General features: G+C 35.3%; 60 protein-coding genes, 2 pseudogenes and 1 riboswitch (2 of these 63 cut by a window edge). Of the genes and pseudogenes, 57 read left to right on the top strand and 5 right to left on the bottom strand.

What is annotated here, in order from left to right; all coding sequences use genetic code 11:
* From prfA to EZV73_RS17315, 32 genes and pseudogenes are all read left to right on the top strand, one after another.
* Positions 1-722 carry the 3' portion of a peptide chain release factor 1 gene (gene prfA, locus EZV73_RS17465; RefSeq protein ID WP_240841695.1) on the top strand. The gene continues 352 nt to the left of window position 1, outside the view, so the window shows 722 of its 1,074 coding nt (coding positions 353-1,074); the start codon falls outside the window, past its left edge; its stop codon occupies positions 720-722.
* Positions 723-786: 64 nt separating this feature from the next.
* Positions 787-1,053: a hypothetical protein gene (locus EZV73_RS17460; protein WP_240841694.1), complete on the top strand. Its 267-nt coding sequence runs from the start codon at positions 787-789 to the stop codon at positions 1,051-1,053.
* A gap of 344 nt (positions 1,054-1,397) precedes the next feature.
* On the top strand, positions 1,398-2,564 hold the full coding sequence (locus EZV73_RS17455) for a cation:proton antiporter (RefSeq protein WP_240841693.1): 1,167 nt from the start codon (positions 1,398-1,400) through the stop codon (positions 2,562-2,564).
* A gap of 122 nt (positions 2,565-2,686) precedes the next feature.
* Entirely contained in the window at positions 2,687-3,031 is a 345-nt protein-coding gene (locus EZV73_RS17450) for a NifB/NifX family molybdenum-iron cluster-binding protein (protein WP_240841692.1), read from the top strand.
* Positions 3,031-3,840 (top strand): 4Fe-4S binding protein, encoded by an 810-nt coding sequence (locus EZV73_RS17445; RefSeq protein WP_240841691.1) that lies wholly within the window; start codon positions 3,031-3,033, stop codon positions 3,838-3,840. The genes EZV73_RS17450 and EZV73_RS17445 overlap by 1 nt, the downstream gene beginning before the upstream one ends.
* On the top strand, positions 3,837-4,694 hold the full coding sequence (locus EZV73_RS17440) for an ATP-binding protein (RefSeq protein ID WP_240841690.1): 858 nt from the start codon (positions 3,837-3,839) through the stop codon (positions 4,692-4,694). Before EZV73_RS17445 ends, EZV73_RS17440 begins: the two co-directional genes overlap by 4 nt.
* The gene (locus tag EZV73_RS17435) at positions 4,691-5,050 is read left to right on the top strand and encodes a NifB/NifX family molybdenum-iron cluster-binding protein (protein ID WP_240841689.1); all 360 of its coding nucleotides are present in this window, start codon (positions 4,691-4,693) and stop codon (positions 5,048-5,050) included. Before EZV73_RS17440 ends, EZV73_RS17435 begins: the two co-directional genes overlap by 4 nt.
* Positions 5,050-5,469, top strand: a complete 420-nt coding sequence (locus EZV73_RS17430) for a Fur family transcriptional regulator (protein WP_240841688.1) — start codon at positions 5,050-5,052, stop codon at positions 5,467-5,469. Before EZV73_RS17435 ends, EZV73_RS17430 begins: the two co-directional genes overlap by 1 nt.
* A 73-nt stretch (positions 5,470-5,542) precedes the next feature.
* Positions 5,543-6,580 carry an L-threonylcarbamoyladenylate synthase gene (locus tag EZV73_RS17425; protein ID WP_240841687.1) on the top strand — a complete coding sequence of 346 codons (1,038 nt, stop codon included), beginning with the start codon at positions 5,543-5,545 and terminating at the stop codon, positions 6,578-6,580.
* 9 nt (positions 6,581-6,589) lie between these two features.
* The gene (gene rpiB, locus EZV73_RS17420) at positions 6,590-7,039 is read left to right on the top strand and encodes a ribose 5-phosphate isomerase B (protein WP_255813646.1); all 450 of its coding nucleotides are present in this window, start codon (positions 6,590-6,592) and stop codon (positions 7,037-7,039) included.
* 12 nt (positions 7,040-7,051) lie between these two features.
* The gene (gene upp, locus EZV73_RS17415; protein WP_240841686.1) at positions 7,052-7,681 is read left to right on the top strand and encodes a uracil phosphoribosyltransferase; all 630 of its coding nucleotides are present in this window, start codon (positions 7,052-7,054) and stop codon (positions 7,679-7,681) included.
* Positions 7,682-7,801: 120 nt separating this feature from the next.
* A complete protein-coding gene (locus EZV73_RS17410) occupies positions 7,802-8,278 on the top strand; it encodes a deaminase (protein WP_240841685.1) in 477 nt (158 codons plus the stop codon).
* Positions 8,279-8,478: 200 nt separating this feature from the next.
* Positions 8,479-9,501 (top strand): MraY family glycosyltransferase, encoded by a 1,023-nt coding sequence (locus tag EZV73_RS17405; protein WP_240841684.1) that lies wholly within the window; start codon positions 8,479-8,481, stop codon positions 9,499-9,501.
* Between the two features lie 180 nt (positions 9,502-9,681).
* Complete coding sequence (locus EZV73_RS17400; RefSeq protein WP_240841683.1) at positions 9,682-9,894, top strand: helix-turn-helix transcriptional regulator; 213 nt, start codon at positions 9,682-9,684, stop codon at positions 9,892-9,894.
* Positions 9,887-10,621, top strand: coding sequence for a DUF3169 family protein (locus tag EZV73_RS17395; protein ID WP_240841682.1), 735 nt, complete (start codon positions 9,887-9,889; stop codon positions 10,619-10,621). Before EZV73_RS17400 ends, EZV73_RS17395 begins: the two co-directional genes overlap by 8 nt.
* Before the next feature lie 101 nt (positions 10,622-10,722).
* The gene (gene wecB, locus EZV73_RS17390) at positions 10,723-11,838 is read left to right on the top strand and encodes a non-hydrolyzing UDP-N-acetylglucosamine 2-epimerase (RefSeq protein WP_240841681.1); all 1,116 of its coding nucleotides are present in this window, start codon (positions 10,723-10,725) and stop codon (positions 11,836-11,838) included.
* 247 nt (positions 11,839-12,085) lie between these two features.
* Positions 12,086-12,745 carry a CoA transferase subunit A gene (locus EZV73_RS17385; protein ID WP_240841680.1) on the top strand — a complete coding sequence of 220 codons (660 nt, stop codon included), beginning with the start codon at positions 12,086-12,088 and terminating at the stop codon, positions 12,743-12,745.
* On the top strand, positions 12,738-13,394 hold the full coding sequence (locus EZV73_RS17380) for a 3-oxoacid CoA-transferase subunit B (RefSeq protein ID WP_240841679.1): 657 nt from the start codon (positions 12,738-12,740) through the stop codon (positions 13,392-13,394). The genes EZV73_RS17385 and EZV73_RS17380 overlap by 8 nt, the downstream gene beginning before the upstream one ends.
* A gap of 111 nt (positions 13,395-13,505) precedes the next feature.
* A complete protein-coding gene (locus EZV73_RS17375) occupies positions 13,506-13,760 on the top strand; it encodes an AtpZ/AtpI family protein (protein WP_240841678.1) in 255 nt (84 codons plus the stop codon).
* Between the two features lie 2 nt (positions 13,761-13,762).
* Positions 13,763-14,170, top strand: a complete 408-nt coding sequence (locus EZV73_RS17370; protein ID WP_240841677.1) for an ATP synthase subunit I — start codon at positions 13,763-13,765, stop codon at positions 14,168-14,170.
* A gap of 5 nt (positions 14,171-14,175) precedes the next feature.
* Entirely contained in the window at positions 14,176-14,844 is a 669-nt protein-coding gene (locus EZV73_RS17365) for a F0F1 ATP synthase subunit A (protein WP_240841676.1), read from the top strand.
* A gap of 14 nt (positions 14,845-14,858) precedes the next feature.
* Positions 14,859-15,128: pseudogene (locus EZV73_RS29005) on the top strand (ATP synthase Fo subunit C); the annotation flags it as partial.
* A 3-nt stretch (positions 15,129-15,131) separates the two neighbouring features.
* Positions 15,132-15,428, top strand: coding sequence for an ATP synthase F0 subunit C (atpE, locus tag EZV73_RS29000; RefSeq protein WP_369123964.1), 297 nt, complete (start codon positions 15,132-15,134; stop codon positions 15,426-15,428).
* A 27-nt stretch (positions 15,429-15,455) separates the two neighbouring features.
* Entirely contained in the window at positions 15,456-15,764 is a 309-nt protein-coding gene (gene atpE, locus EZV73_RS17355) for an ATP synthase F0 subunit C (protein WP_240841674.1), read from the top strand.
* Between the two features lie 23 nt (positions 15,765-15,787).
* Positions 15,788-16,354, top strand: a complete 567-nt coding sequence (locus tag EZV73_RS17350) for a F0F1 ATP synthase subunit B (RefSeq protein ID WP_240841673.1) — start codon at positions 15,788-15,790, stop codon at positions 16,352-16,354.
* Positions 16,342-16,884 carry a F0F1 ATP synthase subunit delta gene (locus EZV73_RS17345; protein ID WP_240841672.1) on the top strand — a complete coding sequence of 181 codons (543 nt, stop codon included), beginning with the start codon at positions 16,342-16,344 and terminating at the stop codon, positions 16,882-16,884. Before EZV73_RS17350 ends, EZV73_RS17345 begins: the two co-directional genes overlap by 13 nt.
* A gap of 22 nt (positions 16,885-16,906) precedes the next feature.
* Positions 16,907-18,421 (top strand): F0F1 ATP synthase subunit alpha, encoded by a 1,515-nt coding sequence (atpA, locus tag EZV73_RS17340; RefSeq protein ID WP_240841671.1) that lies wholly within the window; start codon positions 16,907-16,909, stop codon positions 18,419-18,421.
* A gap of 14 nt (positions 18,422-18,435) precedes the next feature.
* A complete protein-coding gene (atpG, locus tag EZV73_RS17335) occupies positions 18,436-19,305 on the top strand; it encodes an ATP synthase F1 subunit gamma (RefSeq protein ID WP_240841670.1) in 870 nt (289 codons plus the stop codon).
* Between the two features lie 20 nt (positions 19,306-19,325).
* Complete coding sequence (gene atpD, locus EZV73_RS17330) at positions 19,326-20,714, top strand: F0F1 ATP synthase subunit beta (RefSeq protein ID WP_240841669.1); 1,389 nt, start codon at positions 19,326-19,328, stop codon at positions 20,712-20,714.
* A gap of 17 nt (positions 20,715-20,731) precedes the next feature.
* A complete protein-coding gene (atpC, locus tag EZV73_RS17325; RefSeq protein WP_240841668.1) occupies positions 20,732-21,151 on the top strand; it encodes an ATP synthase F1 subunit epsilon in 420 nt (139 codons plus the stop codon).
* Between the two features lie 162 nt (positions 21,152-21,313).
* On the top strand, positions 21,314-23,122 hold the full coding sequence (locus EZV73_RS17320) for a heme NO-binding domain-containing protein (RefSeq protein WP_240841667.1): 1,809 nt from the start codon (positions 21,314-21,316) through the stop codon (positions 23,120-23,122).
* A gap of 39 nt (positions 23,123-23,161) precedes the next feature.
* Positions 23,162-24,400: a serine/threonine-protein kinase gene (locus EZV73_RS17315; protein WP_240841666.1), complete on the top strand. Its 1,239-nt coding sequence runs from the start codon at positions 23,162-23,164 to the stop codon at positions 24,398-24,400.
* On the opposite strand, the gene EZV73_RS17310 is transcribed toward EZV73_RS17315, so the two are convergent.
* Positions 24,397-24,825, bottom strand: coding sequence for a hypothetical protein (locus tag EZV73_RS17310; RefSeq protein ID WP_240841665.1), 429 nt, complete (start codon positions 24,823-24,825; stop codon positions 24,397-24,399). The two genes, EZV73_RS17315 and EZV73_RS17310, sit on opposite strands and share 4 nt — an antisense overlap.
* 112 nt (positions 24,826-24,937) lie before the next feature.
* Here EZV73_RS17310 and EZV73_RS17305 point away from each other — a divergent pair, with 112 nt between their 5' ends.
* The 13 genes from EZV73_RS17305 to metK all read left to right on the top strand — a co-directional run bounded on the left by EZV73_RS17305 (position 24,938) and on the right by metK (position 39,588).
* Entirely contained in the window at positions 24,938-26,317 is a 1,380-nt protein-coding gene (locus EZV73_RS17305; RefSeq protein WP_240841664.1) for an S-layer homology domain-containing protein, read from the top strand.
* Between the two features lie 48 nt (positions 26,318-26,365).
* Entirely contained in the window at positions 26,366-27,292 is a 927-nt protein-coding gene (locus tag EZV73_RS17300) for a transglutaminase domain-containing protein (RefSeq protein ID WP_240841663.1), read from the top strand.
* A gap of 146 nt (positions 27,293-27,438) precedes the next feature.
* Positions 27,439-28,695 carry a UDP-N-acetylglucosamine 1-carboxyvinyltransferase gene (murA, locus tag EZV73_RS17295; protein WP_240841662.1) on the top strand — a complete coding sequence of 419 codons (1,257 nt, stop codon included), beginning with the start codon at positions 27,439-27,441 and terminating at the stop codon, positions 28,693-28,695.
* 234 nt (positions 28,696-28,929) lie between these two features.
* Positions 28,930-29,970, top strand: coding sequence for a rod shape-determining protein (locus tag EZV73_RS17290; protein WP_240841661.1), 1,041 nt, complete (start codon positions 28,930-28,932; stop codon positions 29,968-29,970).
* Positions 29,971-30,060: 90 nt separating this feature from the next.
* Positions 30,061-31,131, top strand: a complete 1,071-nt coding sequence (locus EZV73_RS17285) for a flagellar hook-basal body protein (protein WP_240841660.1) — start codon at positions 30,061-30,063, stop codon at positions 31,129-31,131.
* A gap of 15 nt (positions 31,132-31,146) precedes the next feature.
* Entirely contained in the window at positions 31,147-31,935 is a 789-nt protein-coding gene (flgG, locus tag EZV73_RS17280) for a flagellar basal-body rod protein FlgG (protein ID WP_240841659.1), read from the top strand.
* 8 nt (positions 31,936-31,943) lie between these two features.
* Entirely contained in the window at positions 31,944-32,321 is a 378-nt protein-coding gene (locus EZV73_RS17275) for a rod-binding protein (protein WP_240841658.1), read from the top strand.
* Positions 32,322-32,439: 118 nt separating this feature from the next.
* A complete protein-coding gene (gene fabZ / locus EZV73_RS17270) occupies positions 32,440-32,871 on the top strand; it encodes a 3-hydroxyacyl-ACP dehydratase FabZ (RefSeq protein ID WP_240841657.1) in 432 nt (143 codons plus the stop codon).
* Positions 32,872-33,153: 282 nt separating this feature from the next.
* Complete coding sequence (locus EZV73_RS17265) at positions 33,154-34,386, top strand: patatin-like phospholipase family protein (protein WP_240841656.1); 1,233 nt, start codon at positions 33,154-33,156, stop codon at positions 34,384-34,386.
* On the top strand, positions 34,376-36,079 hold the full coding sequence (locus tag EZV73_RS17260) for a phospho-sugar mutase (protein ID WP_240841655.1): 1,704 nt from the start codon (positions 34,376-34,378) through the stop codon (positions 36,077-36,079). Before EZV73_RS17265 ends, EZV73_RS17260 begins: the two co-directional genes overlap by 11 nt.
* A 63-nt stretch (positions 36,080-36,142) precedes the next feature.
* Positions 36,143-37,231, top strand: coding sequence for a hypothetical protein (locus EZV73_RS17255; RefSeq protein ID WP_240841654.1), 1,089 nt, complete (start codon positions 36,143-36,145; stop codon positions 37,229-37,231).
* Position 37,232: 1 nt separating this feature from the next.
* Entirely contained in the window at positions 37,233-38,156 is a 924-nt protein-coding gene (locus EZV73_RS17250; RefSeq protein WP_240841653.1) for an AEC family transporter, read from the top strand.
* Positions 38,157-38,228: 72 nt separating this feature from the next.
* A riboswitch (SAM riboswitch) is annotated at positions 38,229-38,326 on the top strand.
* Between the two features lie 83 nt (positions 38,327-38,409).
* Positions 38,410-39,588, top strand: coding sequence for a methionine adenosyltransferase (gene metK, locus EZV73_RS17245; protein ID WP_240841652.1), 1,179 nt, complete (start codon positions 38,410-38,412; stop codon positions 39,586-39,588).
* Between the two features lie 85 nt (positions 39,589-39,673).
* Here metK and EZV73_RS17240 read toward each other — a convergent pair whose 3' ends face one another.
* Positions 39,674-39,988 carry a hypothetical protein gene (locus EZV73_RS17240; protein WP_240841651.1) on the bottom strand — a complete coding sequence of 105 codons (315 nt, stop codon included), beginning with the start codon at positions 39,986-39,988 and terminating at the stop codon, positions 39,674-39,676.
* A gap of 173 nt (positions 39,989-40,161) precedes the next feature.
* On the opposite strand from EZV73_RS17240, the pseudogene EZV73_RS17235 reads away from it, so the two are divergent.
* Positions 40,162-40,353 (top strand): annotated as a pseudogene (locus EZV73_RS17235) (methionine adenosyltransferase domain-containing protein); the annotation flags it as partial.
* A 165-nt stretch (positions 40,354-40,518) separates the two neighbouring features.
* Positions 40,519-41,913, top strand: coding sequence for an ATP-binding protein (locus EZV73_RS17230; RefSeq protein ID WP_240841650.1), 1,395 nt, complete (start codon positions 40,519-40,521; stop codon positions 41,911-41,913).
* A gap of 157 nt (positions 41,914-42,070) precedes the next feature.
* Here EZV73_RS17230 and EZV73_RS17225 read toward each other — a convergent pair whose 3' ends face one another.
* A complete protein-coding gene (locus EZV73_RS17225) occupies positions 42,071-42,889 on the bottom strand; it encodes a GNAT family N-acetyltransferase (RefSeq protein ID WP_240841649.1) in 819 nt (272 codons plus the stop codon).
* Between the two features lie 158 nt (positions 42,890-43,047).
* Here EZV73_RS17225 and EZV73_RS17220 point away from each other — a divergent pair, with 158 nt between their 5' ends.
* Both EZV73_RS17220 and EZV73_RS17215 read left to right on the top strand, forming a co-directional pair.
* Positions 43,048-45,261 (top strand): ATP-dependent RecD-like DNA helicase, encoded by a 2,214-nt coding sequence (locus EZV73_RS17220; RefSeq protein WP_240841648.1) that lies wholly within the window; start codon positions 43,048-43,050, stop codon positions 45,259-45,261.
* 72 nt (positions 45,262-45,333) lie between these two features.
* Complete coding sequence (locus EZV73_RS17215) at positions 45,334-48,081, top strand: EAL domain-containing protein (RefSeq protein ID WP_240841647.1); 2,748 nt, start codon at positions 45,334-45,336, stop codon at positions 48,079-48,081.
* Between the two features lie 444 nt (positions 48,082-48,525).
* Here EZV73_RS17215 and EZV73_RS17210 read toward each other — a convergent pair whose 3' ends face one another.
* Positions 48,526-48,747: a hypothetical protein gene (locus EZV73_RS17210; RefSeq protein WP_240841646.1), complete on the bottom strand. Its 222-nt coding sequence runs from the start codon at positions 48,745-48,747 to the stop codon at positions 48,526-48,528.
* A gap of 213 nt (positions 48,748-48,960) precedes the next feature.
* Here EZV73_RS17210 and EZV73_RS17205 point away from each other — a divergent pair, with 213 nt between their 5' ends.
* The 3 genes from EZV73_RS17205 to EZV73_RS17195 are packed head-to-tail and all read left to right on the top strand — an operon-like array spanning position 48,961 to position 52,906.
* Positions 48,961-50,880, top strand: a complete 1,920-nt coding sequence (locus tag EZV73_RS17205; RefSeq protein WP_240841645.1) for a bifunctional diguanylate cyclase/phosphodiesterase — start codon at positions 48,961-48,963, stop codon at positions 50,878-50,880.
* Positions 50,870-52,516: a sensor domain-containing diguanylate cyclase gene (locus tag EZV73_RS17200; RefSeq protein WP_240841644.1), complete on the top strand. Its 1,647-nt coding sequence runs from the start codon at positions 50,870-50,872 to the stop codon at positions 52,514-52,516. Before EZV73_RS17205 ends, EZV73_RS17200 begins: the two co-directional genes overlap by 11 nt.
* 21 nt (positions 52,517-52,537) lie before the next feature.
* Positions 52,538-52,906: a hypothetical protein gene (locus tag EZV73_RS17195; protein WP_240841643.1), complete on the top strand. Its 369-nt coding sequence runs from the start codon at positions 52,538-52,540 to the stop codon at positions 52,904-52,906.
* 25 nt (positions 52,907-52,931) lie between these two features.
* Here the strand turns inward: EZV73_RS17195 and EZV73_RS17190 are convergent, their stop codons facing one another.
* Positions 52,932-54,653 carry an EAL domain-containing protein gene (locus tag EZV73_RS17190; protein ID WP_240841642.1) on the bottom strand — a complete coding sequence of 574 codons (1,722 nt, stop codon included), beginning with the start codon at positions 54,651-54,653 and terminating at the stop codon, positions 52,932-52,934.
* A 126-nt stretch (positions 54,654-54,779) separates the two neighbouring features.
* Here EZV73_RS17190 and EZV73_RS17185 point away from each other — a divergent pair, with 126 nt between their 5' ends.
* The 5 genes from EZV73_RS17185 to flgK form a co-directional block, all read left to right on the top strand.
* Positions 54,780-55,475: a ComF family protein gene (locus EZV73_RS17185; RefSeq protein ID WP_240841641.1), complete on the top strand. Its 696-nt coding sequence runs from the start codon at positions 54,780-54,782 to the stop codon at positions 55,473-55,475.
* Positions 55,476-56,063: 588 nt separating this feature from the next.
* Positions 56,064-56,462, top strand: coding sequence for a hypothetical protein (locus EZV73_RS17180; RefSeq protein ID WP_240841640.1), 399 nt, complete (start codon positions 56,064-56,066; stop codon positions 56,460-56,462).
* Positions 56,463-56,535: 73 nt separating this feature from the next.
* Positions 56,536-56,811, top strand: a complete 276-nt coding sequence (flgM, locus tag EZV73_RS17175) for a flagellar biosynthesis anti-sigma factor FlgM (RefSeq protein WP_240841639.1) — start codon at positions 56,536-56,538, stop codon at positions 56,809-56,811.
* 61 nt (positions 56,812-56,872) lie between these two features.
* Complete coding sequence (locus EZV73_RS17170; protein WP_240841638.1) at positions 56,873-57,367, top strand: flagellar protein FlgN; 495 nt, start codon at positions 56,873-56,875, stop codon at positions 57,365-57,367.
* Positions 57,368-57,376: 9 nt separating this feature from the next.
* Positions 57,377-57,671 carry the beginning of a flagellar hook-associated protein FlgK gene (gene flgK, locus EZV73_RS17165; protein WP_240841637.1) on the top strand. Its footprint extends 1,364 nt past the window's final position, so only the first 295 of its 1,659 coding nucleotides appear in the window; it begins with the start codon at positions 57,377-57,379; its stop codon lies beyond the right edge, outside the window.

The raw sequence follows: 57,671 nt of genomic DNA, 5'->3' as shown, positions 1-57,671 counted from the left end.
CCGGTGGTGATGAAGCAGGTTTATTTGCAGCGGAGCTTATGAGACTTTATATCCGTTACGCAGAAAGCAGAAGATGGAAAGTAGAGATGCTTGATTCTAATGAAACTGGCGTAGGTGGTATCAAGGAAGCATCATTTATGATCAAAGGTAAGGGTGCTTATTCTAGACTCAAGTATGAGTCGGGTGTACACAGGGTACAAAGAATTCCTAAAACCGAGTCAGGTGGTAGAATTCATACTTCAACAGCGACAGTTGCGATTATGCCTGAGGCTGAAGATGTTGAAATTGAAATCAATCAAAATGATTTAAGAATCGATGTATTTAGATCATCAGGTAATGGTGGTCAGTCTGTAAATACAACAGATTCAGCTGTTAGAATCACGCATTTACCGACAGGTATGGTTGTTTCATGTCAGGATGGTAAGTCGCAGTTATCTAACAAGGAAAAGGCCTTACAAGTATTAAAGGCAAGACTTTATGATAAGATTTTGTCTGAGCAACAGGCAGAAATCGCTGAAGAAAGAAAAAATCAAGTTGGTACAGGTGACAGATCTGCTAAGATCAGAACTTATAACTTCCCACAGGGTAGAATCACTGATCACAGAATTCCGTTAACACTTTACAAATTAGATTCATATATGAATGGTGAAATTGATGAAATGATCGATGCCATCATTACACATAACCAGGCAATCTTATTAAAGACACTTGGTGAAGATTAAAAATAATGCCTTCTATATGCGTATAGAAGGCTTTTTTTGGGGTATAAAGAACTTGGAGGTTTGTATGAAAAAAATTGTCTTAGTTTTTTTACTAGTTGTGGTGATTGGATTTTCTGTATATCTTTTAAGGGATAATTCAGAAAGACTTTTATCAAATTATATAAATGAGCCTTATGAGATTATTTCTATTTCTGAAGGGGATGTTTTTTCAACTTACCTAATTCAGGTAGGTGATAAGAAAAGACAAGTGGTTGTCGATCATGAAAGTAAAACCGTAAGAGAATATAATATGTTAGATGAAACTTTCAGACAGTGCTTAGATAATGAATGACGATTTGGAATATTTAGAATTTAGATTCCCAGGGGTCTGTTTTGTCTTAAAAAAGTTGAAAAGTTAGTTAGATTTGCAAATTAAATTGATAAAAAAATAACGATGTATTAATTTAGAAACGTTGAAATTTCAACGTTTTTTTATATTATTTAGTTAGGGTTGTACTTACTGTATACAGGTATGCACCATAGTGATTTGAGAAAACGTTTTACATAAAAAAAGTCCTTGAAATGACTTGAAAAAAGGCGTATAATTGCAACTGTAATTTAATAGAGCGCATATGAATCATCAGTCGTTTCGTTGTAAGACACTCTGTATAAGTAATATAAATTCGGGGGTATACCATGCATTCAAATTTGGATTTCTTAGTGCAGTTGAGTATTATACTAGCAGCGGCTACTTTTGGTGGTTTTGTGTCAAAAAAGTTGGGTCAACCAGCTGTGTTAGGACAAATTATAGTGGGGATTGTTTTAGGATTATTATCTATTGAGAAGATAGAGTTTATAGATAATATTGCTCAAATAGGCGTCATTTTTTTAATGTTTATAGCAGGTCTTGAGACAGATGTTAATGAGTTAATTGAATCAGGTAAGTCATCTTCCATGATTGCCTTGGGTGGTGTGTTAATGCCTGGTATCTTGGTATTTGGCGGTATGTATTTCATCAATCCTGAAAATCTTTCTATGGCTCTATTTATGGGTGTTATTTCTACAGCTACATCTGTGAGTATTTCGGTTCAAACACTTCGTGAGATGAACCAGTTAAGAACCAAACAAGGTATCAGTATCCTTGGCGCTGCAATTATAGATGATATAGCAGGTATCATTTTATTAACTTTTGTTGTAGCTGCTGTTCAACCTACAGAAGGTATGAGCATTGGTAAAACACTTTTAAACATTGGTATGTTCTTCGGTATAGCTGCCTTAGCAGGTTATGGTTTAACAAAACTAAGCCAGTACTGTTTAGGCAGATATAATCTAGAAACTAAAATAGTAACATATGCGATTATTGTATGCTTTGCACTTGCCTTCTTATCAGAGGAATTAGGTGTAGCTGCTATTACTGGATCGTATTTTGCAGGTGTTATGTTCTCAATGACACCACATAGACATAAGGTATCACATGAGATCAACAAGATTGCTTCTGCCTTGTTTACACCGGTATTCTTTGTTTCCATTGGTATGGGCGTAGATTTAAAGGCTGCAGCTTCTGCTCTTGGACTAGGTACAATCTTTATTATCTTGGCAGTACTTGGTAAGTTGATTGGTTGTGGTGTTGGTGCTAGATTATCTGGCTTCTCCAAAGAGAAAGCCCTTCAAATTGGTATTGGTATGATACCAAGAGCCGAAGTGGCCATCATTATTGCAACACTAGGTGTTAAGATGAATGTTATTGGTGATAAAGAACTGGCAGCAGTTATCTTAATGGTACTCGTAACAACAATTGTTACGCCATCGCTTTTAAAGATGGCATTCTCGAAAGAAATGAAAAAAGAATCACAAGTTGCTTAAATACAAACGTATCTTCGGATACGTTTTTTTTTACCTAATAATTATTGGCATATGCTATTGACATATGTTTTTTTAGTATTATAATGAAATTAGCATATGCCATATTAAAAAGGAGTGATATTATGAAGTTGGTATTAAGTAGTCAAGGTCATAATAAGAATGATCTTGTAGATGTTAGATTTGGTCGTTGTAATTACTTTGCAGTTTACGACGATGTTTCAAAGACTTTTGAGTTTGTTGAGAACAAGGGTGCTGAAAGTAGTCAAGGAGCAGGTATTGCTGCTGCACAGGCGGTGCTTGATTTAAAGGCGGACGTGCTTTTAACAGAGAGACTAGGCCCAAAGGCATATAGAGTGCTTGCTGAAAGTGGTATGAAACTCTATAAGTGTCATGGCATGACATTAGAAGATGCAGTCAATCGTTTTGAAACGCATACATATGAAACAATAGATGGACCTTATAGATAATGGATATTGTAATCTTAAGTGGAAAGGGTGGCACTGGAAAAACAACGGTTTCAACCAATCTGTCACAAGTGATGGATTATGCCTATATCGATTGTGATGTAGAAGAACCAAATGGCTATATATTTCTAAAACCTGACCATACCAATACACATGAAGTGTGTCTGTTAAACCCCGAATTTACAGATGCTTGTACATTTTGTGGCAAGTGCGTTGAGGCTTGTGAATACAATGCCATTGTGAGCATGTTGGACCGCATGATGTTATTTGAAGACTTATGTCATGGTTGTGGTGCTTGTAAACTGGCATGTCCCGTGGATGCAATAAGAGAAATTGAGAGGCCGATTGGACTTGTGAAGACAAGTGATGATTTTGGCATGGGTCTATTAAATTTAAAAGAACCTATGGGTGGTCCAATAATCTCTAAATTAAAATCAATTACCAAAGATTATAAGAATAGAATTCTTGATGCCCCACCAGGTGTATCATGTTCAGTGGTTAAAGCATGTGAAGATGCTGATTTTGCAGTTTTGGTAACAGAACCAACTCAGTTTGGCTTACATGATTTAAGGAAGGCTGTGGATTTGGTCAGAACATTAAAGATACCTTTTGGAGTCGTCATAAATCGTTACGATGGACCAAGTTTTATGGATGAATACCTTTTAGATGATAAGATTGAATGTCTTGGTAGGATACCATTTTCAAAAGAGGCAGCTGTGATGTACTCAGAAGGCAAAATGCTCATTGAAGATGAAAAGCTACATGGTACTTTTTTAGAGATTGCAAGAGCAGTCCAAAGGAGGTTATCATGAAGATTGTCATTATAAGTGGTAAAGGTGGCACTGGGAAAACGTCTATAGGCGCATGCTATGCAGACATGAGTGATGATCAAACAGTAAAGGTGGATTGTGATGTAGATGCTTCTAATCTTCATTTGATGTTTGAAAATAATAACAAGACCCATTACCCCTTTATAGGTGCGAAAGTGGCGCATATCAATAAAGATTTGTGTATTGGTTGTCAAAATTGTGTAGAAGTCTGTCGTTTTAAGGCACTTATAAAGGCTGATAAGCCTATTGTTAATGAGTTGAAATGTGAAGGTTGTGGTGCATGTAGATATGTATGTATGGCTTCTGCGATTAAACTTGAGAAAGAAGTCACTGGCCAGGTGATTATGTCTCAAACTGAAAGGGGACATCTTTCTTATGCTGAAATGTATGCAGGTGCGGAGGGTTCTGGTAAGTTAGTGACCGAAGTGCGAAAGCAGGCAGAGAGTCTACTATATAAGGATCAATTACTAGATGGATCCCCAGGCGTGGGTTGTTCTGTGATTGCATCCATAACTGATACAGATGTGGCAGTAGTTGTAACAGAACCGACCTTTTCTGGTCTAGAAGATATGAAACGTGTTTTAGACCTGGTAAAGCATTTCAATGTAAAACCCTATGTGATTGTTAATAAGTTTGATATTAATGTGAAAAACACAGACCTAATTGAGGCGGTTTGTAATGAAAAGGATATAGAAGTGATTGGTAGGATTCCATTTGACGGTTTAGTTAAAAAGGCCATCAATGAGGGGGTGCCTGTGAGTCTGTATAAAGATTCCATAGCAGGCAAGGCCATCAAAGAGTCTTATGATTTGTTACAAGAAAGGATAAGAATATGAGAGTAGCTATAGCAAAAGATGATAATAGAGTAAGTGGACATTTTGGACATTGTGAAGGTTTTCAAGTATATGAGGTAAATGGTCAAGAAATCATGGGTTCCACTTTTCTACAAAATCCAGGACATAAACCAGGTTTCTTACCAAAGTTTTTATCTGAAAATGATATCCATGTAATTATTGCAGGTGGCATGGGTGCAAGAGCCCAGCAGTTATTCTCTGCTGAAAGCATTCAAGTCGTAGTTGGTGCCCAGGGCCAAATCGAAGATGCGATTAGAGGTTTTGTAGATGGTAAGCTTGTTTCTACCAACTCGGTTTGTAAAGAACATGAACACGCTGGAGACTGTGGCGGGCACTAATGTATGCATATTACAGTCGTTTGATTCAGAAAGAGTACAAAATGACCCATGCAAGAAACCGACTTTTAAATGAACTTATATTGATAACAGAGTATATAAGCGCAGATGCTTTGCACTTTAGGTGCAAAGATATTGGTATTGCAACTGTCTATAGGACTTTAGACATATTCGAAAAACTTCAAATTGTTGAAGTCATCAAAAGAGACAAATGCAAACTCTATAAAATACGCCATCCACGCAAATATTTTCATATACAGTTCGTATGTAAGACATGTGAGCAAGTTTTCCAATACGATGACCCGGAGATGATTCAAGCTTTTTCTATATTTAAATCATACATAGAAACCCAATTCCATCATATGCTTGATGATTCTCTTGTATTGGAGGGTGTCTGTAAATCATGCCTTGCAAAAGAATAAACGACCTTGTGTCGTTTTTTCTTGCCTTTAAGAACAAATCTCTGTAAAATAGGAATGATATAGAAGGTGAGTTATGAAGAATACTAAAGTGTGGATAATAAAAGATGAACATGATGAGCAGTTGATTGAAGCTGCTAAAATATTAAAAGAAGGCGGTACAGTCGCTTTCCCTACTGAAACCGTTTATGGACTTGGGGCCAATGCCCTTTTAGATGAAGCTGTGAGTGGTATTTATGAAGCGAAGGGCAGACCTAGTGACAATCCTTTGATTGTTCATATAGCGGATTTAAGTCTATTGGATGAGCTTGTTGAACACGCGCCATATCAGGAGGAATTGATTCAGGCCTTTTGGCCTGGTGCTATTACTTTGATTTTTAAAAGTAAGGGTAAGGTTGCAGCTCGGGTTTCACCAGGACTGGATACACAGTCTATTCGTATGCCAAAGCATCCAGTTGCAAAGAAACTGATTCAACTGGCAGGTGTACCTGTGGCAGCACCGTCTGCTAACTTGTCAGGCAAGCCATCGCCGACAGATGGCAAACATGTTATAGAAGATTTAAATGGTAGAGTGGATGGCATAGTTGTCTATGACCAATCAGATGTGGGTTTAGAATCGACAATCTTAGATTTGACTCAATCACCACCCATGCTTTTAAGACCAGGTGGGGTTACTGTTGAAGACATTGAAGCTGTGATTGGCAAGATTCAAATAGATCCAGCGCTTGAAAAAAAGATGTCAGAAAACGTGCAACCAAGAGCGCCGGGCATGAAGTATACGCATTACTCACCAGAAGCAGATGTAACAGTTGTGAATGGTCCTTTAGATGAAATGGTAAAAAAGATTCAAGAACTTCATGATAGTCACACATCATCTGTGGGTATTATGTGTTCTGACGAAACAAAAGACAGATATAAGGCTGAAAACATCATTTCTTTGGGCTCTAGAGAGTCATTAGAAGAGGTTGCTTCTAATTTATTTAAGACTTTAAGACAATTCGATGAAATAGGGGTTGATATTGTTCTGGCAGAAGGGTATGATACTGTAGGAATGGGTAAAGCCATTATGAATCGTTTGAATAAAGCGGCAGGTTATCAAGTTATAAATGTCTAGGAGGGAATCATGAAAATTGCATTAGGTTGTGACCATGGTGGTTATGAGTTAAAAGAAGCTATTAAAAAGTACGTCACTGACAAAGGGGTAGAAGTCGTTGATTTCGGTACACATTCAACAGATTCTGTTGATTACCCTGAGTATGGTTTAAAAGTTGCTGAAGCAGTAAGTCAAGGCCAAGTAGAGCAAGGTATTTTGATTTGTGGTACGGGTCTTGGTATGTCATATGTGGCTAATAAAGTAAAAGGTGTTCGTTGTGCATGTGTTAGCGATGTCTTTAGTGCAGAGATGTCAAAGCTTCATAATAATGCAAATGTATTAGCACTAGGTGCAAGAGTTGTAGGTTTGGGTTTAGGCCTTAAGATTGTTGACACTTGGTTAGGTGCAGAATTTGAAGGTGGTAGACACAATAGACGTGTTGACATGATAACAGCGGTAGAAGATAAATATTTTAAATAGAAAGGATCTAAAATGGCTAAAGTAATTGAAATGAATCATCCATTGATTCAACACAAGGTAACAATTTTAAGAGACAAGAACACAGGAACAAAAGAGTTCCGTGAAGTAGCAACTGAAATTGCGACTTTAATGGCTTACGAAGTTACAAGAGACTTCCCATTAGAAGAAGTTGAAATTGAAACACCAATCTGTAAGACAAAGTCAAAAGTTATTGCTGGTAAAAAAGTTGGTATCGTTCCAATCTTAAGAGCTGGTCTAGGTATGGTTGATGGTTTTATGAACCTAATTCCATCTGCAAAGATTGGTCACGTTGGTCTTTATAGAGATCCTGAAACATTACAACCTGTAGAGTATTACTGTAAAATGCCTACTGATGTAGAGCAAAGAGAAATCATCGTTGTAGATCCAATGCTTGCAACTGGCGGTTCTGCTATTGCTGCAATTCAGTTTATTAAAGACAGAGGGGCTAAGCAAATCAAGTTTGCATGTCTAATCTCTTGTCCAGAAGGTATCAAGGCTTTACAAGAAGCACATCCAGATGTAGATATCTATGTAGCTGTTATTGATGAAAAGTTAAATGATCACGCTTACATCATTCCTGGTTTAGGTGATGCAGGTGACAGATTATTTGGTACTAAATAACAAGAACTTAAATAAAAAAATAAAGATAAACAAAAAGGTGAAGGATCTTGAGATTTTTCACTTTTTTTTGACTTTATGGGTTTATAATAAAAATAGATGATTATTTAAGGGGGAAAGAATATGAGTCGAAAAGACAAAGAAAACTATTATTTAGACATTGCAGAAACCGTTCTTGAAAGAGGAACCTGTAACAGAAAAAACTATGGTGCCATCATTGTTAATAACGATGAAATAATATCTACAGGCTATGCAGGTGCACCAAGAGGTCAAAAAAATTGCACTGATCTGGGCTATTGCAACAAGGAAAAACACAATATGGAAGCCCTTCACTGCAGGTCTGTCCATGCAGAGGCCAATGCCATCATCCAGGCAAGTAGAAAAGAAATGTTAGGTGGGACGCTTTATCTAGTTGGTAAAGATAAAAATACAGAGAACTATGTTAAAGAGACCAATGCCTGTATGATGTGTAAAAGGATGATCATCAATGCGGGCATCGACACAGTTGTCATTAGGGATACAAAGAATTCTTATAGAGTATTAGAAGTATGCGACTGGGTTTATTATGATGACACATTTGAACACAGAAATGGTCATTAAAGACGTCTTTGACACTATATGAGAATATTTAACCGTAAATAGGCTGAAAATGACACGTATAGAGAAATATTATGTGAAATTGTGAAAGTTTAATAAATATTAGTTTCATTTATGTTACTTAGCCATCAAAAACTTGCTTTTTTGAGATGATAGGTATAAAATGAGTTGACCTTAAAGTGAGGATGTATAAGGAGACTTTTATGGATAAGTATTTATTGCCAATGACTGTGGCATTTGTGTTGAGTTATTTTTTAACACCAGTTGCCAAGAAAATTGCGATTAAGATAGGCGCCATTGATGTGCCAAAAGATGATAGACGTGTACACACAAAGCCAATTCCTAGAATGGGTGGTTTAGCCATATATGCAGCATTTACCATTGCTATGTTTTTGTTTTCTGATATAGAAATGAAGAAACTAGTTGGTATCTTTTTAGGCTCTACGATTCTTGTTATCACAGGTATGATTGATGATGTAAAACCTTTAAGAGCCAGTTTGAAGTTGGTGATTCAGATTGTAGCTGCACTTGTTTTGGTACAGTTCGGCTTTAGAATTGAGTTTTTAACAAACTTCTTCCAACGTTCGGGTTATATATTCTTTAATGGCCTGAGTATTCCAATTACAGTAATATGGATCGTTGGTATTACAAATACAATCAACCTAGTAGATGGTTTAGATGGTTTAGCAACAGGTATAGCAACAATAGCTGCTGGTACTTTTGCATATGTATCATACACAACAGGTAATATTCCTGTAGCTATTTTATCATTAACGCTTGCAGCATCAAGTTTAGGTTTCTTACCACATAACTTTAATCCTGCCAGCATCTTTATGGGAGATACAGGCGCTTATTTCTTAGGATTTGCTTTAGCGGCTATTTCCATTGAAGGTACATTAAAAGGAACAACAGCTTTAACGCTTATTATTCCAGTACTGGCTTTAGGCCTTCCGATTTTTGATACAGCTTTTGCTATTATCAGAAGAGCCTTTAATAAGAAGCCAATCTTTGGTGCGGATAAAGGTCACTTCCACCATAGACTGCTTCATATCGGTTTAGACCAAAAAAAAGCCGTTTTAATGATTTATGTGATTTCTATCTTAATGGGTGGAACCGCTGTTGCATTAATCAACCATGATTTAGCCAATGTATCTGTACTTGCGATTGCAACATCAATTTTAATATTTGTACCGATCTTTAGAACATTTGGTATGGAAAACAAATAATGAGTATTTAGCTTAGATTCGTCTAAGCTTTTTATTTTGAAAAGTTACATATAAACCTTTAAAAATCTTTGGCTGAATGCCAAAGTTTTTTATTTTTCCTATTGACAAGTAAACTTGTCAGAGTTATTATTATGACAAGAATAATTGTCATAATATCAAGAAAAGTTGTCAGGAGGATCTATGCCTTTAAATAATACTTTAAAAGTACAAAGGGCTAAGCTTGGAATCAACCAAGGGGAGCTAGGGAAACTGGCTGGTGTGTCTAGACAGACCATTTCTTCTATAGAAAGAGGAGAATACAATCCGTCTATAACTCTAGTTTTGAAATTAGCAAAAATATTTGGTGTGTCGGTTGAAGAGATATTTAGTTATGAGGAGAATCAAAATGAATAAGAAATCATATTTGAGAGCATTTTTATTAGCGTGTATGGGCGGTGTACTTGGTGTATTCATTTCTATATTTTTAAGAAAGTTTGATGAGGGTAGTTTGGATTTAGGTAAGTTTATAGAAAGTCTTATGATGAATAACTTACATTTCTTTATGATTGGTTTGATTGTCCTAATACTGGTACCGGCACTTTGCTTCCTATCTAAAGGGCGTCGTATAATGATGACTCTAGAAGAAGCGAATGATGATGATTTTTCTGATATAGAACAAAGAGGCAAGAAAGCACTGGATATGGCCTTATCTTTCAACATGGCTTTTATGATTTTAAATTTCATGACCTTTGGTATTGGTTTTTCTAGAGAAATGCCTTTATCGGTTATGTTGATAAGTGTTTTTATCTTCTTTGTAACGATGACAGCTACAACCATTATAGAATTTAGGGCAATTAAGCTTATCCAGACATACGATAGTCGTCTTAAAGGTGATCCGTCTAAGTTTAATTTTCATAAAGAGTATTTAAATTCTTGTGATGAGGCTGAAAAATATCAGATTTACAAGGCGGCTTATAAGGCCTTTCAGTTTACTAAGATTATAGGGATGGTTCTTCTCCTGGTTGCAGTTTTAGGAAATATGCTCTTAGATACTGGCATAATGCCAGTTGTGCTAACAGGTACCATGCTCCTTGCCTTAATTGGCTCATACAGTGGCCATGCCATGATGAAACAAGTCTAATGCTTTTTTACAATTTAATAAAAAGAAATTAAAATAGGGCAGATTGTTTGAATCTGCTCTTTTGATATGGTATCTTTTAATGGCTAGTAAAGGAGCTTATTATGAAGAAAAAAATCGTGTCGGTTTTTGGTACAAGACCAGAAGCCATTAAAATGTGCCCTTTGGTAAAGGGATTAGAAAATGACCCAGATTTAGAGTCAGTTGTACTTGTGACTGCTCAGCATAGAGAAATGTTAGACCAAGTATTAGAAGTTTTTGATGTAAAGCCTGATTATGATATGAATATCATGAAGCAAAACCAATCTTTAACTCAGATTACTTCTAACATCTTAAATGGTATAGAAGAATTGTTAAAGGAAATTAAGCCAGATATGATCTTGGTTCATGGTGATACTTCTACAACATTTGCAGGCGCTTTAGCTGCCTTTTACAATCAAATAGATGTGGGTCACGTTGAGGCTGGTCTTAGAACCTTTGACAAATGGTCGCCGTTTCCAGAGGAAATGAACAGGTCCCTGACAGGGCGTATCGCAGATCTACATTTTTCACCAACTCAGTCAAACAAGAACAACCTTTTAAAAGAAGGTATTTCAGAAGAGAAAATCGCCTTAACAGGTAATACAGTAATTGATGCTCTAAAAATGGTGATTTCTAAAGACTATGAGTTTGGTCATGACTTTTTAGATAATGTAGATTTTGAGAATGAAAAAGTGATTACCATGACGGCTCACAGAAGAGAAAATCTTGGTGAACCTATGAGAAATATCTTTTCAGCGATTAAGCGTCTAGTTGAAGATCATGACGTCAGAGTCATATACCCGATTCATCTTAATCCTAAAGTTCGTGAAATCGCAAATGAAGTATTTAAAAACATGGATAAGGTCCATCTAATTGAGCCACTTGATTATGTTCAATTTGCCAATTTACAAGATAGATCTTACATGATTATGACCGATTCAGGTGGCCTTCAGGAAGAAGCACCTGCACTTGGTAAACCAGTACTGGTTTTAAGAAAAGAAACTGAAAGACCAGAAGCCATTGAAGCAGGTACAGTTAAATTAGCTGGAATAGAAGAAGAAAGAATTTATGACTTAGCGAGTGAGCTAATTCTTGATTCAAATGCATATAATGCTATGAGTAATGCTGTGAATCCATATGGAGATGGGCATGCTGTAGAGAATACAATTAAGGCAATAAAATCCTATTATAAACTGTAGAATTGTCCTTTTGTATACCAACATCCAGAAAAGCTTGTATTTTTACGAGTTTTCTGGTTTTTTTCGTAAAAAAACAGGAACTTGTTATTCATAAAGTGGTCAAAATATGATATCCTATTTCAGTAGAGGAAGCTGACTGTATAACATTGTCTTTCGCAGATTGACAAGGTTACGTCTAATAGACTTAGGACACCTATATGACTGTAAGTGGCTTCTAACTAGGATATATAATGTATAGGAGGACAGTATGAATAAAATTTCAACTGTAGATCAAGTAATTGCTAAATTAGAAGATGGCATGACACTTATGGTAGCTGGATTTTTAGGCTGCGGTGCACCAGAATCTATTCTTGATGCAATTATTGAAAAAGGTACCAAGAATCTGACTGTTATTTGTAATGATACAAGTTTTCCAGACAAGGGTGTTGGCAGACTGATTGCAAGTAAGCAAGTAAAAAAAGTCATAACTTCTCACATCGGTACAAATCCTGAAACTGGTCGTCAAATGAATGAAGGCGAGATTGAAGTGATTTTAACACCACAGGGTACAATTGCAGAGCAAGTTAGAGCTGCAGGTGCTGGACTTGGTGGTGTGATTACACCAACAGGTGTTGGTACGATTGTAGAAGAAGGCAAACAAACAATTGAAATTAAAGGTAGAAAGTATTTAGTTGAAGAGCCTTTAAAAGCTGACCTAGCAATTTTGCATGCTAGTAAAGCAGATAAAAAAGGTAATTTAGTTTATGATCTTTCAGCAATAAACTTTAACCCATTGATGGCTATGGCTGCAGATACAGTTGCTGTTGAAGCAGAAGAAATCGTAGAAGTTGGCGATTTAGATCCTAACTTTGTTCACACACCACATATCTTTGTAGATATGATTGTGAAAGGAGGCCAAAATGGATAAGAAAGAAATTCGTAAGATTATCGCTACAAGAGTTGCTAAGGAATTTAAAGATGGTGACCTTGTAAACTTAGGTATTGGTTTGCCTACATTAGTAGCAAATTATGTACCGGGAAATATCGATGTGACTTTCCATTCAGAGAATGGCTTCATCGGTATGGGTCCTGCGCCTGAAGAAGGCGAGGAAAATAAAAATTTAACAAATGCTGGCGGTCAGCCAGTTACATTATTAAAAGGTGCAGCAATATTTGATAGTGCAATGTCATTTGCTATTATCAGAGGCGGTCACTTAGATTGTACGGTATTAGGAGCATTACAGGTAGACGCAAAGGGGAACTTGGCTAACTGGATGATTCCTGGTAAAAAGGTACCGGGCATGGGTGGTGCGATGGACTTGGTAACAGGTGCAAAGAAAGTTATTGTTGCAATGGAGCATACAGCAAGAGGGGCAGTAAAGATATTCGAAGAATGTAATCTGCCTTTAACAGCTGTAGGTGTTGTAGATTTGATTGTAACTGAAATGGGTGTGATGAAGGTAACGGATAAAGGTTTAGTTTTAACAGAATATAATCCTCAATTTACTGTAGAAGACATTCAGGCGGTTACAGAAGCAACATTATCTATAGATGAGAATCTTAAAGAAATGATGTAATAAATAGGGGTAGAAGTACCCCTTTAATTGTACACTTTTTTGATGGGACGATTTGGTCCCTAACAAAACATGGATATGAAACCATGTTATGGGGTATAGACGGGAGTAAAGATGGACTTTAAAGCGATTAAGAATTTGACCTACATATCACAAGTCGCATTTATTATGTTAACACCGATTCTATTAGGGGTTTATTTTGGAAACTGGGCTGATGAAAAATTAGGTTCATCACCATGGATTCTAATGGTTGGTATTTTCTTAGGGGTATCTAGTGCTTTTTTAAACTTGTATAAGTTTGTTATGAAAGCTGCTAAAGACAATGAAAAGGAACGTCAGGAAGACTACAAACCGAATTCGAGGGAGTAAACATGGAATCAATTAAAACATTAACGTATGGCATAATGAAGTGGGTAATTATTCTGACAATTTTAGCGTCACTCATCTTTATCGCATTCTTTAACCAGGATGCATTCAGTCTAATTATTGGTTTAGTATTTGGCGCATCGATTGGGATGCTAGGATTTATAGATTTGAGTATGACCCTTCAGCGGGCAGTTCTTAAGAACCCCGGAAAAGCTCAGGCCTATACAGTCCGGAAGTATTTCATGAGATTTGTCATGAATGGTATTGTTTTATATGTAGCAGTGGTGACACCGCATATTCATATAATCGGTACCGTGTTAGGGATGTTGTTAATCAAAATGTCAATCATGATAACAAATCTTTTTAACGATAAACAGTTTTACAAAAATATCATAAGAGGAAAGGAGGTGTAAGGAAAGTGAATGGTCCTGAGATAATTTTCGTGATCCCATTTGGTGAAAGAGGGATTCCGGTTACGCAGACTGTTACAACTACATGGTTCATAATGCTGGTACTATTTGGTTTATCTATTTTCTTAACAAGAGGTATGAAAATCAAACCTGGTAAAAAGCAAGTGATTGCTGAGACTATCGTTGATGGTATCTACAATTTAACTGAATCAACTATGGGTAAACAGTTTAAGCATTTCTCACCGTATATCGGTACATTGTTATTGCTTGTAGGTTTTGCAAATATCTCTGGTTTATTAGGATTGAGACCACCGACATCGGATTTAAATACGACACTCGGTTTAGCCTTAATCACATTTTTCTTGATCCATTTTACAGGCATCAAGGCAAAAGGTGTAGGTGGCTATTTAAAAGGTTTCTTAGAGCCGATGCCATTCTTACTACCAATTAACATTATGGGTGAAATTGCAACGCCGATTTCATTAAGTTTCCGTTTATTCGGTAACATTCTTGGTGGTTTGATCATCATGACTCTAGTGTATCAAGCACTGGGTTGGTTCTCACTAATACCTGTTCCAGCAATACTTCATATGTATTTTGATCTATTTGCAGGACTGTTGCAATCATTTATTTTTGGTATGTTAACGATGGTATTCGTTTCATTGGCTAGTGACTAAGAAAGGTGAGACACATGTTTACAGATTTAGATATCTTAAAAGTCATTATGGAGTGGTTCTTTGAACAAGATCCACGAAGTGTGGTTCTCGCTGCTTCAGCTATTGGTGCTGGCCTTGCCATGATTGCAGGTATAGGTCCTGGTATTGGACAAGGTTTTGCTGCCGGAAAAGGCGCAGAAGCCATTGCGAGAAATCCACAAAACAAATCGTCTACGATGGTAATGTTATTAGGTGCTGCAGTAGCAGAGACATCTGGTATTTTAGCACTTGTTGTAGCAATCATCTTAATGTTTGCTAATCCACTTGTAGACAAGGTTAACGGTAGCGCGTTTGATTTAGTCTTGGTAGGTGCTGCAATTGGTGCAGGTTTATCAATGATTGCTGGTATCGGCCCTGGTATCGGTCAAGGTTACGCTGCTGGTAAAGCAACAGAAGCTGTAGGTAAAAGACCTAAGTTTCAAGCGTTGATTATGAGAACTATGTTTTTAGGTCAAGCAGTTGCACAGACAACTGGTATTTATGCCCTAATTATTTCAATGGTTCTGATGTATACTAATTTATTTGCGAATTTTATACCACAATAGTTACATAATTTTGAGGAGGACACAGAGATGTTAAAAGAAACAATGAGTAATGCTGCAGATGTTGCAACTAACGGTAAGGCATTAATTTTAGCTGCTTCAGCAATCGGTGCTGGTTTAGCAATGATCGCAGGTATCGGTCCTGGTATTGGTCAGGGTTACGCTGCTGGTAAAGGTGCAGAGGGTGTTGGTAGACAACCTGAAGCTCAAGGTGATATCGTAAGAACTATGTTATTAGGTGCTGCAGTAGCAGAGACAACTGGTATCTACGGTTTAGTAGTAGCAATCATCTTATTATTTGCAAATCCATTAATCGGAAAATTCTTGGAAGTAATGTAGTATAACATAAGGAGGCGTAACAGATGGTATCTAATTTAATAGGTGCATTAGCTTTAACGGGTGCAGAGCCTTATGAAGCGGGCACTATATTGGGATTGGTTAACCTAGATGCAACGCTTGTTTTTCAGATTGTTAATACGATTGTTATATTCTTAGTATTAAGACACTTCTTATTCCAACCAGTTAAGGACATGATTGAGAAGCGTCAAAATATGATTGATGATCAATTGGATGATGCGAAAAATAAAAATGAAGATGCTGAAAAGCTAATTGCTGATTATAACAGCAAGTTAGATGAAATCGAAGAAAAAGGTAGAGTTATGATTAGAGAGGCTTCTACCAAGGCTGAACAGAGGGCATCTGAAATAATTAAAGACGCTGAGAAAGAGGCAGAATTAATTAAGAAGCGAGCAGAAAAGGAAATCGAAAGAGAAAAGCAAAAAGCGGTTAATGAGCTTAAGGAAGATATTGTTTCATTATCACTTTTAGCTGCTTCAAAAGTTCTTGAAAAAGACATTGATGAGAATCAACATAAACAGTTGATTGGTAAGTTCCTAGATGAAGTAGGGGAGACGAAATGGCAAAATTAGTATCTAAAACATATGCTAAAGCTCTATTCGAATTAGCAGTAGAGGGGCAAATGGTAGATCAAATTTTAGCTGAATACGAGTTTGTCAAGGATTCGTTTGATGAATTCCCTGAATTTTTAGAAATCGTTAAATCTCCAAAAATTGCAGTAGAAGATAAAAAGAATATATTAGTTGAAACCTTCGGTGAGAAAGTTTCAGAGACTTTGATAAACTTCTTTAAAATTCTAGTGGATAAAAAGAGAAGTGACGTAATTCGTGAAGTTTACGATGACTTAAGTGTTCTCGTTGACGAAGAAAAGGGACTTGTCGTTGCTAGAGTAGAATCGGTGATTCCCCTTGAGGCAAACGAAATTGAAGCTTTAGAAGCAAAGCTTAGTAACGTGACAGGTAAAACTGTGACAATTGATAATGTAATCAATCCAGATATTATGGGTGGACTAGTTGTAAAAGTAGGTGATCAAGTTTTAGATGGTTCTGTAAAGCACAAGCTTGACAATCTAAAGCATGAGTTGGCAGAAATTATAATCTAGTTTAATAGGAGTGATAATAAACATGAATTTAAGACCTGAAGAAATAAGCTCAGTAATTAAAGAGCAAATCAAGAGGTATTCAAACACACTCCAAGTAGATGATGTAGGTACAGTTATTCAAGTTGGTGACGGTATCTCAAGAGTCCATGGCCTAGAAAAATGTATGGCGGGTGAATTATTAGAATTCCCTGGCGAAGTTTATGGTATGGCTCTAAACTTGGAAGAAGACAGTGTTGGTGCAGTACTTCTTGGTCCAGATAATGAAATCAGAGAAGGCGATATGGTTAAGAGTACTGGCCGTATTGTGGAAGTACCAGTAGGTGACAACCTAATTGGTAGAGTTGTAAACTCACTTGGACAGCCACTTGATGGCAAGGGTCCAATTAAAACTGATAAATTTAGACCTATCGAGCAAAATGCGTCTGGTATCATCGAAAGACAATCGGTATTCCAACCCCTACAAACGGGTATCAAAGCGATTGACTCAATGATTCCAATCGGTAGAGGTCAAAGAGAGTTAATCATCGGTGACAGAGAGACTGGTAAAACAACTATCGCTACTGACACGATTATTAACCAAAAGGGACAAGATACAATTTGTATTTATGTAGCAATTGGTCAAAAGAAATCAACGGTTGCACAGATCTCTAAAACATTAGAAGAAGCTGGTGCAATGGACTTCTCGATCATCGTATCGGCATCAGCATCAGATCCAGCGCCATTACAATACATCGCACCATATGCAGGTGTAACGATGGCTGAGGAATTTATGTATGCTGGTAAAGACGTTTTAATCATTTACGATGATTTATCTAAGCACGCGGTTGCTTACCGTGCCATGTCATTACTACTTAGGAGACCACCAGGCCGTGAGGCATACCCAGGTGATGTATTCTACATTCACTCAAGATTACTTGAGAGAGCTGCTAAGTTAAGTGATGCGTGTGGTGGTGGTTCAATCACAGCACTTCCAATCATCGAGACTCAAGCGGGTGACGTATCTGCGTATATCCCAACTAATGTTATCTCAATCACAGATGGTCAGATCTATCTTGAGGCAGAATTATTCAACTCTGGTCAAAGACCTGCGGTAAACGCTGGTATCTCTGTATCAAGAGTTGGTGGTGCTGCTCAAACGAAGGCAATGAAAAAAGTTGCTGGTAAGATCAAGATTGAGTTAGCTCAGTACAGTGAGCTTGCAGCATTTGCTCAGTTCGGTTCAGAACTTGATCAAGCTACTCAAAATACACTTAAGCATGGTGAAAGATTAATGGAAATCCTTAAGCAGAACCAAAATGACACAATGTCAATGGAGCACCAGGTAATCATCATTTATGCTGTAATCAATAAATATTTAATGGATATTCCAGTAGAAGATGTTAAGCGTTTCGAATCTGAATTAATTAGATTTACAGATGAAAACTATCCAAAAATTGCTGGTACAATCCGTGATACAGGTAAACTAGAAAAAGAAACCGAAGGATTATTAGACGAGGCGATTGCTAAGTTTAAAGAGAAGTTCGAGATCCGTAACTAGTAACGGAGGTAAATATGGCAGGTATGGGAACACGCGATATAAAGCGTAAAATTAAAAGTGTTAACAACACCCGACAAATTACCAAAGCGATGGAACTTGTATCTACTGCCAAGTTGAAACGTGCGAAAGACAGAATGAACTTGACAAAATCTTACTTTGAAACTGTTTTAGATGCAGTACAAAGTATCATTGAGAGCGAGAAAAGCTTAAAGCATGACTTTGTAACTAAAAGAGAGGTTAGAAAAACTCTTTATATTGTCATCACAGGTGACAGAGGCCTTTGTGGTGGTTACAACGTCAATGCTATTAAGGAAGCTATCAAGGATATAGATGACCCAAGTAAAGCTGTTATCGTGACAATTGGTCGTAAAGCCGGCAGTTTCTTTAGAAATAACGGTTTCGAGGTTTATGAAGCATTTGAAGGTATTTCTGAAAAACCAGAATTCCTTCATGCACAAGCAATTGGTAGACTAGCACTGAATCTATATAAACAAGAAAAGGTAGATGAAATTAAATTCGTTTACTCTAAGTTTATCAGTACAATCAGCCAAGAGCCTGAAATGCTTAAATTATTACCTGTAGAGAGTCGCGGGGTACAAAAAGAAGAGGTAGAAGCAGATGAGTATGAATTTATTACTTACGAACCTTCTCCTGAAGAGGTATTAAGTTTTATCATTCCTAAGTATGTATCATCTACCGTATATGGTGGTTTGATTGAGTCTGCTGCTGCAGAGCAAGCGGCTAGACGTGTTGCGATGGAAAATGCATCTAACAATGCAGACGATTTAATCGGCGATTTAACTTTATCTTACAACCAGGCAAGACAAGCTGCTATCACTCAAGAGATCACAGAGATCGTTGGTGGTGCAGAAGCGCTTAAATAATATTGGAAGGATGTGTTTAAATGTCACAAGCAAAAGGTAAAATTGTGCAAGTAATCGGACCGGTACTTGATATCAAGTTCGATGCATCTTCATTACCTAACATCCTAGATGCTATTGAGATTATCAATGGTGATAATAGAATCGTTGCAGAGGTTGCACAGCACGTTGGTGATACAACTGTAAGAGCAATCGCGATGAGTTCTACTGACGGATTAGTTAGGGGTATGGAATGTACTGCACTAGGTCAACCTATTTCTGTGCCAGTTGGTCCTAAAACATTAGGCAGACTGATCAACGTATTAGGTGAGACAATAGATAACAAAGACCAAATTGAAAGTGAAAAATGGTCAATTCATAGATTAGCACCAAGCTTTGAGGAACAAGAAACATCTACTGAGATCTTTGAAACAGGTATCAAAGTAGTTGACTTAATTGCTCCATATGCTAAGGGTGGTAAGATCGGTTTATTCGGTGGTGCAGGTGTTGGTAAAACAGTACTTATCCAGGAATTAATCAACAACATCGCAAAAGAGCATGGTGGTTTATCAGTATTTGCTGGTGTTGGTGAGAGAACAAGAGAAGGTAATGACTTGTATCATGAAATGATTGAGTCAGGCGTTATCGATAAAACAACATTGGTATTCGGTCAGATGAACGAGCCACCAGGAGCGAGAATGAGAGTTGCGCTTACTGGTCTTACTATGGCTGAGTACTTTAGAGATGCAGAGGGTAGAGACGTACTTCTATTCATCGACAACATCTTTAGATTTACACAAGCAGGTTCAGAGGTATCGGCACTTCTTGGTCGTATGCCATCTGCCGTTGGTTACCAGCCAACACTTGCTACAGACATGGGTGCTTTACAAGAGAGAATCACTTCAACTAAGAAGGGTTCAATCACATCGGTACAGGCTATTTACGTACCTGCCGATGACCTTACTGACCCTGCTCCAGCGACTACATTTGCCCATCTTGATGCAAAGACAGTACTGAACAGAGCTATTTCTGCTAAGGGTATCTACCCAGCGGTGGATCCACTTGATTCATCATCTCGTATCTTAACACCAGATGTAGTTGGTGCTGAGCATTACGCTGTAGCTAGAAGAACTCAAGAGATTCTTCAAAGATACAAAGAACTTCAAGATATCATCGCTATCTTAGGTATGGATGAATTATCTGATGAAGATAAGAAAGTTGTTTCTAGAGCTAGAAGAGTTGAGAGATTCTTATCTCAGCCATTCTCAGTTGCTGAGCAATTTACTGGTACACCAGGTCAATATGTACCTATCAAAGAAACAATCCGTGGTTTCAAGGAAATTCTTGATGGTTTACATGATGATGTTCCAGAGCAAGCATTCCTATTAGTAGGTACTATCGAGGACGCTTTAGAAAAAGCTAAAACTCTATAAGAGGAAGGTGGATCTTTATGCGTACTTATTTACTAGAGATTGTTACACCAGATAAGAATTTCTTTGAAGGTGAAGTTGAAATGGCAATTGTCAGAACAACTGAAGGTGATATCGGTATTTTGAAAGATCATGAACCAGTTGTCGCGCCAGTTTCTGTTGGTGCAATTCGAGTAAAAATTGATGGAGAGTTTAGAGATGCTGCTTGTTCAGGTGGGTTCTTAACCATAGATTCTGAGCGTGTGATTGTTATTACTGATTCTGCTGAATGGGCAGATGAAATTGATGTTAATCGTGCCAAAGACTCTGCTGATAGAGCTGCTAAGCGTCTTGAGGATCCTTATGATGACTTAGATATTCTAAGAGCTAAGGTTTCTATGGAACGTGCTATGAACCGTATCAGACTTTCTGGTAAGTCAATGGATCATTCAAATTTATAAAAAACTAAGCAGTCCCTATTTATAGGGGCTGTTTTTTAGGTCGAATAAAATTAGACTTTTTAAGTATACTTTATAAAAGACTTATTTTTTTTATAAAAATAGTCTATAATAGTTGTAGATGCACATATATTGGGTATCCTTGTACAGAAGGAGTGTGATAGAGTGAAAGGTACAGTAGTTTCAACTTGGGTAAAAACATGTAGAAAAGTTTATGATGATTCAAAAGTAGACGAAGCTTTAATGAAGGCTGGTTTTACTGGGAATGGCACATTTTCACCACTAGTAGATGTAGATGATAACAAGGTATTTGATTTTGTTAAAAAGATCTCTTCTTTAACAGGTGATTCTTATGATACAGTTTGGAATAAGATTGGTATGGATAATATTTTGACATTCAGTGCAGATTATCCAGCATTCTTTAGACATGAACATGCATTTCATTTTTTAAGTTCAATGAATGATGTCCATCAGATTGTAAGAAAAAGATTTACAGGGGCAAATCCTCCGGGACTTGATATGGAGCCTTTAACAGGCAATAAAGCAAGATTTACATATAGGTCTAAACGTGGTATGTTCCCATACTTCTTAGGCTTATTAGAAGGTGTACAAAAGCACTTTAATGAAAAAATTCAAGTCAAAGAACTCACGAGAACTGCTGATACTTTAGAGCTTGAGTTGACATTTGAATATGAAACAAAAATCATTAGAAATTATAAGTTAAATAGATTACTGACACTTGGTTTTATTAAATCAACGAGTATGAAGGTGGCTTTATTCTCAGCTGTATTAACTCTTATTCCAATGATTCCTGTAAGTTTATTTGTGGATGCTATTGATATGACCACAGTACTTCTTACAGCGGGTGTTAGTGCGGTGACGACCTTTATACTGTCTAAGCTGATTCATCGTCCTATAACTTATTTATTCGACGAATTAGACCAGTTATTAAAGCATGATTATAGTCATAAGACGGTTGTTAAGTCTGGTGATGTTTATGAGTTGATGTTTGATAAGATCAACAAGTATAAAGAATCTAACGGAAGAAACTTTGTTGGCTTTAACAATATGTCAGATGAAATGAATACTTTCTCTGATGGTTTAGGTGGCATTGCTGAAAACATGTCTGTAACGTCAGATGAGATTTCTGATGTTGTTGAGCAACTTGCAGAAGCTGCAACAAACCAAGCGCATGAAACAGAAGCTTCTATTAACACACTTAGTGAAAACATTGAAGAAGTTAAAGTGATTGCTGATGAAGAAAATAAAAATAAAGATCTACTTGAAGCATCGGTAGAAAAAATAGATGTCTCTTTCTCACATGTGGAAAAGACAGCGGACGAAATCAACCTAGTTCTTCAGAAGTTTGAGGTTGTTAAAGAAAATGGTATGAGTCTACAATCGAGTGCAAGAAATATTACTGAAATTGTATCTATGGTATCAAGTATATCTGAACAGACAAACTTACTAGCCTTAAATGCTTCTATTGAAGCGGCAAGAGCAGGTGAAGCTGGTAGAGGTTTTGCAGTTGTTGCTGAAGAGGTAAGAAAGCTTTCAGAAGAAACAGGTCATGCTGTAGAGCAAATCAATGATTCTTTATCAAAGTTTGTAGGTGAGATTGAAGATCTAGTAAGTGATGTAGATACGCAGTACAACGTACTTGCAGGTGAAAATGAGCAGTTATCTAAAGCTGTAGATGAGTCATCTGAAGCTAAGGCGACGATTAAAGAAGTTGCTGATGTTATGGTTAAGACATCTGCCAAGCTCATGAGTGAAACAGATAAGATTACAAGTGTCTTTACAAACATTGAATCTCTTGCAGCCATTGCAGAAGAAAACTCTGCTTCTGCTGAGCAAGTTTCTGCTAATGTAAGTATCTATACTGATCAAATCAAAGAACTTGGTACAAACATTTCAGACTTTAAAGAGTTAACAACTGAGTTCAGTAAAGAGCTTAGCACATATAAGATATAATTTAAGAAACCTTCGGGTTTCTTATTCTTTAGGAGCATTATGTTTGAGAACAGTATATACGATAAACTATCTAGTGACTTATTCAGTAAGACCATTTTAAATGAAGTAGAACATGTCAAGACTCTATCTCAATCTTTGGGTTCAAGTGTTTACTTGGTTGAATCAAAGAAAAAATATATTCTAAAACACGTAAAAGGCTTTAGAGATTATTTTTCCGAGGAAATAATTAAAGAAATTACAGGCATCAGCCATCCTAATATCGTCACAATTGAGGATTACATCATAGATGGAGAGGATATCTACATCATTAAACCCTATCTAGAAGGGATAACACTTGATGACCTGTCGTCAAGGCCTATGATCGAGTCGGATTTACTTATGATTCTAGAAAGGATGCTTGAGATTGTAGATCATCTTCATAAGCATTCCATTATAATAAGAGATATTAAACCATCTAATTTTATTTATACAAAGTCTGGCCAAGTTATCTTAATCGATGTCTTAAGTATAAGATTGTTTAAGGAAGAGAATTCTACAGATACTGTATTGATTGGAACGAGCGGTTTTGCAGCACCAGAACAGTATGGTTTTAAGCAAACAGATGAAAGAACAGACATCTATAATATTGGTGCTACCATGTATTACTTGATAACTGGTAAAACACCGGATAAAGAGCCACTAAGTACCTCTAATGTTTCAAAAAACTTTGAAAAGATGGTGAATAAGGCGCTTGCTTTTAATCCAAAAGACAGATATCAAAGTATTGAAAAGATGATGAAAGCTCTGACTAAACACAGGCGTGGTAACACGAGGCGACTATTTTTTTTAACAGGAACATGTATCGTTTTAGCTACGTTACTTTTGGGCACGTTTATAAATGATCAGTCTGCCGAAGTTGTGGATTCTCTTATAGAAGAAGTTGAATATGAACCTTCCAATCATGTTATTTATAAGGATATGATTATTTATGATTATGAATGGATATATGCTATAGGTGCTAAAGAGGATCCAATATATGATAAGATAAAAGAACTTTTTGGTGATAGACATATCAATAAAATGGGTCCTTCTGATGCGGATGATATGAAATGGCTAGAAAGAACATGTGATGTTTACATATACTCTAGTAAAAATCCTTATTATGATTTGCCATCAGCTTTTAAAGAGTTAATTGATGAAAATGCATATAATAATCTTAAACCTGATGATTTTTTATCATTTTCTTATCAATTCGAATCTGGAAAGGGTATAAAAATACTCATCGTTAACGAGTTTTAATCGTTTTCGATGAGTGTTTTTTCATTTTGATCGTTTAGTAAGTTTTCAGTTTCCATGACACCAAGCTGTTGATCTATGGCATACATGATAATCGCGTCTCTTCGATCTCTTATGTAAAGTCTGCTGTTAGAAGATGATGAAAGTAACTCTTGTGTTTCTTTAAGTGGTAAGAGCATGGCAAGTCCAAGTTGTATGACTTTATTTCTGTGAGGCTTTCTTCTTCCGTTGAGAATTTGATAACCGTAATTTAAGTCGATATGAGCATCATTTAGAATCTGATATTTGGAAAATGTCTGATTGTCTATATGTACTTTCATTAAATCTACGAAATTACTGTCGATAAAGTTAATCTTATTAGACTCAAGGAACGTATTTAAGTTATCTGTCGTAGTTAAAATTTCTTCTAAGCGTTTAGTTGATTTCATGTGCTCCCCCCCTAATAAGAATTATATTTTACAAGAGACTATCGTGCAAGGTGCACTATAGATTTTTGGGTTAAAAAAGTTAAAATAAGGTAAGAAATAATTGGAGGTGGAAATGAAAAGGATTATCTTATTAATTATAGCTGGTATGTTAAGTCTGAGTTTGAATGTTTATGCGGAAGAACCTAGCTCATGGGCTGAAGAAGCCATAGAGGAGCTAAAGAATTTTGAGGTTGTTGATGAATCAATCTTTTCTTCTTATCAGGACTATATTACAAGATTGGAGTTTGCCTCTTTAATGGTGCATTTCTATGAGTTATATAAGGGTGAAATAAAAGTGGATGCTTCAATAGTATTTTTAGATACAAATGATATCATGGCTGTAAAAGCCGCTACAGTAGGAATTTCATCAGGTGTAGGAGATGGCAAGTTTGATCCATCAGCTTCGATAACCAGAGAACAAATGGCAGTTCTTCTAGTCAATACTTTAGAATTGTGTCAAATTGAATTAGGTGAAGGTGGCCATTCTTATGTTGATGAGGCAGCAATATCATCATGGGCTAAAAAAGGTGTTAGTATTTGTAGTGGTGAAGGTTTGTTAAGTGGTATGGGAGAGAATAAGTTTTCTCCTAAGGGGACTGCAACAAAAGAAATGGCTTATGTAGTGTTTGATAAGATGATTAATGCAGTTCCTATGGCTAAAAGACTTGCAATTAGAAAGCTTATTGAATCTGAAAAGTATCCTTTAAATGAGATAATTAGATATTACAATGCTTGTGATGAAGTTATCCTGGAAGTGAATAGGTTAAGTGAAACCTATGATTATGACAAAGATGGTATAAGTGATTATTATGAAATTTATAGAAATTTTACTGATCCCGTTTTAGCCGATACTGATGGAGATGGCTTGTTAGATGGAGACTGGTTAGAGAGAACTGAATACACTTATGTGATAAAATTACAAGTTCGATTACTGGCACCTTATGATTTAGACTTTATTGAGAGCCATATAGAGCAGGATATGAAACTTCTAGAAGAAACAAAAGATTATGCTGATATAGAACTGATTATTTATCCTTATCATAAGCTAGATCAAACACTTGTGGCTAATAAGAACTATAAAGAAGATAATGAAGAGATTATGAATGGTATACAACCTGGTTTAACAAATGACTGGGATGAGAAGTATAGAGACGATCTGATTGCCTTGTTAAAGGAAAATAGTATCGATCCTGATACAATGTCTGATCAGGACTTGATTTTTAGTATTCTTTATTTTTTTGAAATGGAAGATTACAAAGGGGATGAAGGTTATATTTCTGAGTTTAGTGATATAACGGAAACAGGTTATCATATGTATGACTGGTACACTTCATTTGTAGATGGGAAAGCCGTAATCAATCCCTTAATATTAGATAAAAGACCAAAAGTTACTCAGGAAATCGAGGCAACCTTGGATATAACAACAAAGGACTTTGAGGCATATACTGGCTAAAAATGGACCAAACAGGATTTGCTTGATTTAACAAGCTCTAGTAAAGAAATGTTTTATCAACGGGCTCATGGTTCGTGTTCTGGTACTTCAGAGTTCTATGCTTCAGTTTTTCAAGCGCTGGGTATTCCAGCAAAGGTGATGCCGATTGCAACAACCATTGATACAGGTAAACTTCACGATGAAGAGGGAAGTAAACACCAATCATTGTACCAACTAAGGGTGGATCAGGCTGACAATTTTTCAAATAAAAGCGTTAGAAATGCTTGGTTAAGAGGCTTAGATGACTTTGGAAGTAATCATGTCATGTCTTATGTTTACTTAGGTAATCGCTGGGTCAATGTTGATATAGCAGGTGGTATGAACTTTAATAGGCAACCTGTGATGGGAAATTTTATAGTTTTTCATAAAACTGCCGATTATGATTTCTATGAAACGCTTCAAAAGATTTCAGAACAATGGCTTATTACTGATCATAAGTATTTTGATCAGTTTGTAAAATCAGATAACTTTGATTCTAAGACAAATGATGTTTATCATTACTACGGAAATTTTTCATTGAAAGTGTTTGAAATCTATGATGCATATGGCAGTCACATAACATCTGAAATCAAAAGACTGGCTGACAAAGCTGAGACAAATGAAAGAGATATGCTTAATATGGGGCGTGAATTACGATTAAATTCGGATGATGAGGTATATTATGCTTTTGATAATCGAGACAACTTTGATTTAGTTTTAGACAAGTATTACCCTAATGTTAATCTTTCTTTTTTCGGTATTTATAATCATTTACAAGAGAATCCTGAAAAGTTTATACATGAAAACGCTCATTTAATGATTTCTACAGGAATCAGCTATAATGATTTACCTGATGTCTTAAGGAATCGAGTTTCTTCAGAAGCATATCAGACACTAATATCTGGTGTAACAACCTATGAGATAAGTGGTGCCTTTGTTCATTTTCTTAAACCATAAATGTAATATAACTCATCACATAATGTATCCTGTGAACTAGTTGAAATATCAAACTTTCTAAAGATTGGAAGTTACCTTGAATCACATCGAAAAATAGTATATAATTGTATGTTGTATACACGTTTTATGAGATAGGAGGACTCCAATTGGATAAATTGGTGGTAAGAAAGAGTGGCCCACTTCATGGTGAAGTATTAATCAGTGGGGCTAAGAATTCGGTTTTAAAATTAATGGCTGCTTCAATATTAGCAGAAGATGTTTGTGTGATAGAAAATGTTCCTAATCTACAAGATGTTAGAGTAATGGCTGAGATCTTGGTTGCATTAGGTATGGGTGTTGAGTGGACGAAGAGAAATGAGATGACCATTACACCAGCGAAAGAATTAAAGACAGAGCCTCCTTACGAATTGGTTCAGAGAATGAGAGCTTCGATTGTAACCATGGGACCTTTATTAGGTAGAACAGGTCAAGCTAGACTTGCACAGCCTGGTGGATGTGCTATTGGTGAAAGAAAGATTGATTTACACCTTAAAGGTTTTGCAGCACTTGGTGTAGATGTTAAGCAGACGCATGGTTGTGTAGAAGGTTATGCAGAAAAGTTAGTAGGCGATACAATCTACTTAGACTTCCCATCTGTTGGTGCGACTGAAAACATCATGATGGCTGCAGTTTTAGCAGAAGGTGTTACAACAATTGAAAATGCTGCTAAAGAGCCTGAGTTAACAGACTTGGCGAACTTCTTAAATAAGTTGGGTGCCAATGTTAAGGGTGCCGGTACAGATACAATTAGAATCAAGGGTGTTGAGTCACTTGGTGGTACAAGACACATGGTTTTACCAGATAGAATTGAAGCAGGTACTTATATGGTTGCTGCTGCAGTTGCTGGTGGTGATGTTATGGTTAAAAACGTTATGCCAAATCACTTAAAAGCGGTTGTTGCTAAACTTCAAGAAGCTGGCTGTGAAGTGGATGTATTTGATGAAGATATCCATGTGAAATCAAGTGGTCAATTAAATGCCATTGACATTAAGACGTTACCATTCCCAGGTTTCCCAACAGATATGCAGGCTCAATTTATGGCCCTTTCGTCTGTTGCTGAGGGTGTTGGTACAATTACAGAAACAATATTTGAAAATAGATTTATGCATGCAACTGAGTTTTCTCTAATGGGTGCACAAATTAAAGTAGAAGGTCACAGTGCTATTATTCAAGGTGGATCTGCCTTAGAAGGTGCCAATGTAAAGGCAACGGATTTAAGAGCGGGTGCAGCCCTTGTTATTGCGGCTTTAGTTGCAGATGGCCCGACGACAATTCATAATATTTATCACATTGATAGAGGTTATGATTTGTTTGAAGAAAAGTTAAGAGGTATTGGTGTCAATATTGAGAGAGTAGGAAGTTAATCTTCCTATTTTTTTTGCTTACATATTGAGAAGTTTACTGTATTTTCTGACTAAATGGTAAATTCTAGACCTGTTGAAATGCCTATAAGTGGGACGATTTATAATTTTCTTCATTTTCTATTAAAAAAAATCAAAAATACTTTTCTTTAGACCGTTTTATATTGTACAATAAGATAGTAAGTATTGAATTTAACAAATTGTGATGATTTGTCTACATATAGTAAGGAGTAATAAATGTTAGGATTAGGCGCTGAGATTGGTATAGACTTAGGTACAGCAAGTGTTTTGGTATATATAAAGGGGAAGGGAATTGTATTACAAGAACCTTCTGTTGTTGCGATTGACAGAAATACCGATAAAGTGTTAGCCGTTGGTTCAGAAGCAAGAAGAATGCTTGGTAGAACACCAGGTAACATTGTTGCGATCAGACCTCTTAAAGATGGTGTTATTTCTGATTATGAAGTAACTGAAAGAATGCTTCGTTACTTTATCAATAAAACATGTGGTAAGAGACGTTTCTTCAGACCTAAGACAATTGTATGTGTACCAAGTGGTGTTACAGAAGTTGAAAAACGTGCTGTACTTGAAGCAACAGTTGATGCAGGTGGCGGGAAGACTTTCTTAATAGAAGAGCCTATTGCGGCAGCTATCGGTGCTGAACTTGACATTACTAAGCCAGATGGTAACATGATCATCGATATCGGTGGTGGTACAACAGATATTGCTGTTATCTCTTTAGGTGGTATCGTTGTTAGCAAGTCGATCAAGGTAGCAGGTGATAAGTTTGATGAGTCTATCATCAAGTATATGAGAAAAGCTCATAATCTCTTAATTGGTGAGAGAACTGCTGAAGAACTAAAGATTAACATTGGTACTGCTTCACCTAGAGGCAAGTCAATTAAAATGGATTGTAGAGGACGTGACTTGATAACAGGTCTTCCTAAGAATATTACAGTGACAAGTGATGAAATGTTAGATGCTTTAAAAGAGCCTGTAAATGCTGTTTGTGATGCTGTACATGCTGTACTTGAAAAGACACCACCTGAACTGGCGTCAGATATCTCTTCAAGAGGTATTGTTATGACAGGAGGCGGGGCTTTACTGCACGGTCTGAACAAGCTTGTTGAAAAGCGTATGGGTATTCCAACTTATATTGCTGAAGATGCTGTTTCATGTGTAGCTAAAGGTACTGGATTATCCCTTGAACACTTCGATGTGATTGAGCAAACAACCGCTCAACCTGGCAGAAGAACTTCTAAAAAGAATAAATACTAAAAAATATGCAGTTTATCGAAAGATAAATTGCTTTTTTTATTAAGAAAAATGTGTTTTCGTCCGATACTATTAGTAGTAAAGGAGAATGTCATGCTTAGAGGTTTATATACTGCCGGTTCGGCAATGTCAGTTAATGCTAGAAGAATAGATGTGGTGAGTAACAACTTAGCCAACGTAGATACAATTGCATTTAAAAAAGATGAAGCATTATCTGAATCATTTGAAGAAGTACTGGTAATGAAACGTGGTGGCACATCTAAGAATTACAATTATTCAAACGATGGCTTTACTGCTTCAGAGTATGATGGTAAGTTTCTCTTAAATGCTCCAAAAGGCTTTATCAAGATGGATGGTAAGACTGAACTGAATTACAGCCACTCAGCAGAAGTAAGAGTGGATGATGAAGGTTATTTATCTACCTTCTACAGAGACGGTAATAAGAGTCTTTATCCAACCAAAGGTCACAGAGTCTACGGACAAAACGGCTACATCCAAGTAGGTGATGGTCAAGTATCTTTTGACGATTCAGGTAATGTCTTAGTAGATGGTGAAATCGTTGACAATATAGTTTATAAACCAGCCGCTAATGTTATTGGTACCATGGGGCATGGTGTAAGAATAGAAAGAACAGAAACCTTGTTTGAACAAGGTCAGCTTGAAAGAACAGATTATGAATTTGATTTAGCCATAGACGGTAAAGGCTTCTTCGAAGTAGAAACAACTTTCGGTACAGCTTATACAAGAGATGGTAGATTTAAGATAGATCAGTTTAATGAGTTGGTAACAACGGAAGGTTTTACAGTAACTGGACTCAATGGTCCAATTATTATAGATGGCGATAACTTCCAAGTGAATCAGTTTGGTGAAGTTATTGTAGATGGTGAGACAGTTGATAAACTTCAGCTTCACAACATCACAAATACATTTGACTTAGAAAAAGTTGGTTCTGGTTATTTTGTATATGAAGAAGGCTTTGACTTAGCAGAAGATGAATTTGATGCTGCTGTAAGACAAGGTTACATTGAGAAATCCAATGCCAACAATCTAGAAGAGATGATCACATTGATGGAATTATATAGGACGTATGAATCCAATCAGAGAATGGTAACAGCATATGATTCGACACTTGATAAGGCTGTTAATCAAATTGGTAGACTATAGAATAGGAAGTGAAGTATGAGAGCGTTATATTCAGCTGCACAAGGTATGAAAGCACAACAGGTTAACTTAGATACTATCTCTAACAACCTGTCAAATGTCAATACAACAGGTTTTAAGAAAACAAGAGTAGAGTTTAAAGACCTATTATACGAGCAAATCAGACGATCAAACTTCGCCAATGATGAAGGTAGACCAACAGCTATGGAAGTTGGTAATGGTGTTGCTTTATCGGCTACATTAAGATCCTTTGAAGGTGGTTCTTTTACTCAGACTTCCAATTCATATGACTTAGCCATTGACGGCCCTGGTTTCTTTAAGATCAGAGATGAAAACAACAACCTTTTCTATACCAGAGATGGTTCATTTAAGGCAAGTGTTACTGCTAATGGTACTAAGATGGTTAACTCAGAAGGTGCCTTTTTACAAGGTGAAGCTGGTGATATCGTTTTAGGCGAAGATGTTGCTGAAGTTTCTATATCTAAAGATGGAGAAGTTAATGTAAAGAGAACTGATGGTACTGAAGAATCAGTTGGTATCATTCAACTTATGAAGTTTTCAAATCCTGCTGGTTTAGAATCAGCTGGTGGTAACTTATTTAAAGAAACCAATGCATCTGGAATAGCTATTTCTCCTGCTGATGGCTCAGCTGGTAGCGTGCTACAAGGTATGCTTGAAACATCAAACGTTCAAGTCGTAGAAGAAATGATTAATCTGATTACAGCTCAGAGAGCATATGAGATGTCTTCAAAAGTTATCCAAACAGCGGACCAAATGTCTGAACTTGCTAACAATCTTAAGAGATAGGTGAAATTATGAAAGTTGATGCAATAGTAGCAAACGCTCAAATAGAACAATCTAAACAAGAAGCGCCTGTATCGTCTACAGATTTTGATAAACTTTTAGAAGAAGCTAAAAAAACTGGAGATACAAGTGAGCTTAGAAAAGCTGCCAATGAGTTTGAAGCTGTCTTTCTAAATATGATGATGAAGACCATGAGAAACTCTATTCCTGAATCAGAAGGTATCTTTAAAAAGAGTGAAGCTGAAAAAACCTTTGAGGGGATGCTTGATGAAGAAATGACCAAGCAAATGGCTCAGGCAGGTGGTATAGGTATTGGTGATATGATTTATGAGCAATTTGAAAAATACGTTGAGGAAGAGGAAGTATCTTCTTTTGAATTAAAAGGTTAGACCAGTTCGTTGAACTGGTTTTTTTGTGGTATAAAATTAGTTGAATATCAAAGAATTGACCACGAAGGCAAATATAGATATAATAGTTGAGAAAGTAAACTATTCAGAGGAGGCTTCAATGCTTACAAATCAAGAGATACAAAAAATCATTCCACATAGATATCCATTCTTATTAGTTGATAAAATTGTTGAAATGGAAGTGGGTAAAAAAGCAGTTGGTATTAAAAATGTAACTTTCAATGAGCCGTTTTTCCAAGGTCATTTCCCTGGACAACCCATTATGCCAGGTGTTTTAATTGTAGAAGCTCTAGCACAAGTTGGTGCAGTTGCTTTATTAGCATCAGATGAGTTTAAGGGCAAGTTAGCTTTATTTGCAGGTATCGATGGTGTTAGATTTAAAAAACAAGTTGTGCCAGGTGATGTACTTGAACTTGAAGTAGAAATTATCTCTGTAAGAAGAGGTATTGGTAAAGGTAATGCCATTGCAAGAGTAGATGGAAAAGTTGCTTGCAAGGGTGAAATCATGTTTGGTGTAGTAGACAAGGAATAACACGTAAGTGTTATTTTTTTTTGAATTTTAAATGGAACTTGATTCAGGTTCTTTTTATTTGCAATATATTATGGTCAAAACAGATAAAATTTCCTGTAAGAGCTTCATCTTAAAACGATTCATACTATAATAATAAATAGGACAAGGTTTTCCTATGTCAGATGTAACAAAATAGGGTGATTTTGCTTTACAAACCTATGTGATTTGGTAAACTTAAACTGATGTGTTTACGTAAAAGTTTATCAAATATCATTTTGGATATATATAAACTGGAGGACTCAGATGAAGTACGGTGTTGCATTAGAAGGTGGTGGCTCTAAGGGGGCTTACCATGTTGGTGCTTTAAAGGCCATTGAAGAAGAAGGTATAGAATTAAGTGGTGTTACTGGCACATCTATAGGTTCGATTAATGGTGCCTATTATGTACAAGAAGGTATTGAAAAAATGTATGAGTTTTGGGAAAATATCAAACCCGAACATCTTATACCAGACAATTTAAATGTTTTTAGAAAGTCACTGGAGACTGGTCAAGTAGATGATTACAGAAAACTTATGAAAGAGTTTAGAGAATCATTTGCTGCAGGAGGACTGGACTTAACCAACTTTAAAAAGACACTTTATGACCACATTGATGAAGAAAAAATCAGAGCCAGAGGTATGGACTTTGGTTTGGTGACCGTATCTTTAACGGATATGAGGTCTATTGAAATCATGTTGGATGAGATTCCTGAAGGCAAACTCATTGAGTTTTTAATTGCCTCATCTTATTTGCCGGGTTTTAAAAGGGAAAAGCTTTCTGGCAAGTCATTTATTGATGGTGCTTTTCACGATAATCTGCCAGTGAACCTTTTAATAGATAATGGCTATAAGAACATTATTGCCATAGAGCTTCTTGGTCGTGGATTAAAGCAAAAGGTTAAAGATAAGTCAGCCAACATCACCTATATAAGACCATCTGATGATACAGGTGGCACAATTGAGTTTAGAAAAGAAATCATAGAACGTAATTTAAAGATGGGTTACTATGATGCTTTAAGAGCCTTAAGAGGCTACTATGGACAGTGGTACTATATAACAGATATATGGTCACCTGAAGAAACTTATCAAATGCTGGATAAGTTTTCTAAAGAAGAAGTAGAATCTTTGGCTTCAATATTAAATATAAAAATGATTCCCTACAAACGATGTTTATTTGAAAAGATTGTTCCTAAGTTGATGGATCTTTTAGATATTCCAGACTATGCAGACTACAATATGATTGAACTTTACATACTGGAATATGTAGCAAAACTTCTAGACATTGATCGTTATCAACTTTTAACCATGGATGAACTAGCAAGTCAAATCATGAAGAAGATATCGAGTTTTGAGAACCATCACAGAGATTGGGGAGACTCATTTATTAAGTTTTTAAAGTCTTTAGGCTTATACACACATACCTTTAAAGACCAAGTTTTAATAGGATGTGTCAAAGTCATAGCTTCAAGTGAAAGAGGAGGATTTCATGGATTATAAAAAAAAATACAATGAATGGTTAAATAATGATTATTTCAGTGATGAGTTTAGACAAGAACTTAAATCAATTGAAAACGATGAAAAGGAAATCGAAGAAAGATTTTATAAAGACATGGAGTTCGGCACAGGTGGTATGAGAGGCACAATTGGTGCTGGTACCAATAGAATGAACGAATATGTTATCAGAAAAGCAAGTCAAGGTTTCTGTAACTTTGCCTTAAACAGATACAAGGAAAACTCAATTGTTATTGCTCATGACTGTAGACATAAGTCACCTGAGTTTGCACTTGAAACAGCTCTAGTATTTGCAGCAAACGGTGTAAAAGCTTATTTATTTGAGTCATTAAGATCCACGCCTGAGTTATCTTATGCAGTTAGACATTTAAATGCTTCAGTTGGTGTTGTTGTTACTGCAAGTCATAACCCGCCAGCTTACAATGGCTACAAGGTTTATGGTGATGACGGTTGTCAGTTACTACCTGTAGATGCTGATAAGGTTGTAGAAGAAGTAAATAAGATTCAGTCTTTTGATGAAGTAAAATATATGACTAAAGAAGAGGCTATTGAAAAAGGTTTATTGGTTTATTTAGATGAACAACAAGACAATGACTACTTAGATATGGTTGAATCAGCTGCAATTGATCCTAATGTTATAGCTGAAGTTGAGGACTTAAAGATTGTTTATTCAGCACTTCATGGTACAGGTGCTAGACCAATAGAGCTTATTATGAAGAGAAGAGGTCTAAAGCATTTCTATCCTGTTAAGGAGCAAATGGTTGCAGATTCAAACTTCTCAACTCTTAAGTCGCCAAACCCTGAAGATGTATCTGCCTTTGAATATGGTATTGAATTAGCTAAAGAAAAAGATGCTGATGTTGTCATTGCAACAGATCCTGACTGTGATAGAGTCGGTGTGGTTGTTAAACATGAAGGTGACTATGTAGCGCTGAATGGTAACCAAACAGGTGTCTTATTAGTAGACTATGTACTAGGTAATACAAAAGACATGCCTGAAAAGCCATTTTTAGTAAATACAATTGTAACATCTGGTATGGCAGAAAAAATCATCAAGTCATACGGTGCTGAGCTTATGAGTACATTAACTGGCTTTAAGTTTATCGGTGAGCAGATCAAGTTACATGAAGATGGTTCAAAACAATTCTTATTCGGTTATGAAGAATCATACGGTTACTTAGCTGGTACACATGTTAGAGATAAAGACGCTGTTATTGCAACCATGTTGGTTGTAGAAATGGTTGCAACATATAAAAAACAAGGTAAGACGCTAATGGATGTTTTAGATGGTCTATATAAGAAGGTTGGCTATTATCAAGAAAGCTTAACTTCTATTGTATTAGAAGGCAAGGCTGGTTTAGAAAAGATTGCTCGTGTGATGTCTTCTTTAAGAGAAAATCCAATTCAGTCTGTTGCAGGATTAGAGATGGACAAGGTAATGGATTGTCTGGATCAAACAATTACCAGTAAAGAGGGTAAAGTAGACAACGGTCTTCCAAAGTCAAATGTACTTAAGTACTACCTAGAAGATGGTTCGTGGTTTGCAGCTCGTCCATCTGGTACTGAGCCAAAACTTAAAGTTTACTTCTCAGTAGTAGGAGATACAAGAGAACACTGCTTAGAAAAACTTGCAAAAGTAGAAAAAGAAGTATTAGAAATAGTTAAGTCTATTGATTAGCCCAGTCCCTGACTGGGCTTTTGCCATTAAGTATGATACAATAGGTCTGGTTAGGAAGGGATTATGCCAAATTTAATACATTTAAAAGATTATTCTCGTGTATATGAACGAGATGAACACAAGTTTATAAAAGCTGAGTCAACCAAATCAAGATTGATGGGTGTGATTGGTATCAAGTTGTATTTTGAAAATATGATACTTTACTTTCACCTAGATTTTGAAGAGTATGGTTTTGACAGATTTGAAGTGACTGTAAAAGCATCAGATGAGGGGGCCATGACAGCCTCTGTGATGGGGGGACTGGGTGCAGGCTTTGTTCAGATTACAAAATCTGAGGCAACAGCTTTAATTTATAGAGCCATTGAAGTTGGTCAAATCTATGCATATGACATTCCGCTGGATTTCTTTGATTATGAGTATTTATTGGATGAAGAAGTTCTTGAGATAGACCATGATCTTCATTATAAGATAAGTGAGCCTATTGATTCTGATCTTATGCTTATCAATTATTATATGATGAGAACAGCAGGTTTGGATCATATATATAAGAAAAAGGTATTACAAGCTGGTGATTTTGATTATGAGTTTTTAGATGAACCTACCGTACTACTAAAGAATGAAATCATTCCTTATGAAGGTGACTACATTTGTCGGTCTATCATAGATTTCTTTGATGCTTATAAAATGATTGTAACCAAAGTGCGGGTAAGAGACCATAAGGTGGTATCTTGTGATTTGATAGAAGATCTGGTTATGTCGCCAAGAGAGGCTTCTTTTCAACTCAACAAGAAAGAATACATTGGTATGTTTTATTTAGAGTCATCTAAGGCCTTCAGGTTTGACTTTGAACGTCCAGAGATGATGAAAAACTCATATGATTCAGGCACACTGTATACTGTTTTTAACAAAGACAATGACCATGTTAAAGAAGATGTCTACTATTTAAATGGTGATGTCTATGGTTCGTATTTTATTACTGATAATCAACTTGTTGTAACATGTTTTAAACATGAACAACTTATGAAAATAAAGAATGATTTAAAAATCCAGTATGGTTTAGATGAGATTGCAGAGTTGGAAGCTGAAAATCCAATTCTTAATCAGTTCATCACTTCTGGCTATACCGACTTTTTTAAGTTTTTAGGAGAGTAAGATGGATCCAAGTAAAATCGTATCGTTATTTCTTTTAATAATGATAGGCTATATAGCCAAAAAATTAAATGTTGTAAAAAGTGATATAAAAGGTCATTTGTCGACACTGGTCCTTAATATCACCTTACCACTCTATATATTTACAGCCATGCAGTTTGAGTTTTCAACTGATGTTTTACAAGAAACAGGCATGCTTGTTATTATATCTTTTATCTACTATGCAGTGGTTTACTTACTAGCAAATGGCTTTACTAAGTTAACAGGCCAAAAGGATACAAGAAGAGACATCTTCCAGTATATGATTACATTTTCTAATGTCGGTTATATGGGTTATCCTGTTATGTATGAACTTGCTGGTGAAAAGGGGATGTTCTATGCAGCTATCTACAATTTATCCTTTAATATTCTGACTTGGACTTTAGGTGTTTATATTATGTCTAGACATAAGAGCCAGGAAGAAAACCAGTCTATTAAAGAAAGACTGGTGCATGTATTAAATCCGTCACTATTTGCTGTCATCTTAGGCTTTATGTGTTTTCTGTTTTCAATAAAGGTGCCATCTGTTTTAATAGATACATTTAAAAATGTAGGTTCTGCAACAACCCCTCTGTCTATGATGTTTATTGGTATCATCTTGGCAGAGATTAAGCTTCAAAGTATCTTCACGGATGTTTGGGTATTTATAGTAAGTGGAATTAGACTCTTGGTTTTACCGATTATGACCTTCTACGTTTTAAGATTCTTAGGTTTTGATGGCCTACTTTTAACCATACCAGTGGTCCTATCGGCTATGCCTGCTTCAGCTAATTCAGCCATTATTGCTTCTAGATACGGCAATGACTCTCAGCTGGCATCCAAGATGATATTTGTATCAACTTTATTCTGTATTATAAGTGTGCCATTTATATTGAGGCTACTGACATAAAAAAACAAGAAAACATAAAAATAATGCTTGCAAACATGAATTTCATGTGATATAGTTAAGTCCGAATTAAATATCCTATTAAGAGTGACTGAGGGAATAGGCCCGATGACGTCCGGCAACCGGTTTAAAGCACGGTGCTAATTCCTACAGAGTAATCTGAAAGATAGGCTAGATAACACCTTTTCTTTCTGAAGAGGTTTTTTTAATTTCAACTATTCTAGTGTAGATTACGTTAATTATAAAGGAGGAAGACATGAGAAGATTATTTACGTCAGAGTCTGTAACAGAAGGCCATCCAGATAAGATGTGCGACCAGATTTCAGATTCAATTTTAGATGCGATTTACGCACAAGATCCAAACGCAAGAGTTGCATGTGAAACATCTATTACAACTGGCCTTGTTTTAATTGCTGGCGAGATTTCTACTAACTGTTATGTAGATATCCAAAAGACAGTAAGAGAAACAGTAAGAGAGATTGGTTATGATAGAGCTAAGTTTGGTTTCGACTGTGATACTTGTGGTGTTATTGTTGCACTTGATGAGCAATCAGGCGATATCGCTATGGGTGTTAACGAAGCATTAGAGTCAAGAGAAGGTGAAATGTCAGAGCTTTCTACAGGCGCTGGTGACCAAGGTATTATGTTCGGTTTTGCATGTAACGAAACTGAAGAATTAATGCCACTTCCAATTTCATTAGCTCACAGATTAGCTAAGAGATTAACAGATGTAAGAAAAGACGGTACACTTAAGTACTTAAGACCAGATGGTAAAACTCAGGTGACGATTGAGTATGTAGATGGTAAGCCATCTAGAGTAGATACAATTGTTATCTCAACTCAACATGCACCAGAAGCAACTAGAGAGCAAATCCAAGAAGATTTAATCAAGCATGTGGTAACACCTATTGTTGATCCAAGTCTTTTAGATGAAGAAACAAAATACTTAATCAACCCAACAGGTCGATTTGTAATTGGTGGTCCTCACGGTGATGCTGGTTTAACTGGTAGAAAGATTATCGTAGATACTTACGGTGGTTACTCACGTCACGGTGGTGGTGCATTCTCTGGTAAAGACCCTACAAAGGTTGACAGATCTGCTGCTTACGCTGCTAGATATGTTGCTAAGAATGTTGTTGCTGCAGGCCTTGCAGACCAATGTGAAATTGAGTTAGCTTACGCGATTGGTGTTGCTCATCCAGTATCATTATTTGTTGAAACATTCGGTACAGGTCATGTTGCTGATGAGAAGATTCAAGAGTTAATCTTAAAGCACTTTGATTTAAGACCAGCTGCAATCATCAGAGATTTAGACTTAAGAAGACCTATCTACAAGCAAACTGCTGCTTACGGTCACTTTGGTAGAACAGATATTGATTTGCCATGGGAAAAAACAGATAAAGCTGCTATCTTAAAAGAAGAAGCTGGATTATAAGATTTAAGCCACGTTCAATGAACGTGGCTTTTCTGCATCTCATATTTTAGTTATATAATGTTTGGAAACTTAATATTATGTTATATTACTCAAGTAAGAAATCAATTACATTTTTATGTTGAATCCCATTTCTTGAAAAATCAATTTTATCAAGAGATAAAACATACTTTGGATGGTTATCTTTTATCTTTTCTAGGACACGAAATTCACTTTCAATTGTACTTTCGCTGTTTAACAAATAAGCTACTTGAAAATATTGAATTTTATGATTCTTCTTAGCTATAAAATCAATCTCATATTCGTTATTTTTTCCGACACGCCTCATACCTAGAATGACTTTGATGAGTGGTACATCCTTTACACTTGAAATTTTATCTAGGTAGTAATGACGAAATATCATAAACTTTTCCTTCAAGCATTAAGAATACTATAAAAAGTGCAGGTATACTAGCAAAAAAGGTTGATAGTAATAAAAAAAGATAATATACTAGCAAAATTAACATTTATCTAAAGAAGTGCCAGTATATTAGCAATGAATCATAGGGTAATGAAAAAATAGAGTATGCTGAAAAAAAGGAAATGATTCAAGAGTTAATCTTAAAGCACTTTGATTTAAGACCAGCTGCAACCATCAGAGACTTAGATTTAAGAAGACCTATTTACAGGCAAACTGCTGCTTACGGTCATTTTGGTAGAACAGATATTGATTTAGCATGGGAACATACAGATAAAGCTACTATCTTAAAAGAAGAAGCTGGATTATAAGTTTTATGTCACATTCATTGAACGTGGGTTTTGATGTTTATGGATTTTGTAATTATGTATGGGTTATTTCTTTTGAATGAAATATTACTAAATTACGATTTACTAACTTTAGATTTACTAATTCGTAATTTAGTAGTATAGTAAGTATATAAAGGGGGGAAATCTATGTTTATTGGAAGAGAAAGTGAAATAAAGGCATTAAACAAAAAATATTCATCAAATAAGTTTGAGTTTGTAGTCATGTATGGAAGACGTCGTGTCGGTAAAACAAGGCTTTTGACAGAATTTTGCAAGGATAAACCATCACTGTTTTTTGTCGCAGAAGAACATAGCGACCATTATGCGTTAAAAAAGTTTTCCGACTTAATACTTAAAGACTCTAAAACATCTAATTATATGGACAGTTTTCCTGAATGGGAGAAAGCACTAAGATTTTTAGCTGATCACTATAATGGAAAGAGACAAGTTCTAGTAATAGATGAGTTCCCATATATTGCACAAGCCAATAAAAGTATACCTTCCCTATTTCAAAATCTTATTGATCATGTTTTTAAGGAGACTGATTTATTTATCATAATATGTGGATCGCAAGTGAGTTTTATGGAAAAAGAAATCTTGTCATATAAAAGTCCTCTTTACGGTAGAAGAACTATGCAGTTGTTTATAAAGCCATTGGATTTTTTTACTAGCAGAAAATTTTTCGAAAACTATGATATTGAAAATCAGATTGTAGCTTACTCAATACTTGGAGGTGTCCCTCATTATTTACTTGAGTTTGATGACAACAAATCAATTAAGGAGAACATAATAGATTCTTTAATCAATAAACATGCTTACTTATATACTGAACCCTATGATTTGCTGAAACAAGAGTTAAGAGAAATCAAATTTTATAATACTTTAATTGAAACAATAGCTAGTGGCGCAACAAAGCTTAATGAAATTGCTACAAAAGCCAATGAATCCACAGCAAAGGTAAGTCGTTATCTTTCAGTATTGGAAGATCTATACATTATAAAAAAGGAAACGCCTTTATCAAATAACTCTAGTCAAAGAAAATCTATATATATGATTGATGATGCATTGTTTAGATTTTGGTATCGCTTTGTTTTTTTGAATAAAGGATTAATAGAACAAGAGTTAGAAGAAGAAATGTATCATGACCATATTGAAAGTCATTTATCGACTTATGTTGGAACTGGGTTTGAAGAAGTTTGTAAAGATTATTTACTAAAATTGAATAAAGAAAAAAGTTTGCCTTTCATTTTTAGTCAGATAGGTAAATGGTGGGGGAAAAATCCAATAAAGAAGTGTGAAGAGGAAATAGATATAATTGCAAAATCATCCAATAAAGTTATTGTAGCAGAATGTAAATGGACTAATACCTTGGTTGGTGTATCCGTTTACAATAAACTGGTAGATAGATCTAAACTAATAGGGGTGTTTGATGAGTATGTATATTATATTTTCAGTAGAAGCGGATTTACAGAGGATTTGATTAGATTAGCAAGCAATGAACCTTCTTTGAGGTTGATAGATTTAAAAACCATGTCAGAATAGGCATGGTTTTTCAGTGATAAAAATCGTACATTATGATGATTCAGATATAGCTATAATGAAATCTAAAATTAAACATCGTTTCAGTTATAACTGTAACAACTGATTTAATTGATGTTTATTTCACTTATAAGTGAAGCTATGTAAGATTACTTGGAAATCAGATTAATGCAATGACTTTCTTTTCAACATAAAAACCTAAGTCAGTATACAACTTTAAGGCGTGTTCATTGTCAGCATTAACACTCAGCTCTAAATCTCTCTTGATATTGTTGGATGCATGGATGAGTGATGATAATAGATACCTACCAAGTCCCTTACCTTGATAAGAAGGGTCTACTGCAATAGGTCCGACAAAGATGATGTCATCTTCGTAAGCACCTTTTATGACAGCAACAGGCTTGTCTTCATGGTAAAGCATCAATGTGCCTTCTTTAAAGTAGGCTTCTGACTGAAAGCCTTCTAGGTATTCTTCAGGTGCTCTTTTTCTAGAGCCTTTTAAGTTTACAAAAGCTGTGTTTCTTATATTTGTAAAAGTTTCTACATCATCAGGAATTTTTAGCTCCTCAAGTCTATATGAACTTGCAAGTGATGGGACTTCAATGTCCCCAACTTTTCTTCTTAGGGCATAAACTTTTCTTTCTACAGTAAGACCTAAATCTAAAAAGATGTCTAACATGTCAGAGTCGTCTTCTAAGAAAACCTTATAGCTAGATACTTCGCTTTTACAGGCTTCATGAAGGTCTTTAAGATCATCGTCTAATGCATATGCATATCTTAGTCTAACATCATAAGCTTTCATAATGGTCATCAAGCCTATGATTTGGTTGTTTTCGTATCTTAAGTAAGAGATGTTATCTTCAATATTAAAGTCATTAAGGGCTTTATCACATGTAAAGTAGTCATCCATCTTAATGGGATGTTGTCTTATAAAATCTTTAAAATCATCTAGTAAATCTTCTGTAAGCTTTTTTATCATAGAGCCTCGCTTTCTCTTATATGCTAATTTTACATCAAAATCAGTCTATTAGAAAAGTTAAGATATAGATAAAAACTAAAGTTTACATGATGTGATTTTCTTGATGTGCATTAATTATAAATATGATATGATTGTATAGAAACTATCAAGGAGTATTTATGGAAATTCAGGGCATTGTAGAAGAGATTATATTTAAAAATGAAGAAAATGGTTATACCATCGCATCTATAGAACATGACTATGAGATTTTAATTGTTGTGGGTTATATGCCTGTTATAAAAGAGGGCGAAATGATGCGTTTTGTTGGTGAGCCTACTTTCCATAAAACTTATGGTGAACAGTTTAAAGTATCTTCATGTGAGGTTATAGAGCCTACTGAAGTCAAAGCCATTATCAAGTATCTGGGTTCAGGTATCATAAAAGGCGTTGGACCTTCTTTAGCAGAACGTATTGTAGAGAAGTTTGGTGAAGATACTTTAGATATTATACGTTTTAATCCTAATAAGTTATTAGATATTCAAGGGATTGGTAAATCAAAGTTAGACCAAATTGTTAAGTCTTATGCAGAAACCCGTGCCATGAGTGATATAGTCATGTTTTTACAGAAGTATGATATATCTCTCGCTTATGCAACTAAGATCTACAATGAGTTTAAAGAAAAAACCATTGAAAAGGTGACAGAAAATCCATATATTTTAGCTGAAGAAATAAAGGGCATCGGTTTTAAGATGGCCGATGATATTGCTAGAAAAATGGGGGTGGATTCTGATAGTCCTTATAGAATCTATTCTGGTATCAAACATGTTATGACACTCATTACACAACAAGGTCACACTTATGCTTATGAAGACCAGCTTGTCAAAGAAGCTTGTGATGCTTTAAGAGTATCTGTGGATGCTGTTAAACAAGAAATGACTGAGCTGATTATAAAGGGTGAGCTTCATAGAACCATGTTTGAAGATCAGAATGTCATTTATCTAACCCCTTATTACAATGCAGAATTAAATGTATGCAAGAAGATATCCAAGCTTAATTATTCACAAATAGATATGTTAAGTGTGGATGTCCATAAAGAGATAGAAGCTTGTGAAAAAAATGCATCCATAACCCTAGCTGACCAGCAAAAAGAGGCCATTTCCCAGTCTGTTGATCATGGTGTTATGGTTATTACCGGTGGTCCTGGTACAGGTAAAACCACCATTATAAACTCTATTATTGAAATATTTGAAAGACAAAATCTAAAGGTTCTACTTGCAGCACCAACTGGTAGAGCTGCTAAAAGAATGTCAGAAGCGACCCAACATGAATCTAAGACCATTCATAGGCTATTGGAATATCAGTTTTCTGATGCGGGCTATTTAGCCTTTAACAAGGATTCAGACAATCCCTTGGTTGCAGACATCATCATCATCGATGAGGCATCTATGTTGGATATCCTTTTGATGAACAGCTTTTTAGATGCTGTTTCATTTGGCACAAGACTGATCTTCGTAGGTGATGTAGACCAGCTGCCAGCAGTTGGGGCAGGCAATGTCTTAAGTGATTTGATAAACTCAGGTTTTATCAAAACCGTATTTTTAACAGAAATCTTTAGACAAGCCCAGGAATCAATGATTGTTACCAATGCCCATTTAATCAATACAGGTAAAATGCCTAAGGTTAATGAAAAAGACAAGGACTTCTTTTTTATAAAGGGTAAGTCTGCCAATCAGGTCATTGATACCATTGTGGGGCTTTGCAAAGAAAGACTACCTAACTTTTATAAGTTTGATCCTATAAAAGATATTCAAGTCTTAGCACCTATGAGAAATTCGCCAACTGGTGTCTTAAATTTGAATCAATGTTTACAACATGCCTTAAATCCACCTTCTAAAGTCAAAGAAGAAAAATCTTATGGCGATACCATCTTTAGGGTGGGAGACAAAGTCATGCAGATAAAGAACAATTACAACATAGAATGGAAAGGCCGTTATAACTTTGAAAAAGGCAAGGGTGTTTTCAATGGTGATATCGGTTATGTGATAGATGTGAACACAAATAACAAGTCTTTAACAGTTATCTTTGATGAAGATAGAGAAGTTATTTATGAGTTTGGTGGTTTAGATGAGCTTGTACTATCCTATGCAGTGACAGTTCATAAGAGTCAAGGCTCAGAGTTTCCTGTTGTAGTCATGCCTATGTTTTCTATACCACCTATGCTTAGAAACAAGAATATACTCTATACAGCCATTACAAGAGCCAAAGAACTGGTTGTTTTAGTAGGTTCTGAAGTACAACTAAAGTCAATGATTGAGAACATTTCACATGTTAAACGTAACTCAGGATTAACCTATATGTTTAAGCTTATCGAAGAAGCATTTAAAGAAGAGTAATTCTTAGATGCTTCTTTTTCAATGGTTATTAATTCATCGTTCGGGTATAATATAAGCTAGAGAGGAGGCATTATGAAGAATAATTTCAGAAAGGTAAGTTTCATATTTGTAGTTGTTTTTTTTGCATTAATTGTAGTTGCGGTCTTTTTTAATCTTGAAATGAAAAGATCTCTTGAAGACAATATTGTTTATCGATTAGAAAATGAAATTCATAATGCTGCTAATGAAGTCAGTGAGTATCTTTTTTCTATGACTGAGTTGACACGTCAGATGTCTTTTGAAGAAGATTTTATTAATATTATCAAATCTGCTGAAACTGTTGAGGATGTCCAATCTTTTTATAAATACAAACATGTGCTTCAAAGATTGGATGACATCAATGCATCTGCATCTCATCTAAACTTGGTTTGGATAGGTATCAAAGATGCCAATCTATTGGTGACCAGTAACCATGATATTAGAATCACTTCTGATTATGTGTTTGAAGAGAGACCTTGGTACATAGATATGGAGGCTAAAGGTGATTTAACTTATACAAGACCTTATTTCGATTACTTTACTGAAGATAAGATAATCACAATCGCAATTCCTCTTTACGAGGAAAACGAAGTGATAGGAGCTTTTGGTATAGACATTGAAGTATGGTATTTGGAATCGCTTTTAAACTTAGGTGATTTCGAGAATACATCCAACTTAGGTTTAATACTGGATAAAGATATAACTTATTACAACGAAGTAGCACAGGATAGAATAGAAAACGAGAATTTTTCTGAAGAAGTTAGATTTCTGTGGAATGAAATTATTACTAAGGAACTGGGGGTAATTGATTTAGCAGAATATGGCATTGATGAGTTTCTTGCTTTCTCGAGTTTGTCTGTAAGCGATTATAGAGTGGTTGGAGTTAGAGAAAAAAAAGCCACAGAAAATCAGTTGACTCTACTTAATAATATGACCATTGCAGTGGTTGTAGCTGTACTCATTGGTTTTGCCTTTTTAATTTACACTATTAGAGTCAAAAAGAGCAATGTGTCTTTGGCTGCCGTTAACAAACGCCTTGAAGAAAATGAAAGAGAACTTTATAGAACCAATTTAGAAATGGAAGCTGCTCATCAGCAACTTGCGGCCTCAGAAGCACAATTACAGGCCCAGTATGATGATATCAAAGTATATACAAATCAACTAGAAACAATTAAAGCCCAATTTGAAATGGCTGTTGAGTTTACTTCAACAACGGTATGGGAGCTCAATTATGATACGTCAGAGGTCAACCTTTTACTAGGCGCTTATACACTTAGAAATATGGATGTAGAGATTCCAAAAGACCCAATTGGCATCATATCATTGATGTTTGATAAAGAGAGTGTGGATAATCTTGTAGAAGCCTTAGAAGCTTGTAAACAAGGTTTAACAGATACTATATTTTCACAAGCTAAGTACAAAGACCAGGAAAAATGGGCCTTGGTTAGAGGCAAAACCGTTGACCAAGAAGGTACTGGTAAAAAGATACTTAGGGGTGTTATTTTAGACATTACTGAAATAAAGAAGCACCAGGCGCAAATTGAGACTCAGGCCAACACTGATTTTTTAACAGGACTGCCTAATAGAAGGATGTTTGATAAGGTCTTAAATGAAAGACTTTTTATGGGTAAATCTGGTGCAGTTTTACTAATGGATTTGGATAATTTCAAAGAAATCAATGATACTTTAGGTCATGCCTATGGTGATGAAGTTTTAAAGGCTATTTCAAAACAATTAAAGTATACAGATTTTAGAGACCAAGAAGTCTTTAGATTTGGTGGAGATGAGTTCTTGTTTATCATTGATTATGAAACAAATGAAGAAATTGACCACTTTACCAATAAGGTTTTAGACTTCTTTAGAAAGCCGATTAAGGTAGGACGTGAAGAAGTCCAAGTCAAGTTCTCTATTGGTGTGTCAAAGTTTCCTCAGGATGGTTCATCCGTTAACATCCTACTCAGAAATACTGATCTTGCCATGTATGCTGTAAAGGAAGAGGGCAAAGACAACTATAAGATGTTTGATAAGTCCTTACTGGATAGGATTCAAATACGTTCTGATATAGAAAAGACAATCAGACAGGCTCTAGATAATAATGGTTTTAAACTGGTCTATCAACCTCAAGTTGAATCTATCAGTGGTGAAGTCAAAGGCTATGAAGCACTTATCAGGTTAAAGAACAACAAGTATTATCCTGATCAGTTTATTGAAGTGGCTGAAACCACAGGCCTAATAATAGATATTGGCAGGTATGTGATTAAAGATGTCATCAAGTATCTTTCAAAGCTAAAGGTGATGGGGATAGAAATGCCTATAGCTGTAAATATTTCGCCTAAGCAACTTGGTGATAAGTCTCTGGGTGACTATTTGAAAAGACTTTTGAAGGAATATGAAGTTGATCCTAAGTACATAGATTTTGAGATAACTGAAAGTCTTTTGGTAGAAAATGTGGATGAAGTGCTCAACTTCTTAAAGTATCTAAAATCTATTGGCATAAAGATGTCTTTGGATGACTTTGGTACAGGTTACTCTTCAATATCTTACTTGACCTTCTTACCGATTGATAAACTGAAACTTGATAAGTCTATTATCGAAAGGTTTATAGAGCAAAAGAGAGAGGAAGTCCTTAAAAACATTATTGAAATGGCCCATAACTTTGACTTTGAAGTTGTGGCAGAAGGTGTAGAGACAAAAGACCAGTTCAAACTCTTAAGAGACATGTCCTGCGATTTTATTCAAGGGTATTATTTCTCTAAGCCTGTGGAGCAAATAGAAAAACAAGTTATACAATATAAACTTTGATACCTCTTTAAATATAAGAGGTATTTTATTTTAGTCTTCCAACATATTTTGCACATTGAAATATTTTCTCAAAGGCATCTTGGGGATATACTGAGTTGAATGCTGTGAAATAGATATTACAAGATGCTTTCAATAATGATGAAAAGCTGTCAAGCATTTTTCTGTCAGATATTCTTTCTTGTAGATAGTCAATATGTACTTTTTCTAAAATATCAGTATATTCATAAGAGCAACTGATTTTGCCATTGACTTCTTTTTCCACTAAACAGTGATAATAGGTTAAATTTTGAAGGTCAGACAAAAAGTCGATTACGTCATCTATTTCTTTAAAAGCATCTAGACTATTTCCTGTTATTAAAGAACGAAATTCAATGTCAATAGCTTTTACTAAACTAGGTTTGTTGGGATTGCTTATTAAATAACTTATTTTATCAGTCCAAGTCTCTAAGTATATGAAAAAAAATCTTGCTCTAAATTATATTGCTTTAGTATTTCAGCTTCTTCAGTAAGCCAAAACTCTTCTATAGCTTTCTTATAGGGTTCCTTAATTTTCTTATATACATCTAAGAAGTAACTCATATCAAATGTTTGAAATAATGGTAGCATATAATTTTCGGTATCTTCATGCTTTATGTATTCGTTTCCATTAACCTTTAGTAGTTCCATATTACACACCTCTTTCGTTATTATTTTAACAAAATTATTGATATATATAAAGTCTAATAGTAATAATTTTGGGCATATGATAATAATGAATGGGTGTTTGGAAGGATTATAAGGGGATTGTGTAGTTTTTACAAAAAAATGTAATTGGTGAGTGAACTGAAAAAAGTGTGGTATATAAGGATTACGTTAATTATTTATCAGGGAAGGTGACCTATGGAGCTTGAGGGCAAATATTTATATAAGAATCTTTATGATTATGACATGATAAAAAAGATGGATCCCTTTATCAATAAGTTGTTATTAATTGGTGGTGTTATTAGCCTAATAGGTGGTCTGTATGTACTTTATTTTTCTGAATCACTCTTAGTTTTTGCGATAATTGATTTTTTTATTGCTTGTTTGTCTATAGTTATGTTTTTATATAGAAAAAGCATTAAGACCATCATTAAGCTAATAAGTGTTGTTTTTGTATTATTAATTTATGGCATTTATGCTTTCCAATACCAGGGGATATATGGTACTGGAATCTATATGATTTTAACATCTATTGTACTGTCGAGCGTATTCTTAAATATTCGAGTGGGTATATGTATATCAGTCATCTGTAGTTTCCATGGATTTTATATTTTGTCTAAGATTATTAGTCGTGATTTGGTATATCTTGAGAACTTAACAAAAAGTAATCAAATTGTGGTTTCGTACGTCCTGGTCTATTTTGGTATAGCTATTGTTTCTATAGCAATGTTTGTTGCATTAGATGCCATCAAAAAACATTTGTATGACAACATTGGGGCATTAAATACTCAAATGACCAAACTTGAAACAACTAATAAAGAGTTAGTTGAGAAAAATAAAGAAATCGAGTACTTGGCCTATTATAATAAGTTAACAAATCTACCCAATATAGCATATTTTAGAAATGTAGTTGATGAGTATTTGATTGGAGATGCTCATGGCACATTTGGTTTAATTGATTGTAAAGAATTTTATAAGTTTAATGCTTTTTATGGTATGGATAAAGGAGATGAATTGCTAGCTTATCTAGGTGATTGGTTAAAAAAACTTGTCCTTGGTAAATATATCGTGGGCTATTTTGGTAACAACACAATAGGTGTTTGGATAAACACCGAAGTAGATTCAGCCTCATTTGAAGATTCTTATCAAGTTAACTTAAAGTTGCTTCAAGAAAGTTTGCCATTTAATTTTAACTTAGATGCATATGTAGTTGGGGTGACTAGGTCTAATAAAATGAATACATTTGATGACATATATAATGTTGCTGTAAAGGCCATGAAGATGCTTAAAAGAGAAAAAGGCCATCAGTATGTCTTCATTGATTCAGATTACTATAAAGCATTAAGTGATCATAATATAATTGAGTCTTATATCAAGGATTCTATTGATAAGAGTAAGTTTGAAATATACTATCAAGAGAAAGTTGATATAACAAGAAATCGAGTTGTTGGTCTTGAGGCTCTATCGCGACTCAAAAAGGATAACTACTTCTTATCACCAAATATGTTTATTCCGATTATTGAAGAGAATAATTGGTCTATGGATTTTGGACAAAGAACGATAGAAAGAGTTTTTAAAGATATACCAGAAATTCTTAAAATCTACGGAAATGATCTTCTTGTATCAATAAATGTATCACCACAACAGATTTCTCATCCGAGTTTTATTGAAACATTAGAAAGAAGCATAGAAGAATACGATGTAGAAGCTAAGTTTATTGAACTTGAAATTACTGAGAATATACTTCTCATGGATATAGAGCGTTCAATCAGTATTTTGAATGCTGTAAAAGATATGGGATTTATCATATCAATAGATGATTTTGGGACGGGTTATTCATCTATGAAATACATAACAGAGCTTCCTTTGGATGTTATTAAAATTGATAAATCATTTGTTGGGAAGTTATCTTCTTGTAACAAAACAAAGGCTATTGTTAAATCCATTATTGACATTTCAAAAGCATTAAACATCTCTATTGTTGCAGAAGGGGTAGAATATGAACATCAAGTCGATGTTTTGAAAGAGCTGGGTTGTCCTATAGCTCAGGGATATTATTTTTCTGTACCGAAACCTATGAGAGCTTTTGATAAAGATAGGAGGTCAAATGCAGAATGAAAAAACGCAAGTTCATCACTTTCCTATGAGTACATACTTTGATAGATTAGATAATATGGTATTTATTCTAAATGATAAGTTTGATATTACTTACCATAATGATGCATTTTCTAGTCGTATACTTGATGAAAATGAATCAATAAACGACCAGCAAGTTGGACAGGTACTTAAGTGTTCAAATAGTATTAATGGATGTGGCAATAGTTATTTATGTAAAACCTGTGATATCTTCTTAAGTGTGTGTGAGGATACTCAAACAAGTTTAGATAAAAGAACTTGTAAAATGATCTTGAAAGAAGGTCAAGTTATAGAATTAGAATTTCTAGCTACAACTTTAAAAGTTGGTCAAGAATCTCATACTGTATTTGTAATGGATAATTATAAAGGACCAACTTATAACAGAGAAGTCTTTTATCAGCTGTTCCAGAATTTCAAAAGCGGTGTTGCGATTTATGAGAGAGTAGATAATCCCTACACTGACTATACATTTACCTACTTTAACAATGCTGCAGAGCGTATAGATAATATCGATAGTCAAAGTGTCTTGTCTAAAAAGGTAACTGAAGTATTTCCAATGGTAAAGGATTTTGGTCTTTTTGATATATTTGAAGAGGTTTGGGAAAGTGGCAGACCAATGTCATATCCTATAACCTTTTACAAAGACAATAGAATTTCTGGTTGGAGAGATAACTATGTATTTAAGCTGCCAACAGGAGAACTTGTTGCTGTTTATGAGGATGTTACAGAAAAGAAAAAGGCAGAAGAAAGAGTTTTAGAAGCTAGGAACTGGTCAAACTTGATATTGAAAACTGTTGATACAAGCATTTTTATAGTAGATTGTAACAGTCATCTTATTGAAGATGTAAATGATGCTGGATGTAAGCTTTTAGGACTGCCAAGGGAAGATATTATCGGTTCAAATTGTAAGAGTCACATATGTTTTCGTGATGTTGATGAGTGTCCAATTAAACATAAGAACTTTAGTTTAGAAGCAACCGAGGGTGTTTTGAAGAAAAATGGACAGGAAATTTCAATATTAAAAACAGTAACTCAAGGTATTTTCAACGAAAAACAGTATTTTATTGCATCTCTTGTTGATATTTCACTGCAAAAGGAAATGGAAAGAAAACTAGAGAAAATTTCAATGATTGATGAGTTAACTCAGGTAGGCAACAGAAGAGCCTTATTCAAAGAGTTGAGTAATACAATAGAATACTGTAGATACAACCATAAGCCTTTATCAGTGGCGATATTAGATATTGATAATTTTAAGGATTATAATGATTCTTACGGTCATGTAAAAGGTGATGAATGTTTAAGTAAGATTGCAGGTATTATCAGAGACGAACTAAAAAGACCATGTGATAAGGTCTATAGATATGGCGGAGAGGAGTTTGTTGCAGTTTTATCAGATACAGGTACAGATGGTGCATATGTTGTGACTGAAAAGTTGAGAAAAAAGATATATGATGAGCAAATTCAGCATGGTTCCACTTATGTTTCTGTTAGTATTGGGGTTATGACAGTGAACAATGCTAATAACAATATGATCAATAGTATCATTCAAATGGCTGATGAGCAGCTTTATTTAGCTAAAGAAGATGGCAGAAACTGTGTAAAAACAATTTTTCTATAATATGTATTTCAAGGAGGGATTATGTTAAGAAAAAAATTGCAGGTCAAAGATAAACCAATTTCAATATTTAATCTACCAGAGGAACTAAAGGGTATCACATCTGAGCTTGAACCAATCTCAGAAGACACAGAATGTTTGATTGCCTTTCACACAAGTGAAGACCAACTGTTTGGTGAGTTTGAAAAGTTGATGAAAGAGTATAAGATAGGCAACATCTGGTGGTTTTGTTATCCTAAGAAGTCTTCAAAGAAATACAAGGGTTCTGACTTATCAAGAGATACTTATATGAATGGTTTTACTGACTATGGTTTCAGATCAGTTAGGCAAGTCTCACTAAGTGATGATTGGACAGCGACACGCATGAGAAAAACTGAAGAGGTTAAGAAATAGAAAAAACGATGAAGAGCTAGGCTTTTCATCGTTTTTTGACTTGTTTTATAAAGTTTTCTCTATTAGATGGTTTGTGATAATAATAACCTTGTACATAGTCACTTTTTAGTGATTTTAAGATTTCTACCTGCTCTAAAGTTTCTATACCTTCAACGACAGTATCTAATTTTAAGGCATTGAACATGCTGATGATACCAGACATAAGACCATAAGCTCTCACATCTGTTGAGATGTTGTTAAGAAGGCTTCTGTCTAGTTTGATACAGTTAAACTGGTAGTCGTTTATATATGACAGAGATGAATAGCCTGTACCGAAATCATCTAATGATATAGAAAGGCCTAAGGCTCTTAACTGTGAAAGTTGGTCTACAATATTAGCCGTTGAATTGATAAAGGATCTTTCCGTTATTTCAAGTTCAATGTGTTTTGGTTCAAGGTGTGCCAAAAGGAGTTCGCCTTGAATATACTTAGCAAGGTCTTGATGTTCGAGTTGATATGGTGCGATGTTGATGCTGATGACGAAATCAGGATCGATTGTCTCAACAATCTCCTTACATAAGTGGATGCTGTCTTGTATAACCTTTTTAGACAGCTCTATGATAAGCTCTGAGTTTTCAACCTTAGGTATAAAAGCACCTGGTGGTACGATGGTACCATCGTCTTCCCATCTGATAAAGGCTTCACAACCAACAAATCTGTTTTTACTAAGAGACCATTTACCTTGAAAATAAGTAATGATGTGACCTTTTTCTAGAGCAGCTGTCAGTGCATTTTGGAGCTCAAAGTGGTCTTGTAGCTCTGATTTTTCAGAAAGCTGTTGTAGCTGATTGAGTCGCTTTAGAAGTATATGGTTGGTGTCTTTTAGTTGTTTAAGCTGAGACAATTCTTTCTTGATTTCATCTTTATCTTTCTTTTGTCCAAGTTGGTCTTGAATAGGTTCAGCTTTAGTATTACGAGAAAAGAATCGATCATAGTATTCACATGCTTTTTGGTAGTTGCCTGACTTCTTATAAAAGTCTACAAGCATTAAAAGCAAATCTGAAAATGGATAGTCATGGTCATACTTTTCAGACAAAGCTATGGCTTTAAGATAATACTTTTCAGATTCTTCTAGCTTACCACTTAACATTAAAACTTCACCATAGTTTAGGTGTAGCAGGTAGTAAAGCATATCTTCTTCATAACCTTCCATGTTTTTTATGGCATTAAAGGCATTGTCATAGGCCTGGAGTGCATACTTGTACTCTTCTAAATCAACGAGTATAACGCCATATAGGTTATAGACATTGGCTGCTAATGAATCATCATCACATTGACTGACTTCTTTTATAGCGCAAGTAGAGTAATAAGTGGCGTTTTCATAGTCTTTGTTATTTAAATATACAGATGAAATAAAACGATAGGACTGTACAATACCACAGTTGTCATTCATCCTATAAGCCAAATCGTTAGACCTTAAGCAGTGTTCTATAGCATTGGCACTATCACCAGAATGCTTGTAAAAAGAGGCGAGTGACAGATGGTAATAGTACATATAGTCTAAGTGGTCATGTAAGTCAGGTAAAGCTTCAACGACAGAAACCAGTTTATAAAATGTATCAGGCATGTCTTGATAGGCTGTCGCCATCATCAAACAGATGATATCATGGATATCGTCCTGGTCTGTATAAGTTATTATAGGTAATACTGCAGAAACATAGACTTTGGGTCTTTTTCTTGAATAAGCAACTTTTTCTTTTAAACTCATAGTAACCTCCACACATAATTATACCCATAAAGAAGTGGAAGTCTCAAAGGTAAATCTTGGATGATTGAAATGTAAAATTTTGACACTATGCTATATTTTCCATATACTGTTAGTATGAAGATGATAATGAAGCTTATAGATAACTTTTTAGAAGTCTTATATCCTAGAGACTTAACTTGTGTACTATGTGGGGACGAATCAGATCACGAACTTTGTGATATTTGCAAAGGATCATTACAGTTTAATATAGGGTCAGTATGTCGCTTTTGCGGCAGGATGATTATGAAGAGTGACTATGAGGTCTGTCATCATTGTAAAGGCATAAAAAGATATTATGATAGAGGCTTATCAGTGACTGTATATGATGAGTTGTCAAAGAAGCTTCTATTTAACTTAAAGTATCATGACAAACGCTATATTTCTCATACAATAGCAAAGTACATGCTCGATTATATAGTGAGAAGTGATATAGATATAGACTTTGATGTAATTGTACCGGTACCGCTTCATACAGAAAGGTACAAAAGTCGTGGTTACAATCAAGCTGAACTCATCTGTAATCACTTAAGTTATCTGTCAGGTCTACCAATATCTAAAGCTTTAGAAAGAAGAAAACACACTAAGCCTCTTAATAAGTTAACGGCTGATGAAAGATTAGTAGTACTACATGAAGCGTTTGAGTTGAGTTCAAAAGTTGAAGGTAATATAATTCTAGTTGATGATATATTTACAACAGGTTCTACATTAAATGCATGTTCAAAGGTGTTAAAAGAAAGTGGTGCAGGCTATATACTCATTATAACGTTTGCAGTAGGTGAGTAGCATATTCCAATATTTTGAAAGAATCATTGAAAATAAAACTCAAAGTAGTATAATAAAAGTAAGCCTAGTGGGCTAACACTAGGCTTACAACTGAGATGTTGTCCTACATGGACGACCGAAGAGTTTTTCTTCAACCGTTACCCGGCAGGATTAACGGTTGTTTTTCTTTTTATCAATATACCGAACAACATAAGTTGCTAGGACAGTACAGACAATAGTTGCTAAAATAGTCAACAAAAGAATGTCCATAAGGCTTCACCTCCTTCAAAAGATAGTGTCGCCCTGCAGAATCAACCGACCTCAGTATGTTTAGTTTATCACCACGGAATGAATATAACAACAAAAATGTATTTTATTAACAATCATTCGAGATAGCTTAATGAATGAAGTTCCATGTTTTAATAAAGTATTTCATAACTCTTTTAAGCTTCTGTGTTGAAACGATGTTTTGTGGGTAACATTATATTAGTAGATGATATTTTCACATCAGGTTCAATACTTAACATGTGTTCAAAAACACTTAAAGCAAATGATGTAGTATATAAATTATTATCACATTTGCTGTCGGTGAATAGAGGAGATGAGACTTTGGAAGTTATTAATTGTAAGTCATGTGGTAAGATGTTTCATTCTGTAATGGGCATCAAAAGGTGTCCTGCTTGTAGACAAGCTGATGATGCGAAGTTTAAAATGATAAAAGAATACTTGTATGATTGTCCAGGAGCAACCATAGAAGAGGTGGTTGAAAACTTAGGCGTAGAAAGACGACTTGTCTTGGATTTTCTAAGGGAGGGTAGATTAGAGACAATTGGACCTAATATGGTCATTCAGTGTGAAAACTGTGGTGAACCGATTCATTCAGGAAAATACTGTGACAAATGCCATAGAGAGATTACTTTGAATTTAAGAAGCGCTGCTAACGCCATTAAAAAACCACGTAAGTTGGATAAAGGCACAGGTATGCACATAAAAAATAAAAAAAAATAAAAAAAGGTTAAATAACACCTCTGTACTGCCGATATACTTTTTAGAAGGTATCGGCTGAATGGAGGTGTTTTGTATGAAAATAAATACAAATATGAGAGTACAGAAAGTATTAAACAATTATAATAAAAATGTTGGAAAAGTAAAAAAGACTGGAAAAACTGAGATGAAGAGAGATCAACTAGATATTTCGCAAAGCTCAATTGATTTCCAAACTGCAATGGATGCCTTCAAAAAACTACCAGACGTGAGACAAGATAAGATTGATGAAGTCGAGTCACAGATCGATAAAGGTGAATACAAACCGTCTGCTGAAGATATTATCAAGAAAATGATGTCAAACGCAAAATAACAGTAGATAAGGATAACAGCCGAATCCTTACTACTGTTTTGGTATATGAAAAGGGGCATAAATGTCGAAAATGATAGATCAGCTAATTTTAGCTTTAAGAAAAGAACAAGAAATTTATGATGAGATTATCCTGCTTGCTAAAGAAAAGCAAGCAGCAATCGTTAATAACAATTTAACTGAAATACAGAGAATTATGGAAAAAGAAAAAACTTATTCTATAAGTCTAGTCAAATTAGAACAAATACGAGCAAAGATGCTCAGCGGGTTAGTAAAGGAATACAACTTGGTTGAGATTAATGCCTTAACAGATTTGTATCCATTTATGAGTGATCATGAAGTGAGAAACATAGATGGTATAAGAACGAAACTTGTTAATACAGTTAAGATACTTAGTCAGAAAAATGACTTAAATAGACAACTACTTGAACAATCCATTGAACAGATTCAATTTGATTTGAATCTTATGACAACGGTTGGTGAAGGTAACGTTAATTATGAACATGACGCTAATGACATGGATGTTGAGCGAAAGAGTATATTCGATAGAAAAATATAGGAGGATATTATGGCTTCAACATTCTTTGGATTAGGTGTAGCATATTCAGGTTTATCAGCTAATCAAATGGCACTAAATACAGTGTCTCATAATATTGCAAATGCCAATACACCTGGCTTTGCAAGACAAAGACTCACCATGCAGGCAAATCAACCAGATACATTTCCATCAGTACCAGGCACCATTGGTAAAGGTGTTGGTATGGATAATGTACAGCAAATCAGAGATGAGTTTCTAGATGAGAAATATAGAGGTGAGAATACAAAACTTGGTGAATATTCATCACTATCAAGTGTGTATTCTA

This window comes from Acidaminobacter sp. JC074 (assembly GCF_022496765.1).
Taxonomy (GTDB): Bacteria; Bacillota; Clostridia; order Peptostreptococcales; family Acidaminobacteraceae; genus JABXKX01.
This window is presented reverse-complemented; position numbering and strand designations above follow the sequence as displayed.

Coding starts and splice junctions, on each gene's coding strand:
- EZV73_RS17460 (WP_240841694.1), top strand. CDS start 787: ATGAAAAAAATTGTCTTAGTTTTTTTACTAGTTGTGGTGATTGGATTT.
- EZV73_RS17455 (WP_240841693.1), top strand. CDS start 1,398: ATGCATTCAAATTTGGATTTCTTAGTGCAGTTGAGTATTATACTAGCA.
- EZV73_RS17450 (WP_240841692.1), top strand. CDS start 2,687: ATGAAGTTGGTATTAAGTAGTCAAGGTCATAATAAGAATGATCTTGTA.
- EZV73_RS17445 (WP_240841691.1), top strand. CDS start 3,031: ATGGATATTGTAATCTTAAGTGGAAAGGGTGGCACTGGAAAAACAACG.
- EZV73_RS17440 (WP_240841690.1), top strand. CDS start 3,837: ATGAAGATTGTCATTATAAGTGGTAAAGGTGGCACTGGGAAAACGTCT.
- EZV73_RS17435 (WP_240841689.1), top strand. CDS start 4,691: ATGAGAGTAGCTATAGCAAAAGATGATAATAGAGTAAGTGGACATTTT.
- EZV73_RS17430 (WP_240841688.1), top strand. CDS start 5,050: ATGTATGCATATTACAGTCGTTTGATTCAGAAAGAGTACAAAATGACC.
- EZV73_RS17425 (WP_240841687.1), top strand. CDS start 5,543: ATGAAGAATACTAAAGTGTGGATAATAAAAGATGAACATGATGAGCAG.
- rpiB (WP_255813646.1), top strand. CDS start 6,590: ATGAAAATTGCATTAGGTTGTGACCATGGTGGTTATGAGTTAAAAGAA.
- upp (WP_240841686.1), top strand. CDS start 7,052: ATGGCTAAAGTAATTGAAATGAATCATCCATTGATTCAACACAAGGTA.
- EZV73_RS17410 (WP_240841685.1), top strand. CDS start 7,802: ATGAGTCGAAAAGACAAAGAAAACTATTATTTAGACATTGCAGAAACC.
- EZV73_RS17405 (WP_240841684.1), top strand. CDS start 8,479: ATGGATAAGTATTTATTGCCAATGACTGTGGCATTTGTGTTGAGTTAT.
- EZV73_RS17400 (WP_240841683.1), top strand. CDS start 9,682: ATGCCTTTAAATAATACTTTAAAAGTACAAAGGGCTAAGCTTGGAATC.
- EZV73_RS17395 (WP_240841682.1), top strand. CDS start 9,887: ATGAATAAGAAATCATATTTGAGAGCATTTTTATTAGCGTGTATGGGC.
- wecB (WP_240841681.1), top strand. CDS start 10,723: ATGAAGAAAAAAATCGTGTCGGTTTTTGGTACAAGACCAGAAGCCATT.
- EZV73_RS17385 (WP_240841680.1), top strand. CDS start 12,086: ATGAATAAAATTTCAACTGTAGATCAAGTAATTGCTAAATTAGAAGAT.
- EZV73_RS17380 (WP_240841679.1), top strand. CDS start 12,738: ATGGATAAGAAAGAAATTCGTAAGATTATCGCTACAAGAGTTGCTAAG.
- EZV73_RS17375 (WP_240841678.1), top strand. CDS start 13,506: ATGGACTTTAAAGCGATTAAGAATTTGACCTACATATCACAAGTCGCA.
- EZV73_RS17370 (WP_240841677.1), top strand. CDS start 13,763: ATGGAATCAATTAAAACATTAACGTATGGCATAATGAAGTGGGTAATT.
- atpE (WP_369123964.1), top strand. CDS start 15,132: ATGTTTGCTAATCCACTTGTAGACAAGGTTAACGGTAGCGCGTTTGAT.
- atpE (WP_240841674.1), top strand. CDS start 15,456: ATGTTAAAAGAAACAATGAGTAATGCTGCAGATGTTGCAACTAACGGT.
- EZV73_RS17350 (WP_240841673.1), top strand. CDS start 15,788: ATGGTATCTAATTTAATAGGTGCATTAGCTTTAACGGGTGCAGAGCCT.
- EZV73_RS17345 (WP_240841672.1), top strand. CDS start 16,342: ATGGCAAAATTAGTATCTAAAACATATGCTAAAGCTCTATTCGAATTA.
- atpA (WP_240841671.1), top strand. CDS start 16,907: ATGAATTTAAGACCTGAAGAAATAAGCTCAGTAATTAAAGAGCAAATC.
- atpG (WP_240841670.1), top strand. CDS start 18,436: ATGGCAGGTATGGGAACACGCGATATAAAGCGTAAAATTAAAAGTGTT.
- atpD (WP_240841669.1), top strand. CDS start 19,326: ATGTCACAAGCAAAAGGTAAAATTGTGCAAGTAATCGGACCGGTACTT.
- atpC (WP_240841668.1), top strand. CDS start 20,732: ATGCGTACTTATTTACTAGAGATTGTTACACCAGATAAGAATTTCTTT.
- EZV73_RS17315 (WP_240841666.1), top strand. CDS start 23,162: ATGTTTGAGAACAGTATATACGATAAACTATCTAGTGACTTATTCAGT.
- EZV73_RS17310 (WP_240841665.1), bottom strand. CDS start 24,825: ATGAAATCAACTAAACGCTTAGAAGAAATTTTAACTACGACAGATAAC.
- EZV73_RS17305 (WP_240841664.1), top strand. CDS start 24,938: ATGAAAAGGATTATCTTATTAATTATAGCTGGTATGTTAAGTCTGAGT.
- EZV73_RS17300 (WP_240841663.1), top strand. CDS start 26,366: ATGTTTTATCAACGGGCTCATGGTTCGTGTTCTGGTACTTCAGAGTTC.
- EZV73_RS17290 (WP_240841661.1), top strand. CDS start 28,930: ATGTTAGGATTAGGCGCTGAGATTGGTATAGACTTAGGTACAGCAAGT.
- EZV73_RS17285 (WP_240841660.1), top strand. CDS start 30,061: ATGCTTAGAGGTTTATATACTGCCGGTTCGGCAATGTCAGTTAATGCT.
- flgG (WP_240841659.1), top strand. CDS start 31,147: ATGAGAGCGTTATATTCAGCTGCACAAGGTATGAAAGCACAACAGGTT.
- EZV73_RS17275 (WP_240841658.1), top strand. CDS start 31,944: ATGAAAGTTGATGCAATAGTAGCAAACGCTCAAATAGAACAATCTAAA.
- fabZ (WP_240841657.1), top strand. CDS start 32,440: ATGCTTACAAATCAAGAGATACAAAAAATCATTCCACATAGATATCCA.
- EZV73_RS17265 (WP_240841656.1), top strand. CDS start 33,154: ATGAAGTACGGTGTTGCATTAGAAGGTGGTGGCTCTAAGGGGGCTTAC.
- EZV73_RS17260 (WP_240841655.1), top strand. CDS start 34,376: ATGGATTATAAAAAAAAATACAATGAATGGTTAAATAATGATTATTTC.
- EZV73_RS17255 (WP_240841654.1), top strand. CDS start 36,143: ATGCCAAATTTAATACATTTAAAAGATTATTCTCGTGTATATGAACGA.
- EZV73_RS17250 (WP_240841653.1), top strand. CDS start 37,233: ATGGATCCAAGTAAAATCGTATCGTTATTTCTTTTAATAATGATAGGC.
- metK (WP_240841652.1), top strand. CDS start 38,410: ATGAGAAGATTATTTACGTCAGAGTCTGTAACAGAAGGCCATCCAGAT.
- EZV73_RS17240 (WP_240841651.1), bottom strand. CDS start 39,988: ATGATATTTCGTCATTACTACCTAGATAAAATTTCAAGTGTAAAGGAT.
- EZV73_RS17230 (WP_240841650.1), top strand. CDS start 40,519: ATGTTTATTGGAAGAGAAAGTGAAATAAAGGCATTAAACAAAAAATAT.
- EZV73_RS17225 (WP_240841649.1), bottom strand. CDS start 42,889: ATGATAAAAAAGCTTACAGAAGATTTACTAGATGATTTTAAAGATTTT.
- EZV73_RS17220 (WP_240841648.1), top strand. CDS start 43,048: ATGGAAATTCAGGGCATTGTAGAAGAGATTATATTTAAAAATGAAGAA.
- EZV73_RS17215 (WP_240841647.1), top strand. CDS start 45,334: ATGAAGAATAATTTCAGAAAGGTAAGTTTCATATTTGTAGTTGTTTTT.
- EZV73_RS17210 (WP_240841646.1), bottom strand. CDS start 48,747: ATGGAACTACTAAAGGTTAATGGAAACGAATACATAAAGCATGAAGAT.
- EZV73_RS17205 (WP_240841645.1), top strand. CDS start 48,961: ATGGAGCTTGAGGGCAAATATTTATATAAGAATCTTTATGATTATGAC.
- EZV73_RS17200 (WP_240841644.1), top strand. CDS start 50,870: ATGCAGAATGAAAAAACGCAAGTTCATCACTTTCCTATGAGTACATAC.
- EZV73_RS17195 (WP_240841643.1), top strand. CDS start 52,538: ATGTTAAGAAAAAAATTGCAGGTCAAAGATAAACCAATTTCAATATTT.
- EZV73_RS17190 (WP_240841642.1), bottom strand. CDS start 54,653: ATGAGTTTAAAAGAAAAAGTTGCTTATTCAAGAAAAAGACCCAAAGTC.
- EZV73_RS17185 (WP_240841641.1), top strand. CDS start 54,780: ATGAAGCTTATAGATAACTTTTTAGAAGTCTTATATCCTAGAGACTTA.
- flgM (WP_240841639.1), top strand. CDS start 56,536: ATGAAAATAAATACAAATATGAGAGTACAGAAAGTATTAAACAATTAT.
- EZV73_RS17170 (WP_240841638.1), top strand. CDS start 56,873: ATGTCGAAAATGATAGATCAGCTAATTTTAGCTTTAAGAAAAGAACAA.